General features: G+C 62.5%; 47 protein-coding genes (2 of these 47 only partly in view). 31 read left to right on the plus strand and 16 right to left on the minus strand.

The features are described from left to right. Window positions 1-570 carry the 3' portion of a molybdopterin cofactor-binding domain-containing protein gene (locus tag AACH73_RS11715; protein WP_272742306.1) on the plus strand. Its footprint begins 1,611 nt before the window's first position, so 570 of the gene's 2,181 nt are visible here — the last part of the coding sequence; its start codon lies off the left edge, out of view; it ends in the stop codon at window positions 568-570. Next, window positions 567-1,457, plus strand: a complete 891-nt coding sequence (locus AACH73_RS11720; protein WP_338736028.1) for an XdhC family protein — start codon at window positions 567-569, stop codon at window positions 1,455-1,457. The genes AACH73_RS11715 and AACH73_RS11720 overlap by 4 nt, the downstream gene beginning before the upstream one ends. Here AACH73_RS11720 and AACH73_RS11725 read toward each other — a convergent pair. After that, a complete protein-coding gene (locus tag AACH73_RS11725; protein WP_338736029.1) occupies window positions 1,454-1,831 on the minus strand; it encodes a c-type cytochrome in 378 nt (125 codons plus the stop codon). The genes AACH73_RS11720 and AACH73_RS11725 overlap by 4 nt on opposite strands. Before the next feature lie 494 nt (window positions 1,832-2,325). Beyond that, window positions 2,326-4,608: an EAL domain-containing protein gene (locus AACH73_RS11730; RefSeq protein WP_338736030.1), complete on the minus strand. Its 2,283-nt coding sequence runs from the start codon at window positions 4,606-4,608 to the stop codon at window positions 2,326-2,328. A gap of 394 nt (window positions 4,609-5,002) precedes the next feature. Here AACH73_RS11730 and AACH73_RS11735 point away from each other — a divergent pair, with 394 nt between their 5' ends. The 7 genes from AACH73_RS11735 to AACH73_RS11765 all read left to right on the plus strand — a co-directional run bounded on the left by AACH73_RS11735 (window position 5,003) and on the right by AACH73_RS11765 (window position 14,183). Beyond that, window positions 5,003-7,309 (plus strand): TonB-dependent receptor, encoded by a 2,307-nt coding sequence (locus tag AACH73_RS11735; protein ID WP_338736031.1) that lies wholly within the window; start codon window positions 5,003-5,005, stop codon window positions 7,307-7,309. A 143-nt stretch (window positions 7,310-7,452) separates the two neighbouring features. Beyond that, window positions 7,453-8,202, plus strand: coding sequence for a hypothetical protein (locus tag AACH73_RS11740; RefSeq protein ID WP_272742301.1), 750 nt, complete (start codon window positions 7,453-7,455; stop codon window positions 8,200-8,202). Beyond that, complete coding sequence (locus tag AACH73_RS11745) at window positions 8,199-9,770, plus strand: hypothetical protein (RefSeq protein WP_272742300.1); 1,572 nt, start codon at window positions 8,199-8,201, stop codon at window positions 9,768-9,770. The genes AACH73_RS11740 and AACH73_RS11745 overlap by 4 nt, the downstream gene beginning before the upstream one ends. Next, window positions 9,771-10,727: a MoxR family ATPase gene (locus AACH73_RS11750; RefSeq protein WP_272742299.1), complete on the plus strand. Its 957-nt coding sequence runs from the start codon at window positions 9,771-9,773 to the stop codon at window positions 10,725-10,727. It abuts the gene before it with no gap. Further along, entirely contained in the window at window positions 10,724-12,034 is a 1,311-nt protein-coding gene (locus AACH73_RS11755) for a DUF58 domain-containing protein (protein ID WP_338736032.1), read from the plus strand. The genes AACH73_RS11750 and AACH73_RS11755 overlap by 4 nt, the downstream gene beginning before the upstream one ends. A 207-nt stretch (window positions 12,035-12,241) precedes the next feature. Further along, on the plus strand, window positions 12,242-13,273 hold the full coding sequence (locus AACH73_RS11760; RefSeq protein ID WP_272742297.1) for a stage II sporulation protein M: 1,032 nt from the start codon (window positions 12,242-12,244) through the stop codon (window positions 13,271-13,273). Then, the gene (locus AACH73_RS11765) at window positions 13,260-14,183 is read left to right on the plus strand and encodes an RDD family protein (RefSeq protein ID WP_272742296.1); all 924 of its coding nucleotides are present in this window, start codon (window positions 13,260-13,262) and stop codon (window positions 14,181-14,183) included. Before AACH73_RS11760 ends, AACH73_RS11765 begins: the two co-directional genes overlap by 14 nt. Window positions 14,184-14,211: 28 nt before the next feature. Here the strand turns inward: AACH73_RS11765 and AACH73_RS11770 are convergent, their stop codons facing one another. Then, window positions 14,212-14,955 carry a YciC family protein gene (locus AACH73_RS11770; RefSeq protein ID WP_272742295.1) on the minus strand — a complete coding sequence of 248 codons (744 nt, stop codon included), beginning with the start codon at window positions 14,953-14,955 and terminating at the stop codon, window positions 14,212-14,214. Between the two features lie 226 nt (window positions 14,956-15,181). Further along, entirely contained in the window at window positions 15,182-16,855 is a 1,674-nt protein-coding gene (locus AACH73_RS11775) for an EAL domain-containing protein (RefSeq protein ID WP_272742294.1), read from the minus strand. 155 nt (window positions 16,856-17,010) lie between these two features. Here AACH73_RS11775 and AACH73_RS11780 point away from each other — a divergent pair, with 155 nt between their 5' ends. The 4 genes from AACH73_RS11780 to AACH73_RS11795 all read left to right on the plus strand — a co-directional run bounded on the left by AACH73_RS11780 (window position 17,011) and on the right by AACH73_RS11795 (window position 25,147). Continuing rightward, the gene (locus AACH73_RS11780) at window positions 17,011-17,610 is read left to right on the plus strand and encodes a TetR/AcrR family transcriptional regulator (protein WP_272742293.1); all 600 of its coding nucleotides are present in this window, start codon (window positions 17,011-17,013) and stop codon (window positions 17,608-17,610) included. A 211-nt stretch (window positions 17,611-17,821) separates the two neighbouring features. Further along, the gene (locus tag AACH73_RS11785) at window positions 17,822-20,611 is read left to right on the plus strand and encodes an EAL domain-containing protein (protein ID WP_338736034.1); all 2,790 of its coding nucleotides are present in this window, start codon (window positions 17,822-17,824) and stop codon (window positions 20,609-20,611) included. Window positions 20,612-20,858: 247 nt separating this feature from the next. Then, window positions 20,859-23,975, plus strand: coding sequence for an efflux RND transporter permease subunit (locus tag AACH73_RS11790; protein WP_272742291.1), 3,117 nt, complete (start codon window positions 20,859-20,861; stop codon window positions 23,973-23,975). A 194-nt stretch (window positions 23,976-24,169) separates the two neighbouring features. Continuing rightward, the gene (locus AACH73_RS11795; protein WP_272742290.1) at window positions 24,170-25,147 is read left to right on the plus strand and encodes an alpha/beta hydrolase; all 978 of its coding nucleotides are present in this window, start codon (window positions 24,170-24,172) and stop codon (window positions 25,145-25,147) included. Between the two features lie 91 nt (window positions 25,148-25,238). On the opposite strand, the gene AACH73_RS11800 is transcribed toward AACH73_RS11795, so the two are convergent. Together AACH73_RS11800 and AACH73_RS11805 are read right to left on the minus strand one after the other, a co-directional pair. Next, a complete protein-coding gene (locus AACH73_RS11800) occupies window positions 25,239-25,748 on the minus strand; it encodes a phosphoribosyltransferase family protein (RefSeq protein WP_272742289.1) in 510 nt (169 codons plus the stop codon). A 16-nt stretch (window positions 25,749-25,764) separates the two neighbouring features. Further along, on the minus strand, window positions 25,765-26,715 hold the full coding sequence (locus AACH73_RS11805) for an MJ0042-type zinc finger domain-containing protein (RefSeq protein ID WP_272742288.1): 951 nt from the start codon (window positions 26,713-26,715) through the stop codon (window positions 25,765-25,767). A 99-nt stretch (window positions 26,716-26,814) separates the two neighbouring features. On the opposite strand from AACH73_RS11805, the gene AACH73_RS11810 reads away from it, so the two are divergent. From AACH73_RS11810 to AACH73_RS11825, 4 genes are read left to right on the plus strand one after another with little or no spacing between them, the layout of a single operon-like run. After that, the gene (locus tag AACH73_RS11810; protein ID WP_272742287.1) at window positions 26,815-27,576 is read left to right on the plus strand and encodes an ATP-binding cassette domain-containing protein; all 762 of its coding nucleotides are present in this window, start codon (window positions 26,815-26,817) and stop codon (window positions 27,574-27,576) included. Continuing rightward, window positions 27,573-28,451, plus strand: a complete 879-nt coding sequence (locus AACH73_RS11815) for an ABC transporter permease (protein WP_272742286.1) — start codon at window positions 27,573-27,575, stop codon at window positions 28,449-28,451. Before AACH73_RS11810 ends, AACH73_RS11815 begins: the two co-directional genes overlap by 4 nt. Beyond that, window positions 28,451-29,092 carry a YdcF family protein gene (locus AACH73_RS11820; RefSeq protein ID WP_272742285.1) on the plus strand — a complete coding sequence of 214 codons (642 nt, stop codon included), beginning with the start codon at window positions 28,451-28,453 and terminating at the stop codon, window positions 29,090-29,092. Before AACH73_RS11815 ends, AACH73_RS11820 begins: the two co-directional genes overlap by 1 nt. Further along, window positions 29,089-29,808, plus strand: a complete 720-nt coding sequence (locus AACH73_RS11825; RefSeq protein ID WP_272742284.1) for a lysophospholipid acyltransferase family protein — start codon at window positions 29,089-29,091, stop codon at window positions 29,806-29,808. The genes AACH73_RS11820 and AACH73_RS11825 overlap by 4 nt, the downstream gene beginning before the upstream one ends. A 74-nt stretch (window positions 29,809-29,882) precedes the next feature. Here AACH73_RS11825 and AACH73_RS11830 read toward each other — a convergent pair whose 3' ends face one another. From AACH73_RS11830 to secA, 4 genes are all read right to left on the minus strand, one after another. Continuing rightward, window positions 29,883-30,068 (minus strand): hypothetical protein, encoded by a 186-nt coding sequence (locus tag AACH73_RS11830; protein ID WP_272742283.1) that lies wholly within the window; start codon window positions 30,066-30,068, stop codon window positions 29,883-29,885. Window positions 30,069-30,298: 230 nt separating this feature from the next. Next, complete coding sequence (locus AACH73_RS11835) at window positions 30,299-31,090, minus strand: hypothetical protein (RefSeq protein WP_338736035.1); 792 nt, start codon at window positions 31,088-31,090, stop codon at window positions 30,299-30,301. Between the two features lie 36 nt (window positions 31,091-31,126). Then, on the minus strand, window positions 31,127-31,828 hold the full coding sequence (locus tag AACH73_RS11840; RefSeq protein ID WP_272742281.1) for a hypothetical protein: 702 nt from the start codon (window positions 31,826-31,828) through the stop codon (window positions 31,127-31,129). Window positions 31,829-31,977: 149 nt separating this feature from the next. Beyond that, window positions 31,978-34,818 (minus strand): preprotein translocase subunit SecA, encoded by a 2,841-nt coding sequence (gene secA / locus AACH73_RS11845; protein WP_272742280.1) that lies wholly within the window; start codon window positions 34,816-34,818, stop codon window positions 31,978-31,980. Window positions 34,819-35,026: 208 nt separating this feature from the next. Here secA and AACH73_RS11850 point away from each other — a divergent pair, with 208 nt between their 5' ends. The 3 genes from AACH73_RS11850 (at window position 35,027) to mutT (ending at window position 38,022) form a co-directional block, all read left to right on the plus strand. Further along, entirely contained in the window at window positions 35,027-36,031 is a 1,005-nt protein-coding gene (locus AACH73_RS11850; protein WP_272742279.1) for a peptidylprolyl isomerase, read from the plus strand. A 90-nt stretch (window positions 36,032-36,121) separates the two neighbouring features. Then, complete coding sequence (gene argJ, locus AACH73_RS11855; protein ID WP_272742278.1) at window positions 36,122-37,564, plus strand: bifunctional glutamate N-acetyltransferase/amino-acid acetyltransferase ArgJ; 1,443 nt, start codon at window positions 36,122-36,124, stop codon at window positions 37,562-37,564. A gap of 59 nt (window positions 37,565-37,623) precedes the next feature. Then, complete coding sequence (gene mutT, locus AACH73_RS11860) at window positions 37,624-38,022, plus strand: 8-oxo-dGTP diphosphatase MutT (RefSeq protein WP_272742277.1); 399 nt, start codon at window positions 37,624-37,626, stop codon at window positions 38,020-38,022. A gap of 160 nt (window positions 38,023-38,182) precedes the next feature. Here mutT and AACH73_RS11865 read toward each other — a convergent pair whose 3' ends face one another. Further along, window positions 38,183-39,064 carry a methyltransferase domain-containing protein gene (locus tag AACH73_RS11865; RefSeq protein ID WP_338736036.1) on the minus strand — a complete coding sequence of 294 codons (882 nt, stop codon included), beginning with the start codon at window positions 39,062-39,064 and terminating at the stop codon, window positions 38,183-38,185. Window positions 39,065-39,116: 52 nt separating this feature from the next. Between AACH73_RS11865 and AACH73_RS11870 the strand changes: the two genes are divergently transcribed. From AACH73_RS11870 to AACH73_RS11890, 5 genes are all read left to right on the plus strand, one after another. Next, window positions 39,117-39,986, plus strand: a complete 870-nt coding sequence (locus AACH73_RS11870) for a ComF family protein (RefSeq protein WP_272742275.1) — start codon at window positions 39,117-39,119, stop codon at window positions 39,984-39,986. A 154-nt stretch (window positions 39,987-40,140) separates the two neighbouring features. Then, window positions 40,141-40,395, plus strand: coding sequence for a glutaredoxin 3 (grxC, locus tag AACH73_RS11875; protein WP_272742274.1), 255 nt, complete (start codon window positions 40,141-40,143; stop codon window positions 40,393-40,395). After that, the gene (locus AACH73_RS11880; protein WP_338736037.1) at window positions 40,396-41,238 is read left to right on the plus strand and encodes a carbon-nitrogen hydrolase family protein; all 843 of its coding nucleotides are present in this window, start codon (window positions 40,396-40,398) and stop codon (window positions 41,236-41,238) included. Then, complete coding sequence (locus AACH73_RS11885; protein ID WP_272742272.1) at window positions 41,235-41,669, plus strand: DUF1178 family protein; 435 nt, start codon at window positions 41,235-41,237, stop codon at window positions 41,667-41,669. Before AACH73_RS11880 ends, AACH73_RS11885 begins: the two co-directional genes overlap by 4 nt. A gap of 86 nt (window positions 41,670-41,755) precedes the next feature. After that, the gene (locus tag AACH73_RS11890) at window positions 41,756-42,226 is read left to right on the plus strand and encodes a hypothetical protein (RefSeq protein WP_272742271.1); all 471 of its coding nucleotides are present in this window, start codon (window positions 41,756-41,758) and stop codon (window positions 42,224-42,226) included. Between the two features lie 259 nt (window positions 42,227-42,485). Here the strand turns inward: AACH73_RS11890 and AACH73_RS11895 are convergent, their stop codons facing one another. The 3 genes from AACH73_RS11895 to AACH73_RS11905 form a co-directional block, all read right to left on the minus strand. Further along, on the minus strand, window positions 42,486-44,525 hold the full coding sequence (locus tag AACH73_RS11895) for a protein-disulfide reductase DsbD domain-containing protein (protein ID WP_338736038.1): 2,040 nt from the start codon (window positions 44,523-44,525) through the stop codon (window positions 42,486-42,488). Window positions 44,526-44,622: 97 nt separating this feature from the next. Then, window positions 44,623-46,821 (minus strand): phosphoenolpyruvate--protein phosphotransferase, encoded by a 2,199-nt coding sequence (gene ptsP / locus AACH73_RS11900; protein WP_272742345.1) that lies wholly within the window; start codon window positions 46,819-46,821, stop codon window positions 44,623-44,625. Between the two features lie 272 nt (window positions 46,822-47,093). Further along, a complete protein-coding gene (locus tag AACH73_RS11905; protein ID WP_272742269.1) occupies window positions 47,094-48,350 on the minus strand; it encodes an aspartate kinase in 1,257 nt (418 codons plus the stop codon). 290 nt (window positions 48,351-48,640) lie between these two features. On the opposite strand from AACH73_RS11905, the gene ubiG reads away from it, so the two are divergent. The 4 genes from ubiG to hisS all read left to right on the plus strand — a co-directional run bounded on the left by ubiG (window position 48,641) and on the right by hisS (window position 53,327). Continuing rightward, window positions 48,641-49,450: a bifunctional 2-polyprenyl-6-hydroxyphenol methylase/3-demethylubiquinol 3-O-methyltransferase UbiG gene (ubiG, locus tag AACH73_RS11910; RefSeq protein ID WP_272742268.1), complete on the plus strand. Its 810-nt coding sequence runs from the start codon at window positions 48,641-48,643 to the stop codon at window positions 49,448-49,450. Window positions 49,451-49,518: 68 nt separating this feature from the next. Then, on the plus strand, window positions 49,519-50,388 hold the full coding sequence (gene prmC / locus AACH73_RS11915; protein ID WP_338736039.1) for a peptide chain release factor N(5)-glutamine methyltransferase: 870 nt from the start codon (window positions 49,519-49,521) through the stop codon (window positions 50,386-50,388). 374 nt (window positions 50,389-50,762) lie between these two features. Then, window positions 50,763-51,719, plus strand: coding sequence for a DUF4167 domain-containing protein (locus tag AACH73_RS11920; protein ID WP_338736040.1), 957 nt, complete (start codon window positions 50,763-50,765; stop codon window positions 51,717-51,719). Between the two features lie 108 nt (window positions 51,720-51,827). Continuing rightward, window positions 51,828-53,327: a histidine--tRNA ligase gene (gene hisS, locus AACH73_RS11925; protein ID WP_272742265.1), complete on the plus strand. Its 1,500-nt coding sequence runs from the start codon at window positions 51,828-51,830 to the stop codon at window positions 53,325-53,327. A gap of 314 nt (window positions 53,328-53,641) precedes the next feature. Here the strand turns inward: hisS and AACH73_RS11930 are convergent, their stop codons facing one another. Continuing rightward, window positions 53,642-54,256, minus strand: a complete 615-nt coding sequence (locus AACH73_RS11930; protein WP_272742264.1) for a WHG domain-containing protein — start codon at window positions 54,254-54,256, stop codon at window positions 53,642-53,644. Window positions 54,257-54,542: 286 nt separating this feature from the next. Between AACH73_RS11930 and AACH73_RS11935 the strand changes: the two genes are divergently transcribed. After that, window positions 54,543-54,779 (plus strand): hypothetical protein, encoded by a 237-nt coding sequence (locus AACH73_RS11935; protein ID WP_272742263.1) that lies wholly within the window; start codon window positions 54,543-54,545, stop codon window positions 54,777-54,779. 64 nt (window positions 54,780-54,843) lie between these two features. Here AACH73_RS11935 and AACH73_RS11940 read toward each other — a convergent pair whose 3' ends face one another. Continuing rightward, window positions 54,844-56,973, minus strand: a complete 2,130-nt coding sequence (locus AACH73_RS11940; protein WP_338736042.1) for a M13-type metalloendopeptidase — start codon at window positions 56,971-56,973, stop codon at window positions 54,844-54,846. A 189-nt stretch (window positions 56,974-57,162) separates the two neighbouring features. On the opposite strand from AACH73_RS11940, the gene AACH73_RS11945 reads away from it, so the two are divergent. Next, window positions 57,163-57,671: the beginning of a cation:proton antiporter gene (locus AACH73_RS11945; RefSeq protein ID WP_338736349.1), read on the plus strand. Its footprint extends 1,315 nt past the window's final position; only the first 509 of its 1,824 coding nucleotides appear in the window; the start codon lies at window positions 57,163-57,165; the stop codon falls past the right edge of the window.

Consider the following 57,671-nt stretch of genomic DNA (forward strand, 5'->3'; position numbering starts at 1 on the left):
GAAACGGCCGGTAAGGGTCCTGCGGCTGAGGGTCGTGGCCCGGACTACGATCTGAAACGGCTGAAAGTGATACTGGATACGCTGAGGACGCGGTCGGGGTGGGACAGGCGCAAACCGGCGGCGGGTGAAGGCTTTGGCCTGGCCACCTATTTCAGCCATCGCGGCTATTTTGCCGAGGTGGCCAAGGTGCGGGTGAGCCCGGACGGCACGTGGCGCGTCCTCAAGGTGTGGGTGGTCGGCGATGTCGGGTCGCAGATCATCAACCCGGCAGGCGCGATCAATCAGGTCGAAGGCTCGGTCATCGACGGTATTGGCGAACTGCGTCAGGCCATCACCTTCGACAAGGGGCGCGCGGTGCAGGGCAATTTCCACGAGGTGCCGCTGATGCGCATGTCCGAAGCGCCGCACATCGACACGCACTTTGTCCTCAGCGACAACCCGCCGACCGGGCTGGGCGAGCCGGCCCTGCCGCCGGTCATTCCGGCTGTGTGCAACGCCATCTTTGCAGCGACGGGTGTGCGCGTGCGCAAGCTGCCGCTGACGCCGGAGGCTTTGGCGAAAAAGGCGTGAGCGAGGTTTTCGACATCGCGGTCCCGGCCTATGCCGACTACGTGCTCGACGATCTGTGGCGCTGGCGAAGCGAAGGGCTGAAGACGGCGCTTCTGACGCTGGTGGCCATCGACGGCGCGTCGCCCCGACCTCTGGGCAGCCAGATGGCCGTGGCCGAAGACGGGCGTGCGGTTGGGGCCATTACCGGCGGCTGCGCCGAACAGGCTCTGGTGCGTGACGCGCTGAGCGCCATCGCCCGCGGCCGCAATCATCTGGAACGCTACGGCGAAGGCTCGCGCTTTCGTGACATCGTTTTGCCGTGTGGGTCGGGGATCACGGTTAGCTTCGATGTGACCCTGAGCGATGCGGTCCTCGCGCGGTTGCGAACGGCGCGCCAGCAGCGGCGTGAGGCCGTCTATGTGTGGGACAGGGGCTTTGAGCGGCTCTACCGGCCGCAACCGCGTGTGCTGATTGTGGGGCAGGGGCCGATTGTGCCGGTGCTGGCGCAGATGGCAGGTCTGGGTGAGTTCGCCACGGCGGTGGTGTCACCCGACGACGCCACGCGCCAACGCAGTCGGGCCGAGGTCATCCGGCCCTTAAGCGCTGCGTCCGGCAGCGTCCTCACGGGTCTGATCGACGCCGCCACCGCCGTCATCAGCCTGTTCCACGACCACGACTATGAGCCGGAGATACTGGCGACGGCCTTGCGTTCAGAAGCCTTCTATATCGGAGCGCTGGGCAGCCGTCGTACCCATGCCCGGCGCATCGAAACGCTCAAAGCCCTGGGTTTTGACGCGCCACAGATCAACCGTATCCGAGGGCCGGTCGGGCTCGATATCGGGGCGAAAACGCCGCCGGAAATCGCCGTCTCCATATTGGCGGATGTGATCCGGGCGTGGCGGGGCTAATTGGCTTTGAGATAGGCGATAATGTCGGCGCGCTTCTTGGCGTCCCTGGTCGGGGCCATGGCCATGGTATTGCCGGGAACAGTGCCCTTCGGATCGGCCAGAAAAGCGTCCAGTTGCGCCTCGCTCCACACCGGGGCACCCTTCATGGCCGCGGAATAGCTGAATTTCGGGTCGTTGGTCCCGGCCTTTTTGCCGACAATACCGGCCAGAGACGGATCGATACCCGTCGCCCCCGGTTTCACCGAATGGCAGGACATGCAGGCCCCAAACGCCCGTTTACCCGCGACGGCGTCCTGCGCCTGCGCCGGGGTGAGGGGCAATACCAGCAGCAAAGCGCCGGCCAGCGGGGTCAGGCATTTCAAAATCCGGAGCATGGCGATCCTGTGCGGGCTTGAGGACGGGCCTGTTCGTTTTAGCAGGCCCTGCGCCCGCGTAAATATGGAAATTGCAGTCAGCAGAGCCAACGTCCAGACACAAGAAAGGCCCCGTAAAAGGGGCCTTTCGAAAGTATTTAGACTGGTATTAGAGCCAGTATCCGAACAGCCAATCCCACATGATATGCCTCAATCGATCACGGTAAAACAGCCCTATCGCTGTGAGCGCATGGTTAACACTTTCTAAACGCCTTTACAAGCATTAACCAAGAATTTTTACGCGCGATTAACCCGTTTTTTCTCGCAACGGACGAAATTCCCAAGGAAATCAAGTTAAGTGGAGGTTTGAAAGCGTGCACACAGACTGCAATATCTACCCAGTAAGGTTAATGTCCCGCGTTTCATTGCAAAACCCATGCCAAGACTGTGTGGCGTAAGTAAAAAAGACCCGCTGCGAGGTCACAGCGGGTCTTGAAAATTTACGTTAGGTAAGGTTAGCCGTGGCGGAGCTGTTCGGCTTCGGCGGCCATGCGCGCCAGGAACGCCTTGGCGTCCATCGGTCGGGCGATATAGTAGCCCTGACCCGTATCGCAGCCCATGCGCGACAGAAGCGACAGGACTTCGAGCGTTTCGATGCCCTCGGCCACAGCCTTCATGCCCAGCGCGTGCGCCAGTTGGATGGTGGATTTCATCACCGCGCGATCGGCCTTGTTGTCGCAGATGTCCTGCGTGAAGCGGCGGTCGATCTTCAGTTCGGTGGCCGGAATCTTGCGCAGATATTCCAGCGTGGACAGGCCGGTGCCATAGTCGTCGATCGACAGGCCGATGCCCATATCGCGGAACTCCGCCATCAGCAGGCTGGGGGTTTCGTTCTGGGCGATGGCGTGCGTCTCGGTCACTTCGAGGATCAGGCAAGACGGCGGCACCTGATGCCGGTCAAGCGCGGCCTTCACCATGTCCATGATGTCGCGCGACGTCAGGAGGCTGGGCGAAATATTGACCGAGATGCGAAACTCCGGCTGGGTCAGCAGAACGGTCTTGGCCACCTTCAGCGCATCATTGAGCACGAAATCCGTCAGGCGGTCGATGCGCCCGTGGCGCTCAGCCATTTCGACGAACTCCAGCGGGCTGACGGGGCCGCGCGTTTCATGCGTCCAGCGCACCAGCGCCTCGGCCCCCAGCAGTTCCTTGCTGTAGAGGTCCATCTTGGGCTGATAGGCCACCCAGATCTTGCCGGCATCCAGTGCGTCGTCCAGTTCGCCCAGCAGTGACAGGTTCCATTCCTTTTCGCTGATCTGCGACGGATCGTGCAGACGCCAGCGCGTGCCATCCTGTTCCGCAGAGTGGGCGGCGGCCAGGGCGCTGGTCAGGCGGTGGGAAACGGGCAGGTTGAATTCCCGATCGACGCCAAACGAGATATCGACGTCGAAGGAATTGCGGGCAAAGCGAATGGGGCTACGAAAGATGACGTGTAGGGCGGTGAACTGTTCGATCAGCAGGTCGTGGTCGTAGAGGTTCGACAGCCAGAAGAAATTGCCGTCATCGCCGTGGTAGAGCTGAGCCCCGCCTGCACCCAGTTCCAGGCGCGCCACGATCTCCTTGACCAGCAGGCGTTCGGCTTCCGGCGGCAGGGCGCTGACCATTTCGGCATAGCGGCGGATGCGCGCGGCGACCAGTTGGCGGCCATCAAGGTGGTCTTCGTGGCGGATAGCATTGGGGGTGTACAGGCCCGACACCGGATTGATGGTGCCGCCCTTCTTTTCCTGAGCGCCGAAGCGTCGCCACAGAATATAGATGCCGGTCAGGAACAGCAGGGTCATCCCGCCCATAATATCCGTGAAGATGTTAAAGCGTTCCAGTACGCCCGGCACGATCAGCAGAACGGCCACGGCGCCCAGCATCACCAGCCGCTTGCCGCGCTTCATGCGCGGATTGAGCAGCCAGGCCGCGATCCCGGCCGCAAACAGCCACCCTGGCAGCCAGCCCAGTTGCAGCGGGCGGCCATGTTTGAGCGTTTCGGCGGCCAGCACGACAACGGTCGCTGTGGGAGACTTATGTCCCTGACCGAGAACGCGCAGTTGATCGCCAAGGCTCGGGTCATTGAAGCCGATTATCACATCCTTGCCGCGGAAAAGGTTGGCCTTCGCCTTGCCCGTAATCACGTCCGCAGCGCTGGCATAGGCCACGGTGCTGCTGTCATAGGCATAGTTGATCGAGAAGGTTTCCTTCGTATTGCCATAGACACCCGACAAAACGGATTCCGCGGAATCGAGGGCCTGACCTCCGATTTCGGTTTTGTAAGGGACCTTGGACAAACCGCCCCAGAAGGCCACATAGCGCGCCAGAGATACGGTCTGCGCCTCGTTACGGATAACTTCCGGCGGCAGGATATAGGTCACGCGCTTCGGCCCCAGACGGTAATCGGCCTTGGCGCTGACGAAGACGCGGCCCGGATGGCGAGCAAAGGTGTCAGCCAGCAGACGGTTGCGGCTGTCGCCCTGATCGGTCAACGGGGTCATTATAAAAACGCGGCGGGCCCCATCGGCAAACAGACGCTCGGTCAGGCCGGCCATATGGGCGTGCTTCCACGGCCACGGGCCCAGCGAAGCCAGGGCGGCATCGTCCACACCCACGACGACCATTTCGCCGCTAACCGGCATTTTCTGAAAGGAATTACGGGCGGCCCGCAAAAACAGTTCCAGCGGATGGCCCAGTTCAATAAGGGTCAGCACAGCGGACACAGCCAGCAGCACCAGAAGCGCGACTGATTTACGCAAGCGATCCCTGAAGGAAGTCGGGGTGTTGGGTGACGTCATGATGCAATACCTCGGCCAGCCCATAGTGCGCGGAATGTGTTAGTATTTTGCAAATGTCGCGCGGTGTTGATCTTATCTCTGGCGTTGACCTTTGATTAACCATAATTTTTAAACCGCGCAGGCAAGTGTTAAATCTGTTTATACTGTGAACTTTAGTTGCGGATAGTTTGCGATCCGGCGCGCGCGTTCGGCAAGAGCGGCTGTCCTAATTGTAGTATTTTTGTTACAGTCGCTTGTGTTCACAGACAAAAGGGCGGGTGGGCGACGGCTTTCCCCCATAGGCGCGTATCACAAGGCAGCGCAACCCGCACGGGTTGCCTCCTTTTGTGCAAATAAAGACAAAGAAATTCCACAAATGAAAATGCCCCCGCCTTACGCCGCCTTTCTGCTGGCGAGCAGTGCTTTGAGTCTTGTCCTAAGCACGCCCGCTCTGGCCCAGACACTCCCCCCGACCTCGCCCAGCCCGCCGTCCGCTCAGACGGTCCCGGTCCCCCCTAACCCCCCTAAACCCAATGAAACCCGCCCCGCGACCAAGCCCGGGGAGGTACCCGCTACGGGCTCAGGCGAGGCCATCGAAACCGTCACCGTCACCGCCGCGCGCCCCATAACCAAGATCGACCGCGATGTGTATGACCCGAAAACCGATCCCGATACGCCGGTATCCTCAGCGGCCGACGCGCTGAACAAGGCGCCGGGCGTCAATGTCGATCCCGACGGCAATGTCACCCTGCGTGGCAATTCCGGCGTGCAAATCCTGATCGACGGTAAGCCCTCGACCATGATGCAGGGCGATTTCCGGGCGCTTAGCCTGCAATCCCTGCCCGCCGACGATATCGACTCTATCGAAGTCATGACCAGCCCGTCGGCACAGTTCGGCGGTGAAGGCGGGGCCGGTATAATCAACATCGTGATGAAACGTAACCGCTCGCTCCGTCCGACCCTTGGGCTGCGCGTCAGCGCCGGCAGCGAAGGCCGCTACCAGTTCGGGGCCAACGGCAGCTACGGCAAGGGCAAGGTGATGTTCAACGGCGGCGTGTCCGTCAATCACGATGTGCGCGACACCTCCGGCACCAGTTCGCGCCAACGCATTTCGCCCACGGGCACCTCTGTCTATAATACGGCCAACACGTCGCGTCAGACGACGGACACGGGGGGCATGAGAGGGGCCGTGACGATCAATGCGACGGACAGGGATACGCTCAGCCTGCAATTCAACGCCAGCAAGAACCAGCGGGAGAACGAGACGTTGCAGTCCAACGTCGATATCAGCCCCCTCGGCGTCCAGACCAACAGCTATGATCGCCGTGACGATGCCCGTAATGCGCAGGATCAGGGCGGGCTCCAGTTCAATTTCAACCATCAGGGCGATCAGGACGGGGAAACGTTCAAGGCCGATGTGCGCCTGTCGTCGAGCGAAAACACCAGCCGCACCCTGTCCGACTATAGCTATGTCAATCCGGCGCAGGACCGCCGCACCCTGCGTAATGGCGTCAGTTCGCAGGACACCCTGGCCCTGAGCGCCGACTATAACCGTAATCTTCTGGGTGGCACCTTTGCGACCGGCTTTGAGCTGAGTTCCAGCCATTCCGAAGCCGACAACGCCCAGTATAATATTGATCTGTCGAGCGGCGCGCAGACGATAGATGCGCGGCGCAGCAACACCTTCGGTCAGGATCAGGATCAGGCCGAAGCCTATGTGACCTATCAGCGGGCTATCGGCGACAAGTGGACGGTACTGACGGGTCTGCGCGCCGAAAACACGCAGGTCACGCTCAATCAGAAGACCACCAGCACCTATCTCAACAAAAGCTACACCAACTATCACCCCAGCCTGGCGGTGCAGTACATGCTGACCGCGCGTTCCAAGCTGCGCTTCAACTACAGCCACCGCATCAACCGTCCGAACATCAACGATCTCAACCCCTATATCGTCTATTATGATGAGCGGAATGCGCGGTCGGGCAATGCCGATCTGAAACCGTCGGAAACCCATTCCAATGAACTGCGCTATGAGTTCAATGACCGGGCCCGCAACCTGACCTTCACGGCGACCTACTTCTATCGCAAGAGCGAGGATCTGTTTGTCGAACGCAGCCTCTATATCGACAACAATACCGTCCTGCTGACGCGCCGTGAAAACGGCGGCGAGGGCAAGGAGAACGGCGTTGAGCTGATGTATAATGGCCGGATAGGGACAAAGTGGGACGTCAATCTTCAGGCCACCTATCGTCAGGAAGAACGTCCGCCGGTCAATTCGACCCTCACCACGATCAATAAGGGCGACTCGGTGTCGGGTCGGCTGCGCCTCGGGTATCGCGCCACGGCGAACGACCGTTTCCAGCTCAATCTCAATGCGCAGGGCAGGCAACTGACCGGGCAGGGCTACAATGATCCGTCCTACCGCTGGAATGCCAGTTACAGCCGCAAGATCAGCAACAAGCTGAACCTGACGGCCAGCGTGCAAAATCAGGGTAAGCAGCGCACCCTCATCGATACCGATACGGTCAAGTCGGTGTCCGAGCGCGATCAGGGCGGGACGACCTTCATGATCGGCCTGCAATTCAATCCGTTCGGCATCGGCGGCGGCAACCGCGACGGCGGGGCGCGACCGGGTGGCCGCGGGGGCGGCAACTGGGGCGGCGGACCCGGCGGCGGTTTCTGAGGTTAGAGCGGAACGATGTCTGATGGACGCGTTCCGCCCTGCGTTTTGCCCGGGCTCCCCGGAACGCGGGAGGCGAAGCGGGTTGACCCCGTGCGGATTTACCCTCTATGGTCGGCGGAAACCATGGGGGAAGAGCGGTTCTAATGCGCGCGACGGCCATCACGACCGAAGCCTCTGCGTCAGCAGCGGCCAGCGCGGTGTCACCCGTGGCGCAGACCTCGCCGAACAGCGTGACGGCGGCCGATGTCTCCTCCGCTGAAGCCCTGATCCGTAAGGTCAACGCAAACAGCCTGCTGCAAACGCAGTTTTCCAACACCCCGCCGCCCAAGGAAGCCGATATTGGCTGGCTGAAAGCCTTTCTGGAATGGCTGGGCAAGGTCAGCAAGGTTTTTGGCGATTTGCTGGAGCCCATCGCGCCCATCCTGCCGTGGCTTCTCTACCTGCTGTTGTTCGCGCTGGTTATCCTGCTGCTGTCGCCCTTGGTGCGCGCCTTCATCAGCGGCAAGGTCGAACGCCTGTTTCAGCGCGACAGTCTGAAGGCCGATGCGCCGTGGCGACCGACTGCCGAAGCCGCCGCCGCCCTGATCGAGGAAATCGACGCCCTAGCGCAGAAGGGGGCCTATGACGAAGCCGTGCACCTGTTGCTCAAGCGCTCCGTTGCCGACCTCAACGCCTATCGCCCGGATCTGGTGCGCAAGCACTATTCGGCGCGCGACATCGGCAAACATCCCCTGCTGCCTGAAGACGCCCGCCCGGCCTATGCCGAAATCACCCGCTGGGCTGAAAAGAGCTTCTTTGCCGGTATCCCCGTCGGGCGCGAAGGCTTTGAGGCCTGCCGCAAGGCCTATGTCGATTTCGTCGCCTCCGAGCATCTGCCGAAGAGGCCGCAATGAGGCGTCTGCCCTTTCTGAAAAACGGCCTGCCGCCCGCCACTCAGTTTCTGCCCATCATTGTCGGCGTGCTGATTGCGGGCCTGTTCCTGATGGTCGGGCTGGTGCTGATCACGCCGCATCTGGAACCGCCGGGGCGCGGTCAGGCGGCCAATGTCACCGGCTATTCGGCGCAGGGTTTCAAGGGTTTGCGCGACGTACTTGAGGCGTCGGATTACAAGACGTCTCTTACAAGGCAAGCCTCGGGGCCGCAGAGGATCAGCGATCTGGTCATCGTGACTCTGGATGGTGACGGCGCCCTGTTCAATGACGATCCGGAATATACCGAACCACAGCCCGTACCGGAGGAGAGCGCCTCTTCCAGTGCCCAAGCGACCGCTTCGGCGTCAATGACCAGCGCGGATATGCAGGCAAAGGCCAAACAGGCGCAGGCGGAAGCCTCCGCATCGCGCGCCGCTCAGGAGGCTTCATCGACGTCGTTTCAGGCCGAGGATCAGGCGAAAAAGCGTGACGACATCTGGCCGACCCCGAGCGCTGAAAAGTCTGACCGCCTGCTCTATTATCCTGTCGGCAAGGTGGTGCTGGTCGTCGCGCCCAAATGGGCCGCCGGCCCCATGCCGTCGCATCCGCGCTGGGACATCAACCCCAGCTTTCAGTCGCCCAACAGCGTTTTTGCGCAGTTGGCCCTGCTGTCTCCGGTTCGCAAAAAAGCGGTGCAGGAAGACGGCGAGACGCGCTACAAGATCACTTATCAACGATTGAATTACGCTCTGGGACGTGCCCCGCTCGGCCGTTACAAATCCTATGCCCTCAGCCCGGCAGAGGGTCAAAAGACCCTGACCAAGGCCTATACCAGCGGGCGCATCCGCGGGCTGCAATCGCTTAGCGGGCCGAACCTGACGCCGCTGCTGCTCGGCCCGGACGGCGAAGTCCTGCTGTCGCGCGTCAACGCCATGCCAGGCGAAAAACCGTTCAAGGCCCCGGTCTATCTGCTCAGCGAACCGGACCTGATGGACAATCAGATGCTGGCCGATGCGGAGCGCGTGGCGGGGGCTCTGTCCATCATCAAAGCTATTGCGCCCGGCGCGAAGACCGTCGCCTTCGACGTGACCTATAATGACCTCGCCTATGAGCAGGACCTGCTGCACCATGTGTCGCGCGTGCCCTTTATCGGTGTGCCCCTATGCCTGCTGGTGCTGGCCGTCGCCATGCTGTGGTCGGCCTATTCGCGTTTTGGTCCGGCGCATGATCCGTCCACCGACACGCCGCACGGGCGCGGCGTCACCGTGCTGGCCGACAATGCGGCGCGTCTGATCGCCAAGGCCGGGCGTGAGCCGAAACTGGCCCCGGCCTATGCGCAGCTCGTGCGCGATCAGGCACTCAAGGCTCTGGGCCTCGGCCGTCACAGTGCCGGGCCGGACGAACTGGCCGAGCGCCTGAGCGAAAAACACAATACCCCGGAACGCTACAGCGCCCTCAGGGCCGAGGCGGACCGCCTTTCCAACCCTATGCAACTGCTGAGCTGGGCGCGCCGTCTGCACGCCTGGAAGCACCAGATAACGGAGCGCTAGATGCAGATTTCCGACGTTCACAACCTGTCGGCCCGCCTCAAGGGCGAAATCGGCAAGGTCATCATCGGTCAGGCCGATACGGTCGAACTGATGCTCACCGCCCTGTTCTCCGGCGGCCATGTGCTGCTCGAAGGGCCTCCGGGCACGGCCAAGACCCTGTTGGCGCGGGCCTTCTGCCGCTCGCTGTCCCTGCGTTTCGGACGCATCCAGTTCACGCCGGACATGCTGCCCGCCGATATTCTGGGCTCCAACCTGTTCAACTTCCAGACCTCGACCTTTTCCCTGACCAAGGGGCCGATCTTTTGCGATCTGCTGCTGGCCGATGAAATCAACCGCACGCCGCCCAAGACGCAGGCCGCCCTGCTGGAGGCCATGCAGGAGCGCAAGGTGACGCTCGACGGCACGCGCTATGATCTGGGCGACCGTTTCATGGTCATCGCCACCCAGAACCCGATCGAACAGCAGGGCACCTATCCGTTGCCGGAAGCGCAACTGGACCGCTTCCTGTTCAAGCACGTACTGGGCTATCCGTCGGCCAGCGAAGAACGCCGCATCATCGACGAGGCAGGCAATTCGGCGGTGACACTCGATCCGGAACAGGCGGGGATCGAGGCGGTGCTGGACGCGGCGACCCTGGCCGAGGCCATCCGCGTGGTAACGACGGTGCGCCTCAACGACGCCAATCTCGACTACATCGTCAGCCTGATCCGCGCCACGCGCGAAAGCCCGTCTCTGGCGGTCGGCGCTTCGCCGCGCTCCGGCGCGCTGCTGGCGCGGGCCGCGCGGGCGCGCGCGACGCTGGACGGGCGTGACTACGTGCTGCCCGACGACATCAAGGCCCTGTACCTGCCGTCCATGCGTCACCGCGTGCTGCTGTCGCCCTCGGCCGAAATCGAAGGACAAACGGTGGACGGCGTGCTGCAAGGGCTTCTGGAGCGTATCGAGATCCCCAGATGATCCATCCGACGCCGCGCCTGATCCGCTTATTGATCGCCTGCGTCCTTCTGGGCGCGGGGGTGGTCTTTATGGCGCCTGCCGTCTGGTGGGTCATGCCGGTGATCATGCTGGGGCTGATGGCGCTGGCGGTGTTTGAGGGGGCGTTTGCGCCCCTGCCGTCGCATCTGACGCTGGATATCCCTCTGCCGCGCCGCATCGGGGTCGGGCGCGACTATGGTTTTGCCTACGCCGTGCGCTTTACGGCGCGCACGCCAAAAAAAATCGAAATTCGCTGGGGCGTCTCCCCGCGCCTGCAAACCCCGCAGGCCGGTCTGACCCTGAGCCCCGATGCCGGTGTGTTCAAGGGGCAACTGAGTTTGCGCGCCACGGCGCGCGGCAAGGCGGCGGTGGAAACCGCGCATCTGCGCTGGAGCGGCGCTCTGGGCCTCGGCTATGTGCAGAAGATCGTGCCGTTGAAGGCCGAAATGGTGGTCACGCCGGATATTGAGGGCGTACAGCAGGACGCCGCCGCCCTGTTTTCACGGGACTCCGTTTATGGGGTGCGCGTGCAGAACCAGTTGCACAATGGCTCCGAATACCACGCGCTGCGCGAATACGACTCGTCGCAGGATCATCGCCGCATCGACTGGCGCTCCTCGGCGCGCCACCTCAAACTGCTGTCGCGCGAGTTTCAGACCGAGCGCAACCACCATATCGTGCTGGCCTTCGACACGGGGCGCCTGATGGGTGAGCCGCTGCTGCGGGTCAAAAAGCTCGACCGCGCCCTCTATGCCGGTCTGCTGCTGGGCTATTGCGCGCTGAAAATCGGCGACAATGTGCGCTCTTTCGCCTTTGCCGCGCGGCCATACCACAATGCGCCGCTGCTGGCCGGGACGCAGGCCTATGAGACGCTGAAGGCGCAGTTGTCGGGCCTCGACGACCGGCCGGAAGAAACCAACCACACGCTGGCCCTGGCCGATCTGGGGTCAAAGATCGCGCGGCGCTCGCTGATCGTGCTGTTCACCGACTTTATCGACGAAATCAGCGCCGACCTGATGCTCGAAGCCTTGCAGCGCCTGTCGAAAAAGCACCTGATCGTTTTTGTCGCCTTCCGCGATGAGGTGCTGGAAGGGCTGGCGGCGTCCGAGCCGCAGGCCGCTGATGACGTCACCCGCGCCATCTTCGCCCGCCGCCTGTTGCAGCAGTGCGAAACCGTCCACGCGACGCTGCGCCGCTACGGTATCGAAGTGCTGGAACCGACGACAGAGGCCATGGCGGTGCAACTGGTGCTCAAATATCTGGAAATGAAACGGGAGGACCGGTTGTGAGTTTGCGGTCTTCATACTCCCCCGGCGAGCCGGGGGAGGTGGATTCGAGGCCGCAGGTCTCGAAGACGGAGGGGGGCTTGCGTTTCTCTCTGCATCATCATTCCCGTGCCGTTAAGCCAGAGCCCCCACCACCACATCTCGCCAGCAGGCGGGCTCGTGCGGTCCTCCGCCCCGGCAAGCTGGGGAGGTATAATAGAGATTGTGCCCATGTCTGATCAGCCCCCTCTGCAACTCAAGAGCCAGAAGTTCCGCGAAGCGCGTGAAAAGGACTGGAAGGCGCTGGCCAAACAGATCGACCGCGCCGAAAACGGCGGTTTGCGCAAATTCACCACCGAGGAATTGCTCGAACTCCCGGTGCTGTACCGTTCGACCGTGTCCTCGCTGTCGATGGCACAGTCGATTTCGCTGGATCACAACCTGATTACCTTCCTTCAGGCCCTGTGCGCGCGCGCCTACGTCTATATGTACGGCCCGCACGCCCGGCCCGGCGTGATGGTGCGCGACTTCTTCCTGCGCGACCTGCCGCGCTCGGTGCGCGCCCTGTGGGGGGAACTGGCCCTGTCTTTCCTTTGTCTGGCGCTGGGGATTGTGGGCGGCATACTGATGTGCATGGCCGATCCGAGCTGGTACGACCCGCTGGTCGGCGGCATGTCGCAAGGGCGAGACCTGAACGCCAGCGTTGATGACCTGCGCAAGACCATTGGCGGAACGGACAACGGCGAACCTCTGGCGGCTTTTTCGGTCTTTCTGATGAGCCACAACACACAGGTCACGCTGTCGGCCTTTGCGCTGGGGGTTATCGGCGGCCTGCCGACGGCCTTCCTGATGATTGTCTTCGGCATGTCGGTCGGAGCGATGGTGTGGCTGTTTGCCTCCAAAGGGCTAGGGCCGGATTTTGTCGCCTGGTTGTCGATCCACGGCACGACGGAGCTGACGGCGGTCGTCATCGGCGCGGCGGCGGGCTTTCATCTGGCGCGGCGCATCATGTTCCCCGGCCACCTGACGCGTAAGGCGGCCCTGTCCGACGCCGGGCGACTGGCCGGGACGGCCATGCTGGGGGCCATGCTGATGCTGGTCATTGCCGGCTTTATCGAAGGGGTGGCGCGTCAGACGGTAACCGAGATGTGGGCGCGGTTTGCCTTTGGCGGCGGGATGGCTGCGCTGTGGCTGTTTTATTTCCTGGCCGTTGGGCGTGCGCACAAGGTCCGTCCGCAGAAGGTGACGCATGGCCAGACCTGACCTGATGAAGGGTGGGGCAGTGACCCTGCCGTCGCTGAACGGGCCGGTGACGCCGGTGACGACGCCCGAAGGCGTGGTCCTGTCGTTTCGCACCGCTTCTTTCGCCTCGCGTCTGGCGGCGCTGCTGATCGACTTTCTGATCATCGTTCTGGTGCCGGTCCTGCTGGTGATCCTCTATATCCTTCTGCCGTTCGAACATGTGAAGTTCGACAACGTGAACATGGATCATCCGTTTGTTCAGGCTTTGCTTATCCTGTTTGTGCTGATCGGCTTCTTCCTGCGTTCGGGCTATTTCACGCTGTTCGAATTGGGGCCGCGCGCCGCCACGCCGGGCAAGCGCATCATGAAGATCCGCGTCATTTCGCACGATGGCGGCCACCTGACGCCGTCCGCCGTCATTACCCGCAACGCCCTGCGCGAGGTGGAGCTGTATCTGCCATTGACCCTGGCGCTTCAGGCCAGCGTCAATGGCGGCTGGCTGTCTCTGGTCGCGCTGATCTGGGCCCTGACCCTCGCCCTGTTGCCGCTGTTCAACAGCTCACGGGCGCGGCTGGGCGATTTCCTGGCCGGGACCCGCGTCGTCCATGTGCCGCGCGAACGCCTGAGCTTCGATCTGGCCGAACAGGCCCCGGTGGGCTCGCCGGGGCTGATCTTCAGCCCCGAACAGATCAGTGTTTATGGTGAAAAAGAGCTGGTTGTGCTCGAAGAGGTCCTGCGTGAGAAGCGTCCGCCCACCCTGCGCGCCGTCGCCGACCGCATCAAGACGCGCATCGGCTGGGTCGAGCCGAAGATCGCCAGTGAGGTGCCGTCGGACGAAGCCTTCCTGCGGGCCTATTACGCCGCGCTGCGCGCTCAGCTTGAAGGGCGGATGCTGATGGGCCGCCGCCGCAAGGACAAGTTTGACGACTAGATCCGCTCTGATTCTGGGCAAAGCCGTTTCAGTTGAACACATCGGCGGCGCTGTCGGCAGGCTGGCCTTCCCTGGCCTGACGCAGGCAGACATAGGCGGCGACGCTGAACACCAGCGAAAAGGCGTCGCTCATCGTGCTGATCAGGGTGGACGCTCCGATGAGCAGGGGCTGGGGCAGGCCCTCACCCACAAAAATCAGCGGGGCCTCGGCAATGGCGCCCACGACCCATTGCAGCAGGCCGAGGCACAGATACACCCCCAGCAGCGACCAGCGATGCCCGCGCGTCAGGTCGAAGCTACGCTGTATGGCCTCGAAAATGCCGGTCTTGCCTTCGGCAATATAGGCGGTGCAGGCCACCGACAGCGCCAGCATCAGTATAATGCCCGGAACGATCAGCAGGAGGAATCCGAGCCCGATCATCAGGCCGCACAAAACAAACAGGATCATCAGGGGAACAATATTCACCAGACTGCGCCGCAGGGCTTCACCCAGTCGCCACTGCGTGCGGGCAATGCCGGTCACCGCAATCTCCGTGATGACCGAATAGTTGATGAGGTAAAGCGCGACGCTCAGCACCGCATAGAGGGCCGTCGGCCAGCCCTGAGTGAACAGGGATTCGAACAGGCTGTCCGTCGTCTGGCCCGTCAGATTGTAGAGGTACAGAGCCCCAAGTACCGACGGCAGGCCCATAATGAAAAAGGCCGTGCCGAAGACCAGCACGAAGTGACGGCCCAGAAGCTCGAAACTGCGGTTGAAAATAGCTGAAAACATCGTCACCCCCCGGACAGGCTGGCGAGCCTAGTATCGTGAATTTGAAGTTCGGTTCATTCTGATATCGAGAGCCGGGCGAACTTCAAATTCAAAAACGATACTAGATACAATAATTTGCTAGTGTCCTGTTGAATCTGAAATTCGCCAGAGAGCGATATCAAGCGCATGCGAATTTCAGATTCAGGACACTAGCCCGTGCGTCCGGTCCTGACAAGCCGCGCGCAGATCAGCCCCAGGTCTCCTTCGCCCCCTTGCGGCGCGCCAGGGTGTGGGAGATGGCATTGGCACGCGGCGGGATTTGCGCGGCGGGCTTACCGAACAGCCAGCCCTGACCGTGGGTGATGCCGAGATCGCGCGCCAGACGCACCATGTCTTCGCTCTCGATCATTTCGCCGATGCACTGACACTTCAGTTCATGGCACAGGACGCTCAGCGAATGGATCAGGGCGCGCTGACGCGGCTGGGTGAGGGCGGTCTTCAGGAACGGCCCGTCGATCTTGATATAGTCCACGTCGAAGCGGCGCAGATAGTTATAGGCGGCGGCCCCCGACCCGAAATCGTCCAGACAGATCCTGTAGCCGCGACGGCGCAGATCGGCGAGGAAGCGCGCGGCGTCCTCCACATCTTCGACCATGTGCGATTCGGTCAGCTCGAACATCAGACGGTTTTTCAGCGACGGCTCGGCCTTCAGACGCGCGCTGAGGCGGTCGCGGAACTGGGCGTTCTGAACCGACAGGCCGGACAGGTTCACCGCGATCGACTCGCCGGCATATTGCTTGAGGGCGGTGATCGCCTTGTCGCAGACGGCCAGATCGAATTCGACCGCCAGACCCACCTGCTCGGAAAACCGCACCGTGTCGTAGGAGTCCATGCCGCCGTTGAAGCGCAGCAGGGCCTCGTAATGCTGCACCTCGCGCGTGGCGATGTCCACGACCGGCTGATAATGCAGGGTGAACTGACCGGCGGCCAGTACGGCCTTGACGCGGGCATACTGATCCACGGCGGCGCTGATGGCGGCGTTCAGGCTGTTTTGCAGGTCGCGCGCCTCTACGGTCGCCGTCTTGGTAAACTTGTCCACGACGTAGGAGAGCGCCTTGGCCACGCTGTCTTCGCTGAGGTGGGTGGTGTCGAGCGACAGGGTGACGATGCTGGACGAGACGCGGTCCTTCTTGACCCCGGCATTGTTCAGCACCTGCTGAATGTCGCCCATGAGCTGCGCTTCGCTGACCGAATCGGGCCCCTGACCGGACATCAGGCCGAACTCATCGTCCCCCAGTCGGGCCGCCGCACCGGTCGGCCCGGAGGAGGCGCGCAGCAGGGCACCGATTTCGCCCATGAGCTGTTCCGAGCGCGATTGCGGCATCTCGCCCATGGCATCGCTGAGGCCGTTGAGGCGGATCAGTTGCATCTCCTGCAACATGGCCGCGCCTGAACCGGCATCGCCCGGCTTGATCGAACGCGAGGCCATGTGCTGAAATTCGCACAGGTCGAGCAGGCCCGAAATATCGTCGCGTTCCGGCAGCGCCTTGACCAGTGGCTCCGACAGCACGGTCACCGTCACATAGGTTCGGCCGCGATCGGGCAGATAGCAGGCCCCCAGATTGACGTGGATCGGCTTGCGGCCATCGGGTTTTAGGCGCACCGTCGCCGGGTCTATGCGGCCGATTTCGCGCGCCCGGGCCAGAAGGCGGGTGACCAGAAACCGGTCGGCAGGCGGGAAAAGGGAATCAATCGCCTGACCTTTGACGCTTTGCGCGTCTTCGGCCAGAAGGGCATTGGTGGCCCCGACCGTGCGGGCGATTTTTCCGCTGGAATCGACCTCAACCAGAAGATCGGCCGCCGCCAGAGAAAAGGCGATGTAACGGTCGCGCTGGTTTTTATAGTCGTCGCGGTCGGGCATGCAGCCAAAAGTCCTTGTGCCGGTGCATACCCACCGATGATAGCCTCGTCACCTAAGCAGAAAATACTTAATAAAGCCTCTGCAAAACGCTTGGCGCACGTTGACAGTACAGACTTGTCTGTCAGAATCTACAGCCTTCACAAGGAGCGTTGGATATGGCCGGAACCAAAACAGGCGTCAGGGATCGTATTCTTCAGACGGCCTTGCCTTTGTTTATCACCCAGGGCTTTCGCGCCACGGGTATTGACCGCATCATCGCCGAGTCGGCGGTGGCCAAGGCCAGTTTTTACCGTCACTTCCCGTCCAAGGACGATCTGATCCTCGCCTGTCTCGAACGCGGCCATATCTCGCATTTTGCCGCCCTGAAGATCGCGGTGGAGGCGGTGGAGGTCAAATCGCGCCCCCTGTCCCTGTTCGATGCCTTGCCGGACGTGTCCGAAGCGACGATGCGCGGCGACCTGCTGATCACCGCCACGGTCGAATTCGGAACGGCCAAGCCGGCCATTGCCGATGTCGTGGCCGCCGCCCGGCGTCAGTTGCGCGAATGGTTCGACGCCTTGCTGACCGAAGCCGGCTACGCCGATATGGCCGAAACCCTGTCGCACGAGTGGCTGCTGCTCTATGAGGGGGCCATGATCGGTGCCCTGCGCGAAACACCGGCTCAGGCGGCGCGCTGGGCCCGCGCCAATGCCGAGCGCAGCCTCCAGCAGATCCAGCTCAAGCGCCTTCTGAGCAAAACCCTGCCGGGAACCTGAAACGATACGTCGAAACGAAGGTCCGCGAAGCCAAAAGAGTGAGCGGTTTTCGACCAAACACCACAGCCAGATAAAAACGAGAGCGGGATGGCTAAAACCCTCCCGCTCCGGACCCGCCCTCTGCCGCCCATCGCTGTTAACACAATCGAAAAGCCTTCCGTGGCAAGGCTTTTGAGAAGGTGTGCAAAACGTACGCTGTGGGACACGGACCATGCTGAGAGTGATAGCCTGTTTACGGGATCAGCACGACTGGGCGCTGGTCGTGCTGGCAGCGATTGTCTGCGTTTCGGCCTCTTTTACCGCGCTCCGACTGGCCCGCCGGGCGCAGGACCAGTCCGGGGCGGAACGCTGGCGCTGGGTCGCCACCGCCGGGCTGGCCGCCGGGTTCGGCATCTGGGCGACACACTTTATCGCCATGCTGGCCTATAGCGCCGGTGTGGCCACCGGCTATGATCTTTTCAAGACCTTCCTGTCCCTGCTGATCGCCGTCACCATCACCGGTTCGGGGATTGCGCTGGCCGTTTCCGAAACGAAAGCCATTTGGCGCGGCGTGGGCGGGGCCCTGCTGGGTCTGGGCGTGGCGGGTATGCACTACACCGGCATGTCGGCGCTCATCGCTCCGGCTCATATCGGCTGGCACACGGAGCTGGTCGCGGTCTCCGTTCTGCTCGGCATGGTGTTTGAGGCCGCCGCCCTGTGGCTGGCGACCAGCCGTTACCGCTATGCGCAAAGCGGCGCCACGGGCCTGATGGTGCTGGGCATTGTGGCGCACCACTTCGTCGGCATGGGCGCGGTCGATGTGGTGCCCGATCCGCGCATCGGCACGGGCGGGCTGATGCTTGATCCGGGCAGTATGTCGATCACCGTCGCCGTAGTGGCCATTGCGGTCATGGGCCTGTGTATCATGAGCCTGAGGCAGCGTCAGCGCTTCGAGGCCGTTGTCGCCGCCAATGAGCGCCACATGCGTATCCTGATCGACTCCGTGCGCGACTACGCCATCTACATGCTCGACCCGCAAGGGCGCGTTAGCAACTGGAACGCCGGGGCGCAGCGTTTCAAGGGCTATGAGGCATCGGAAATTGTGGGGCAGTCCTTCGCTTTCTTTTTCCCCGAAGCCGACCGTCAGGCGGGTAAGCCTCAGGCCATCCTTCAGGAAGCGCTGACGCAGGGCCGCTACGAAGAGGAGGGGCAGCGGGTGCGCAAGGATGGCACGACCTTCCTGGCGCATGTGGTCCTGACGCCGATGTTCGAGAGCGACGGCACGCTGATCGGTTTTGCCAAGGTCACCCGCGACATCACCCAGCGCCGGGCCGAGCGCGATAAGCTGAGGCGCACCACGCACAATTTCGACACCGCCCTGTCGCATATGTCGCAGGGCCTCAGCCTGTACGACGCCGATCATCGCCTCGTCTTCGCCAATCCGCGCGTTTACAGCATGTTCGGCAATGACCCGAACATGGCGCGTCCGGGCACGCCTTTCCGCGAGGTGCTGGGCAATATTCTGCGCCGCGCGGGGGCGACCGACGCGCAGATCGAGGCGCGCTATCAGACGCATATGGCGCTGATTGCCCAGCCTGAAGGCGGGACGCTTGTCTCTGAAACCCCTAATGGGACGGTCCTGTCGGTGACCTACCGGCCTCTGCCGGAAGGCGGCTGGGTGACGACCATCGACGACATAACGGCGCGTCGCCGCGACGAAGACCGCATCGCGCACATGGCGCGCCACGACGGCCTGACGGGGCTGCCGAACCGCGAGCACTTCAACCAGCACGCCGACCGGGAGCTGGAACGCGCGGCGCGTATGGGGCAGAAGGTGGCGGCGGTCGCCATCGACCTGGACCGATTCAAGGAAATCAACGATGTGCGCGGCCACGCCGCTGGCGATCAGGTCCTGAAAGTCATTGCTGAGCGCCTGCAACGCCTGTGTGGCGACACCGAGTTTGTGGCGCGCATCGGCGGCGACGAATTTGCCTGCGTCAAGGCGTTCGCGGAAGCGCGCGAACTCAGCGATTTTGTCAGCCGTCTGGACGCGGCCTTGCACGACCCTATCGACCTTGACGGGTTTGAGGTCTCTCCCGGCGGGTCGATGGGCGTGGCCGTCTATCCCGACGATGCCGACGGGCGTGAGCCTTTGATGAACAATGCCGATCTGGCCCTGTACCGGGCCAAGGCGCAGCCGCGCATAAACGGCCATGAGGCCGTCTGTTATTACGAAGCGCGTATGGACGAGGCTGCCCGCGACCGCCGCGCGCTGGCCAAGGACCTGTGGCAGGCCATCGCCCGTGACGAGCTGCGCGTCCACTATCAGGTGCAGCGGTCGGTCACGTCGCAGGCCATTACGGGCTATGAGGCCCTGCTGCGCTGGCAGCATCCGCAGCGGGGCTTCGTCAGCCCTGCCGACTTCATCCCTGTGGCCGAGGAGTGCGGGGCCATTCTCGACATCGGTGAGTGGGTCCTGCGCACCGCCTGTGCCGAGGCCGCCACCTGGGCCGATGGGGCCAAGGTGGCCGTCAACCTGTCCCCTGTGCAGTTGACCCATCCCGATCTGGTCGGGCTGGTGCAGTCCATACTGATCGAAACCGGCCTGTCGCCGCGGCGTCTGGAACTGGAAATCACCGAATCGACCATCATCGGCGATAAGGCGCGCGCCCTGCATATCCTGCGTCAGATCAAGGGCTTCGGCGTCACCATCGCCATTGACGACTTCGGTACGGGCTATTCGTCGCTCGATACGCTCAACGCCTTCCCCTTCGACAAGATCAAGATTGACCGCTCCTTCCTGATGGAGGCCGAACAGAGCCCGCAGGCGCGCGCCATCATCCGCGCCATTCTGGCGCTGGGGCGCAGTCTTGAGGTGCCGGTGCTGGCCGAAGGCGTGGAAACCCTCACACAGCTTGAACTGTTGCGCAGCGAGGGTTGTGACGAGGCGCAGGGCTATTATTTCGGGCGTCCGGCCGCCCAGGTTCTGGCGGAAACCGCCCCGGAGCGCCTGACGGCGTGATCTGTAGCCACGATCGAAGAGGCTGAGCGGACCCGGCCGGATTATAAATTTTGAAACCGGATGTTGGAACGGGCGACGGATTTGTAAGCGCCTACCGTAACAGCTAGTGGTGCACATCCTGTTCTGGCCGCAAGCGCGCCGCCTCTGGCCCTTGCGGCTTTTTTTCTGCGAGCCGATCAAGGCTTGTCACGGGCACGGATGTGGGCCAAGACACCTGACCAGAGACGTCGCCTGACCAAGGGTTTTCATGCTGTCCCGCTTCTTTATCGACCGTCCCATCTTTGCCTGGGTGGTGGCCATTGTCATCATGCTGGCTGGCCTGCTTTCGATCCGTACCCTGCCGGTAGAGCAGTACCCGGACATCGCCCTGCCGCAGGTGCGGGTCAATGCCTCCTATCCGGGGGCGTCGGCCAAGACGGTCGAAGATTCGGTGACTCAGATCATCGAACAGGGCATGACCGGGCTTGATCGGCTGAAATATATCACGGCCTCGTCCTCAGACAGCGGTTCGGCCAATGTCACCCTCGTGTTCGAAGCGGGGACCAATATCGACACCGCTCAGGTGCAGGTGCAAAATCAGGTACAGGCCGTCATCAACCGCCTGCCGCAGGACGTGCAGGCGCAGGGCGTGCGCGTCAACAAGGCGTCCAACAACATCCTGCTGGTCATTTCGCTCTACTCGACCGATGGGTCTCTGACCAATGCCGACCTGGGTGACTATCTGGTATCCAATGTGCAGGACACGCTGGCCCGCGTGGACGGGGTGGGCGAAAGCAATGTCTTTGGCTCCGGCTATGCCATGCGGATCTGGCTCAACCCTGAAAAGCTGGTCGGGTACAATCTGACGCCCGCCGATGTGGTGACGGCCATCCGCGCCCAGAATGCACAGGTGTCGGCCGGACAACTGGCGGCGCAGCCGACGACCGACGATATCGCGCTGAACGCCACCATCACCTCGCAGTCGCGCCTGACGACGGCGGATGAGTTCAAAAACATCATCGTCAAGAGCGATACGTCCGGCGCCACCGTCTATCTGCGCGATGTGGCGCGCGTCGAACTGGGGCAGCAGAGCTACGACTCGATCAGCCGCATCAACGGTCAGCCTGCGACCGGCATCGCCATCAGCCTCGCCACCGGGGCCAATGCGCTGAAGACCGCCGAGCTGGTCAAGGCCGAGATGGAAAAGCTGTCCAAGACCTTCCCCAAGAATATCGCCTACGCCATCCCCAACGACTCGACCGACTTTATCAAGCTGTCGATCAAGGAGGTGGTGAAGACCCTGATTGAGGCCATCGTGCTGGTCTTTATCGTCATGTACCTGTTCCTGCAAAACTGGCGCGCCACGCTGATCCCGACCATCGCGGTGCCGGTCGTGCTTCTGGGGACGCTGGGGATTCTGGCGGCCTTTGGCTATTCGATCAACCTTCTGACCATGTTCGGTCTGGTGCTGGCCATCGGTTTGCTGGTCGATGACGCCATCGTTGTCGTCGAAAACGTCGAGCGCGTGATGCACGAAGAGGGACTCGATCCGAAGGCCGCGACGCGCAAATCCATGGACGAGATCACCGGGGCGCTCATCGGCATCGGTCTGGTCTTGTCGGCCATGTTTGTGCCCATGGCCTTCTTCGGCGGCACGCAAGGCATCATCTATCGCCAGTTCTCGATCACCATCGTGTCGGCCATGGCCCTGTCGGTGTTTGTGGCCCTAGTGCTGACGCCGCCGCTTTGCGCCACCATCCTCAAGCCGGTCGATCATCAGAAGCACGCCCAGAAGAAGGGCTTTTTCGGCTGGTTCAACACGAGTTTTACCCGCGCCAGCCACGGCTATATGGGCTCGGTGGGCGGCATTATCCGCAAGCCGCTGCGCTATCTGTTCGTCTATGCGGCGGTGGTGGTGGCCTGCGGCATGATGTTCCGCGTCCTGCCGACCTCCTTCCTGCCGGATGAAGATCAGGGCTTCATGCAGACCATCATCCAGTTGCCCGTCGGCACGACGCGCAAGACGACGGACAGCGTGGTAGCGAAGGTCGAAGCCTATCTGCAAAAAGACCCGACGGCGCGCTACGTCTTTGCGCGCGTTGGCTCCAACGGGCAGAATCAGGGGCAGGTCAATATCCGCATGAAGCCGTTTGAGGAGCGCAAGGGCAGCGACCTGCGCGTGCCGGCGGTGATCGAACGCGCGCGCAAGGAATTTGCCAAGCCTGAATACCGCAATGCCCGCATCATTCCCACCCAGCCGCCGGTGGTGCGTTCTCTGGGGGATGCGTCGGGCTTCTCTTTTGTGATTAAGGATGTCGGCGGCGTCGGGCCGGAGGCGCTGTTGTCGGCGCGCAACGACTTTATCCGCCGGGCCGAAAAGGACCCGCGTCTGGGCTCGGTGCGTTCGGGCGGACAGGACTACACGCCGCAGCTCAAGATCGACATCAATAAAACCGCCGCCGGGGCGATGGGCGTCAGCGTGTCGGACATCAACGCCATGCTGGCCGCCGCCTGGGGCGGATCCTATGTTAACGACTTCATTGATCGCGGGCGCGTCAAGCGGGTCTATGTGCAGGCCGATACCCCCTACCGGATGCGTCCGGAAGACCTGAACCGCTGGTATGTGCGTAACAGGGACGGGGCCATGGTGCCGTTCTCGGCCTTTGGCGCGACCCGCTGGCAGGCCGGGGCTCCGACGCTGGAACGCTATAATGGCTCGCCCTCGACGGGCGTGCAGGGCGCGGCGGCGGACGGTGTGTCGTCGGGCGATGCCATGGCCGCGGTCGAGGATCTGGCCACCGGCCTGCCCCAGGGCACGGCGATCGAGTGGACCGGCCTGTCCTTGCAGGAACGCGAGTCCGGGGCGCAGGCCCCGGCGCTCTATGCGCTTTCGGTGCTGGTCGTCTTCCTGCTGCTGGCCGCTCTCTACGAAAGCTGGACCATTCCGTTCTCGGTCATTCTGGTCCTGCCTCTGGCGGTTCTGGGGGCGCTGGTGGCGACGTGGGCGCGCGGCCTCGACAACGACATCTTCTTTCAGGTCGGGTTGCTCACCACCATTGGCCTGTCGTGCAAGAACGCCATCCTGATCGTCGAGTACGCCCGCACGCTTCAGGAACGCGGCATGGGTCTGATCGACGCCACGCTTGAAGCCTCGCGTATCCGTCTGAGGCCTATCCTGATGACCTCGTTCGCCTTCACCTTCGGCGTCCTGCCGCTGGCTCTGGCCAATGGGGCCGGGTCGGGGGCGCAGCACGCCATTGGTACGGGCCTGATCGGCGGGGTTCTGTCGGCGACCCTGCTGGCCATCTTCTACATCCCGCTGTTCTTCGTGCTGGTGCAAAAGCTGTTCAACCGCAAATACCGTAACGAAGTCAAAAAGGCCTGAGCCGGCCTGCGAACCGGTGCGCCCCCTGCCGAACCCGGCGGGGGGCGTTGTTGTGTCCGGAGCGTAAAAAACAGTGGCGACGGTGCGCAGGTCATGTTAGCGTTATCACAACGATAAGCGGCAAAAGCCACACCCGTTCGAAACCCCGCCGCAGAGCGGGATTCGCCAAACGCACAGTGAGAGGAAACAAAACCATGAACTTGACCGGCTCTTTCCGGCAGGCAAAACGTGACCTGTCGAAGACCCTTGGCCTGGCGCTTCTGGCCGTGGCCACAACCGCCCTTCCGGCGCTGGCCCAGAATGACAAGATGGTGCCGATCGCCATTCCGGCGCAGCCTGACGCCATTGTACTGAATACCGGGCCGCTGCCCGGCGCGACGGCGACGGAGTCGTGGCACAGCCAGTACGGCAGCGTGTTCGCCCGTAACGTCACCGTGGCAACCCTGACCCCCTTCCTGCCGTCGCCGGAAAAGGCCACAGGGGCCGCTGTGATCGTCGCCCCGGGCGGCGGTTTCCGCACCCTGTCCATGCAGAACGAGGGCTGGGACGTGGCCAAAGCACTGGCCGACCGGGGTGTGGCAGCCTTCGTGCTGAAATACCGCCTCAACCAGACGCCGCAGGACATGGCCGGCTTCGAAGCCTCGATGCGCGAGATGTTCGCGGGCGCCGCCCGTCCGGCACCGCCCCCACCGGCACCAGGCGCAGGGGGTGCCGAAAATCCGATGATGCGCATCGCCCCGCAGATCGCCGATGCCCGGGCCGCTTTTGCGCTGGTGCGTTCGCGCTCCAAGGAATGGCATATCGACGCCGACCGTATCGGCATGGTGGGCTTTTCCGCCGGGGCCATGCTGACCATGGCGACCACTCTGGCCGGTGAAGATGCCAAGCCGGCCTTTATCGGTGACATTTACGGCCCGCTGGCGGCGGTAAACGTTCCGGCTGACGCCCCCCCGCTGTTTATCGCTCTGGCCGCGGATGATCCGCTGTTCGCCCACGGCGACTTCGGTCTGGTGCAAAGCTGGCAAAAGGCCAAGCGTCCGGTCGAGTTCCACTATTATGAGCAGGGCGGCCACGGCTTCGGCATGTATCAGAAGGACACCACCAGCACCGGCTGGTTCGATGCCTTCGTGCGCTGGATGACCATGCACGGCTATCTCAGCAAGCGTAAATAACCGCCCGCGTCCAAACAGGGCGCCCTTAAAAGCCAAAGGCTACCCGGTCGTGCGCCGGGTAGCCTTTTTTGACTGTATGTCCGCCTGTAAATCAATCCAGTGCGCCGATAAAGGGCAGGCCGCGCAGACGCCCGCCATCGTCCAGACCATAGCCGACCAGATAGCGCTTGGGCGCTTCCCAGCCGACATAATCGGCTTCGATCTGGCGCTCGACGGGCTTTGAGGCCATGACGGCGGTCAGCACCTCGGTAGCTCCGGCGCGCAGCAGATGGTCGCGGGCAAATTTCAGCGATGCGCCCGTATCCAGCACATCGTCCATGATCAGCACCTGCTTGCCTGTGACCGGGCGTTGCAGATCGGCGCGCAGGATCATCTCGCCGCTCTGGCGACCGTCGCCATAGGAGGACAACCACATCGAATCGAAACCGATACCCAGACCGTGGCGGGCCAGAGCGCGCGTCAGGTCGGCGGCGAACCAGATGCCACCGGTCAGAAGGCAGACGCCGACCGTGTCTTCGGTCAGGCGAGGGGCCATCTCCCTGGCCATAGAATCAATGCGCGCGGCGATATCCGCCTCGCTCAGGAGAATGTCGTAGGTCATGTAAACTCGGTAAAAGCTAGTGATGAGCGTCGGCAGAGGGCGCGCCGTGCGCGGGCCGCAGCTCGGCTGGCTTTTCCGTAGCATGGTCAGTCGCGGTTGTCGCGTCTCCATGCGCGTTTTCCGCCGCGGGCGCGGCGTCGTCATGTCCGGCCTCGGCCGCGGCCGCGTCGTGGCCGCCTTCCGGAGCCGGTGCGGCGGCGTCGTGACCTTCGGCCCCCTGCGCCGCTTCGCCGTGCCCGCCGCCGGTCCCGTTCATCAGGGAGGGACGCACGCGCGCCAGATCCTTGGCCGCCTGCATGTCGAAGGCCAGCTTGATATTCTTGACGCGGTTGGCCGGATCGGGAATGTCAAAGGTCAGGATGCGCGTTTCATTGGCCTCCAGGGTCAGGCCGAGAGGCGGGATGAGGGTCGTATCGAGCGGATGCGAGTCCTTGTCCATCAGATCGACGCGCACCGGCGGCACCGGATTGGCCTCATCGCGGATGTTTTTGACCTTCAGCGTCACCGTGGCCACGAAACGCCCGCCGCGCAGCGTGTTTTCGAGCTTCGAGTCCAGCACGTCCAGACCGGCGGCATTGACCGGTATCCCCACCGCCGCATAGGCACCGCCCAGACGCGGAAAGGCGCGCACCAGATCGACGCGCAGCAGGAAGGCCGTGCCCAGCATGACGATGAAGGTGGCCGCCAGCGCCCCCCAGATGACGCCCTGCGCCATCAGGGCCTTATGCCGCTTCTGGCTTTCGATCATGTCGCGGTACAGCGACGGAATCTTCTTCGCCTTGACTTCCTTCAGCCCGGTGGCAGGCTTCTCCACGGCCTTTTCGATCGGCAGCTCGATTGGCTCTTCAGGCTTTTCCGCGTGCCAGGTCGTCTTGCACGACGCGCAGCGCACGGTGCGGCCCTGAGGCCCCAGTTGAGCCTCATCAATCGCGTAACTGAGCGCGCATTTGGGACAGGTCAGAAGCATGCCGGACGAATCACTACATAAGGCCCGTTAACCAAACGGGTGCTTAACCTTTTTGGCCGAAAAGCATTAACAAGACCTCAAAACGCGATTGCGAAACCCGTGGTAACAGCCTCCGCACACGACGATCTTTTCGAGCCGGATCACAGCCAGGTGGTTGTGTTCCGCGACGTCGGTGTGGGCTATGAAGGGGCCGGGCATACCGGGCACGATCCTGAGCATTACATACTGAAAGACTTGAATTTTACGCTGTCGTCGGGGTCGTTTCACTTTCTGACCGGGCCGTCGGGGGCGGGTAAGACGTCGCTTTTGCGTCTGATCTATCAGGCTCAGAAACCTTCTGTGGGCGAGATCAGCCTGTTCGGCGAAAGGCTTAACCCCAGCGACCGCAAACAGACCGCCGAGATGCGTCGCCGCATCGGCATTGTGTTTCAGGATTTTCGTCTGCTGGAGCACCTCGATGTGTTCGATAATGCCGCCCTGCCCCTGTTCGTGCGCGGCGAAGACCCGCGGCGATTCGAAGCCGATGTCATCGAGCTACTGACCTGGGTGGGGCTGAAAACCCGCCTGCACGCCATGCCGGATGTGCTGTCGGGCGGCGAAAAACAGCGGCTGGCCATTGCGCGCGCCGTCATCAACCGCCCGACCCTGATTCTGGCCGATGAGCCCACGGGCAATATCGACCACGCCATGGGCCTGCGCATCATGCGGCTCTTTATCGAGCTGAACCGGTTGGGGGCGACGGTGCTGATCGCTACACACGACGAAGCGCTGATCCGCGCCTCCGGTATGCCGGTACTGGAGCTGCGCGACGGGCGGCTGTTCCGGCGCGACCTGACCCAGACGGTGAGGGGGGCGACATGACCGCCGGGAAACGTCTGCGCCGTCGCGATCTGCTGCCCGATCAGGATACGCGCGAAGTGTCGCTGCACTATGTGATCGCCGTGCTGTTCTTTCTGGCCGCCCTGTCGGCCCTGATCGCCCTGGCTTCGAATCGCGCGGCGTCGGGCTGGTCGCGGGAAATCCGCGCCGAGGTAACGGTGCAGGTGCGCCCGACAGGCCTCGAAAGCGGCTCGGTGGCGGCGGCCCGCGCCGCCGAGGTGCTGGCCGGGGTGCCGGGCGTCAAGGAGGCCGCCGCCATCGAACCGGCGCGCGCCAAGGCCCTGATCAAGCCGTGGCTGGGCGATGCGGTGCTTGAGGACCTGCCACTGCCTAATCTGGTGGAGGTGCGACTGGATGAGGCGAAACCGGCGAAGGCCGCCGCCCTGTCGGAGGCGCTGTCTGAAAAGGAAATCGACGCCACTATCGACGACCATTCGACCTGGCTTCAGGATATTGAAACCTCTGCCCTGATTATTCGCCTGATTTCGCTGGGGATATTTCTGCTGATCGCCAGCGCGGCGGCGGCGGTGGTGGGCTTTGCCACACGGGCCGGTTTGATGGCGCGCGCCAACATGGTCGAGGTCTTAAGCCTGTGCGGCGCGACGGACAGCTTTATCGCCGGACGGTTTCAGTTCCGCTTCGCGCGCATGGCTGCGATTTCGGGTCTCTTGGGCGGCGTGGCGGCGGGGCTGGTCATGGTGGTGATCAAGTTCACCGGATCGTCGCAGAGCCTGTTGCTGGCTTTGCCCTTTTCGTGGCTCGACCTCGTCGTTTTGTTACCCTGTCCGTTGCTGGCCGCCTTGATTGCCGCGGGAACCGCGCGTATCGTAACCCTGAAGATGCTGGGGAAAAGCTGATGCGCCGCCTTATGGCCGTGGTTTTGGTGGTTGGACTGTGGCTGGCGGGGCTGTACGCCTTCGCGGATCGCGTCATCCATTCGACACCCGCCGCTGAACCCGAAGAGGCGGCCGACGCCATTGTCGTCCTGACCGGGGCGTCGGACATGCGTATTAAGGAAGGGATGCGTTTGCTGGAACGGCGCAAGGGCGCGCGGATGCTCATTTCCGGCGTCAACCGCGAGGTGAAGCGCGAGGAATTGCTGCCGGTCACCGAAGGTTCCAAAAAGCTCTACGAATGCTGTGTCGATCTCGGTTACGAGGCGCAGACCACGCTCGGCAACGCCTATGAGGTGGCCGAATGGGCCAAGGCCAAGGGGTTTGACGATCTGATCGTGGTCACCTCCGATTACCACATGCCGCGCAGCCTGCTGGAGATCAAGGCGGCGTTGCCGGGGGTCAAGCTGCACGCCTATCCGGTAGCGACCCCGACGCTGGATGCGCGCGCCTGGTGGAAGTCCTGGCGCAGTTCGCGGGTGCTGATCATCGAATACAGCAAATATCTGGCCATACTGGCGCGTGACATCGTTTCGAACTTCACCGGTTCGGGCAAAAACAATGAGACCGGAGCCGAGGCTTCGGCGGAAGGTTCGGCCTCTTGAATTTCCTGCGTTCTATCGTTTTCGTCGTCTGGCTTTACGGCCTGGTCGTGATCGTCGGCCTGTTGGGCACGCCCTTCGTGCTTGTGTCGCGGCGGCTGAGTATGCAGATCGTCAAGCTGTGGGCGCATCTGGTGCTGTTTGGCCTGCGCTATATCTGCGGCGTGAAGGTCGAATTTCGCGGGCTGGAACACCGTCCGAAAGGGGCGGCCCTCATCGCGGGCAAGCACCTCAGCATGCTCGATACGATTGCGCCCTTTGTCGTGCTGGACGATCCCTGTTTTGTCCTGAAGAAGGAACTGACCTGGCTGCCCTTCTTCGGCCTCTACATCTGGCGCACGCGCATGATCCCTATTCGTCGCAAGGACGCCGCCAAGGCCCTGCGCGCCATGGTCACCGACGCCCGCGACCGGCTGGAAAACGCGCGTCAGATCCTGATTTTTGCCGAAGGGACGCGCTCCGAAGTCGGGCAGGACCCGGAATATAAGCCGGGCGTGGCCGCGCTGTACCGCGATCTGGCCTTTCCCTGCCACCTGCTGGCCACCAATTCCGGTCAGTGCTGGCCCGCGCACGGCATTGTCCGCACGCCGGGGACGGTGGTGTTTGAATTCCTGCCGCCTGTCCCCGCCGGGATGAAGCGCGGCGAATTTATGAGCGAGATCAAGGCGCGCATCGAGGGGGCGTCCAACGCCCTGATTGCGGAAAACCGCCCGTCTTGAACATGATGCCTTAAACACAAAAACGCCGGACAGGCAGATCCTTGTCCGGCGCGTGTGTGTCTATGTGCGCGTGCCTATTTGCACTTCTTCTTGCAGTCAATCCAGGCGGCCCGGCATTTCTCCTCTGCCGTGCCGGCCTTCTGACAGGCCTGATAGGTATCGTTGCACTTTTTGCGGCAATCGGTCTGAGCATAGACCGAGCCGGTCAGTAAAGACGATGCCGCGATCGCAGCGACTGCGATCTTCCCGATGATTTTCATTGGACGCCTCCCTTGGCGATTTTTTCCCAATTTCACGTGCCTTAACCCGATTTCGAGCGGCACTTTTTCGCTCTGACCGATGTGGGGCAATCGGCCATTGGTTAACACTTTATCCCAAATTCGGGATTCGCCAAGAGGGAGAATAACATCGGTATGACTCTACCGATCAGTGTGCGGCGACCATAGTCAGCAGGCCGAGCGTCAGGCCGAGGTTTTCAGCACGGACGGTCTCACGGCTTTTCAAATTCCTGAACGATCTTCAGCGCCGAAATCTGCATGACCAGTTCGGCATTCTTATCCAGTTCGCCGGTGTCGTCGATGCGCATCTGGGTCAGCTTGCGCTGGGCGTCGCTGTCGCTGACGCGAGCCAGATACAACAGCTCTTCCTTGCTGAGATTTTGCGCGTGGCCGCGCGCCGTCAGCAGAAGAATCTTGTCCCCCAGCTCGGTGGACACGGTCGCCACTATGGTCGCCAGACGGTAGCGGTCGCTTTCGTTGAGGCTGTTGACGTCGATATATTTGCCGACCTCGCCGATGATCAGGCGCATATGCACTTCACCGACAAAGTGGCGGATAATGGCTTCGGTGCCGTCGATTTCCAGCAACTGATGCGCCAGCTCGACGCGCTCGGCAAAATCGCCGGCGGGCTTGGCCGGGCCAACCGGGCCGACATCCTGCGCCGTGGCCATGACCACGGGCGGCGGGCTTTCGATCATATCGACCGACGGGGCGATTTCACCGGTCGGCTGGGCCACCGGGGCGGGGTTGATCCTGGCCTGAACCGATGGCGCGGCTACCGGCGGTGCCGCCTTCACGGGCTGTGCCGGTGCCGGATTGTCGGCCGCCGGGCTCTGTTGCGGTTCAGGCGCCGGGATCGGCGGGTTCACCCGCTTTTGCACGGGTTTGGGCGCAACCACGATGCGCGCCCCGGGTTCGCGTTCCGGCTCCCGCGCCTGCGCGCTCACCGCCGCCGTCAGCCCCAGAAGGCACACACCGGCCACCATGCGTTTCAAATACACCACAAAAACCCCCATCTACCCTTGCCCTGACTCTTTCGGTTAACCCGAAATGGCTTCCTTGAACGTCTTGATGATCTTGATCACCGCTTCGACCATGTAGCTTTGGATTTGCTGGGCATTGGCGTCAGGATTGGCGAACTTGCTGGCGTTGTATTTGGCCGCGACCGGGCCCGAATTGGCGCTGATCAGGGTCAGGATTTCTTCTTCGGTAAAATTGGCGGACTGGGCGGCGGCAATCTGGTCGATAATGCTGACCTCGGCCTCTTTCAGCACCCGATCGGCGATCTGATTGAACTTTAGCTCATCGGCGGGGCTCAGCGACTTCGCCCCCTTGCGCTCCAGAATGACCAGTCGCACAGCGGCCTTGGTATTGGCCATGATCATATGCACGTTCTTGCTGGTGCCGTTGGTGTCCATCAACTGCTTATAAAGCGCGATGCGACGGCTCTTGCGCGCGGCCGCGGCCTTGTCTTCCGGCGAAACCGTGGCGGCCGCCGTACCTTCGAGGCGCGGAGCCATGCCGATCAAGGTCGGATCCAGCTCGATCTTCGGGGCCAGGGGCGCTTCGGGGGTGACGAAAGACCCTTGCAGCGAGGGGGGCACGACCGGCTGCGCCGAAGGTTTCTGCCCCGGGGTGGTCATCGCCGTCGTCTGGGCCACAGCCGCCGGGCTCAGCCCCTGAGCGCACAAAACCGTCCCCGCGATCAGCAGCCCGGACGTCAGAACACGCATGTACGACATTTTATACCCCCAAGCGCCCGAAACCACTCAGGCCTTGGCAGGGACGTTAACCAATTCCCGGGCGGGTGGCAACGGGGGAATCGCCTTGCGCGAAACAGCCGTCTCCCGGATGTGATGTCCGGGAGACGAAAGGGCTGTATTCACGGCACTCAGATCAGCGCGCCGTGGCAGTGCTTGAACTTCTTGCCTGAACCGCAGGGGCACAGCCCGTTGCGCGAGGTGCTTTCCCAACCGGCAGGCAGGGCCGAGACGGGCAGGGCGGCGCGCTGTTCCGGCGTCAGGTCGTCGCTCAGTTGCGGGGCGCGTTCGTTTTCACCGGTCAGCGGGTTGAGGTGGATTTCCTCAAACCGCACGGGTTCTGGCTCCGGCTGACCCTGGAAGCGGATTTCCACGGTCATCAGCCAGCGCGTCACATTGTGGCGCAGGTTGACCAGCAGGGTCTCGAACAGGGCGAAGGCCTCGGTCTTGTATTCGTTCAGCGGGTCGCGCTGACCGTAGCCGCGCAGACCGATGACGGCGCGCAGGTGATCGAGGTGCATCAGGTGCTCGCGCCACTGCATGTCGATCATTTGCAGCAGGAAGTTCTTTTCCAGCGCCTTCATCTGATCGGGGCCCAAAAGCTGGAGGCGTTCCTCCATCTTTTGCGCGGCGATGGTCTGGATACGCTCTTCGATTTCCTCGTTGGCGATACCTTCTTCGGCGGCCCAGTCTTCCAGCGGCAGGTCGAGACCCAGCAGGCGCTCGCACTGTTCCTTCAGCCCGGCAATATCCCACTGCTCGGCATAGGCCTTGGGCGGCAGGTGACGGTCCACAAGGTCGCGGATCGTCTCTTCGCGCATTTCAGAGACGATTTCCGACAGGTCTTCGGTGTCCATGAATTCCTGACGCTGCTCGAAGACGGCCTTGCGCTGGTCATTGACCACGTCGTCGTATTTCAGCAGGTTCTTGCGGATTTCATAGTTGCGTTGCTCGACGCGCTTCTGGGCGGTGGCGATGGCCGAGTTGAGCAGCTTGTGCGTGATGGCTTCGCCCTCTTCGACGCCCAGAGTCTTCATCATGGCGTTGAGACGGTCACCGGCGAAGATGCGCATCAGATCATCTTCGCAGGACAAATAGAATTTCGAGGTGCCGGGATCGCCCTGACGACCGGTACGGCCGCGCAACTGGTTGTCGATACGGCGGCTTTCGTGGCGCTCGGTGCCGAGCACGAACAGACCACCGGCGGCCAGCGATTTCAGCTTGAGGTCGGCGATCTGCGCCTCGACCTCAGCCTTCTTGGCCAGAAGTTGCTCGTTGGACACGTCCACACCGGCTTCGGCCTGCTCTTCCACCCATTTCTGCACCCGCAGATCGACATTGCCGCCCAATTGAATGTCGGTACCGCGACCGGCCATGTTGGTGGCGATGGTCACCGCGCCGGGCACGCCGGCGTCCGCGATGATATAGGCTTCGTTTTCGTGGTGACGGGCGTTCAGCACATTGTGCGGAATACCCTTGCCCGATCCGCGCACCACGTCGTAGGCGGCATCCCCCAGCTTGGCCAGCTCCTTTTTGTCGAGCTTGGCATATTCCGGCTTCACGGCCCTGGTTTCGATGTCGTAGGCATAGGTCTTGAGGAAGTCCGACAGGGCGTCCGACTTTTCGATCGAGGCGGTACCGACAAGGATCGGCTGACCGCGCACATAGCAGTCGGCGACCTGATCGGCGATGGCCTTGAACTTTTCGCGCTCGGTGCGATAGACCTCATCGTCATAGTCGATACGCTTGATGGGACGGTGCGTCGGGACTTCGAGCACGTCCATCTTGTAGATATCGCCGAATTCCGCCGCTTCGGTCGCCGCCGTACCGGTCATGCCCGACAGCTTCTGATACATGCGGAAATAGTTCTGGATGGTCACTGAGGCCAGGGTCTGGTTTTCCGGCTGGATGGCGACGGCTTCCTTGGCTTCGATGGCCTGATGCAGGCCTTCGGACAGGCGGCGGCCCTGCATCATGCGGCCGGTAAATTCGTCGATCAGGACGATTTCGCCATCCTTGACGATATAGTCCTTATTGACCGTGTAGAGGGTGTTGGCGCGCAAAGCCTGATTGGCGTGGTGCACCAGAGAGACGTTGGCCGCGTCGTAAAGCCCGGCCGTGTCTTCGGCCAGATGCCCGCCCGCCGTCAGCATTTCTTCGAGGCGCTCGGAGCCCGCTTCCGACAGCAGGACCTGACGCTGCTTTTCGTCCAGCTCGAAGGTGTCCGGGTCCTGGATCAGTTCCTTGATCAGGGCGTCCAGCACCTTATACAGTTCCGAACGGTCTTCGGTCGGGCCGGAGATGATCAGCGGGGTCCGCGCTTCGTCGATGAGGATGGAGTCCACTTCATCGACAATCGCATAGTGGTGGCCGCGCTGCACCATTTCCTCGCGGTTATAGACGAGGTTGTCGCGCAGGTAGTCGAAGCCGAATTCGTTATTGGTGCCGTAGGTGACGTCGGAGGCATAGGCCGCCTTGCGCGCGCCCGGCGACATGCCCGACACGATGACGCCGGTGGACAGGCCGAGGAAGCGATAGACGCGGCCCATGAAGTCGGCGTCGCGCTTGGCCAGATAGTCGTTGACGGTGATCAGGTGCACGCCCTTGCCCGTCAGCGCATTGAGATAGACGGGCGCGGTCCCGACCAGCGTCTTGCCTTCGCCGGTCCGCATTTCGGCGATGCCGCCCTGATGCAGGATCAGGCCGCCGGTCAGCTGAACGTCGTAGTGACGCTGACCGATGGAGCGCCAGGCCGCTTCGCGCACCGTGGCGAAGGCCTCTTCCAGCAGCGAATCGAGCGAGGCGCCATTGGCAATGCGTTCGCGGAAGAGGACGGTCTGATGCGCCAGCTCCTCATTGCTCATCGCCTTCATCCGGGGTTCCAGCGCATTGATGCGGGCGATACGCCCGTTCATCGACTTGACCTTGCGCTCGTTAGCGGAGCCGAACAGAGATTTGGCGAAAGCCAGCATGAGATACCCGACGATTAGATTTCAATATTTTGTCCTGTCCGCCTTGGTCGGACACACCTGTTTGGAGAATATCAAGGTGTCACGGTTATGGCGTAATAGGGCAAATAGGCGTGAGCCGGCGCTTTTCAAGCGCGGGGACTGACTTAGGCTTGCGCTTGCGATCTGTCAATGTAAGTTGGTCGCACAGAATAGCGGGGATGCTTTCGGTATGCAGCGTTGGATGAAGCTCAGGCAGTTGGCGGCGGTGGCCCTTGTGACTCTGACGATTGCAGGGTGCGACAAACCGACCCTCGATGAGCGCCCGCCGGAGCCGGGCGATGTCGCCGTGGCCCGTATCGACGGCCATACCATCTGGGCGTCCGACGTGCGCTATGAGGCGGTTCAGCAGGGTCTGATCGGCGATGGCGAACCCTTCGATCTGGCGTCGCCCCTGTTTCGCCGCACGCTGGAAGAGGTGATCGACCAGAAGCTGCTGGCGCAGGCGGCGCTTAAAAAAGGCATTGACCGGACCGAACTGGCGCAGCGGCGCATCGCGGCGGCGCGTGAGGACATTCTGGGTCACATGCTGCTGGAACAGAGCGTCGATGCGGCCATCGACGACAAGAAGGTCAAGGACCTCTACGAAGAACAGGTCAAGCTGGCGCAGAAGTCCGAGGAAATCCGCGCCCGCCTGATCCTCGTCAAGACGCGCCCGGAAGCCGACAATATCCTGCGCCAGCTTCAGAGCGGCAGCCTGTTCGAGGCCATGGCCATGGAACGCTCCATTGATCAGGCGACGCGCTTCAATGGCGGCGATATGGGCTATTTCACCACCGACGTTATCCCGGAAAGCTATCGCGCCACGCTGATGACGGCCAAGCCGGGTCAGGTGGCCGGGCCGGTGCAGATCGACGGCGGCTGGGCCGTGTTCAAGGTCGAGGAGCGCCGTCCGGAACAGCCGATGACGATTGAAGAAGCGCGTCCGGGTATCGTGTCGGCGCTCAAGCTGGAGCAGGTGCGCGGCCTGCTGGGCGGCTTGCGCGATGGGGCGCGCGTTGAATTTCTGGTCAAGGGTCTGAGCAGCAGCGAAGACCGTGAACCGGCCTCGGCCCCGGCGGGGGCAGCTCAGGCCAGCGCCAGTGCCAGTGAGGCGGGCGACGATGTCGGCGAAGGTCCGGAAAAGGCCTCGACCTCGGCCTCATCGGCCGCTTCGCGCGCAGCGGCGAAAAAGTAAGCCCCGAACCTCTGCACAAAAGCCTTCACAGCGTCATGATTTGGGGCTAAGCCGCGCACTTTGATGTCCCCTTCACTGGAGCTGCGCGCCATGACCAAGCCGCCGTCGCCGACCGGCAAAACGCCCGATACCTCTGCCGCGGCCTCCGGTCAGGAACGCGGTCAGGTGAACCCGCTGGGGGCGGCGCTTGATCCGCTGGCCAATGCGCTGAAAAAGGCCGTGCAGACCGGGGCCGAACTGGTTGGCGTGCATACGGCCGCAACCGCTGAGCCCGCCAAACCGGCGACCGGTAAGCCGGGGCTGGCCGTGTCGCCGCTGGCCGTCGATCTGCCGCCCATTCCGCCGGTGGGTGGCGTCGATATCGCCATTGCCCGCGCCGGTTTTTACAAGCACGTCCGTCCTGATCTGCTGGTGATGAAGTTCGCCGAAGGCACCACGGCAGCGGGCGTCTTCACGCGGCATAGTATCGGTTCGGCCCCGGTCGATTGGTGCAAGAAGCAACTGGCTGCCAATGAAGGCAATGAAATCCGCGCGCTGGTCTGCAATGCGGGCTGTGCCAATGCTTTTACGGGTAAGCTGGGGGCGGATGCCGCGCGCCGCACGGCGGCGGCCCTGGCCCGGCGGCTCGATTGCCGTCAACGCGACATTATGCTGGCCTCGACCGGCGTGATCGGCGTGGTGCTGGACGATGCCAAGATCGCCGCGCAACTGCCGCTGATCGAAGAGTCGTTCAAGGCCGATGCTTGGCACGCGGCGGCTCAGGCCATCATGACCACCGACACCTTCCCCAAGGGCGCTTACGAAACCGCCCTGATCGACGGCGTAGAGGTTAAGATCGCCGGTATCGCCAAGGGGTCGGGCATGATCGCGCCGGACATGGCGACCATGCTGGCCTTTATCGTCACGGACGCGACCCTCTCTGCAGGTGTGCTGCAATCCCTGCTGGGGCTTTATACGCGCACCACCTTCAACAGCGTGACGGTCGATGGCGATACCTCGACCAACGACACGGCGCTTTTGTTTGCTACGGGCGCGGCGGGGGCCCCGAAGATCAGCCGCGCGGGTGATAAGCGTCTGGCCGACTTCCGCGACAAGCTGGAAAAGGTCATGCACAGCCTCGCCACCCAGCTTATCCGCGACGGTGAAGGCGCGACCAAGTTCGTCAAGGTCACGGTGACGGGGGCCTCCTCACCGGCGTCGGCGCGCAAGATCGCCAAGTCGATCGCCGAAAGCCCGCTGTGCAAGACCGCCTGGGCCGGCGAAGATGCCAACTGGGGCCGCATCGTCATGGCGGTGGGCAAGACCGAGGAAGAGGTGGACCGCGACCACCTCGCCATCCGTTTCGGGGAGCTTGTGGCCGCCGAACACGGCGCCGTGTCGCTGACCTATGACGAGGCGGCGATGAGCGCCTATATGAAGAAACAGGAGCTGGAAATCAGCGTCGATGTCGGCGTCGGCCGCGCCTCGGCCCACGTCTATACCTGCGACCTGACGCATCGGTATATCAGCATTAATGGTGACTATCGCAGCTAATCTCCTCCCCTGCGAAGCGGGGGAGGTGCCGAGCCTGTCGAGGCGGAGGGGGCACGTCTATGAAAACCGTACTTGTCGTTGCGGCGGCCCTGATCGACAGTGACGGGCGGGTGCTGATCGCCCAGCGTCCGGAAGGCAAGTCGCTGGCCGGGCAGTGGGAGTTTCCCGGCGGCAAGGTCGAGCCCGGCGAAACTCCCGAAGCGGCGTTGATCCGTGAGCTTGAAGAAGAACTGGGTATTACGACCAGGGCCGCCTGTCTGGCCCCCTTCGTCTTTGCCTCGCATACCTATGAGACGTTTCACCTCTTGATGCCGCTGTATCTGATCCGCCGCTGGGAGGGCACGCCGCAGCCGAAGGAACACACAGCGCTGAAATGGGTGCGGCCCAAAGACATGCGCGACTATCCCATGCCCCCGGCAGACCTGCCGCTGGTGGCGTACCTGAATGATTTTATTTGACGGTTTCTCCGCAGATCAGAGTCCCTCCCCTGATTTCAGGGGAGGTGGCTGCGAATGAAATGAGCAGACGGTGGGGTTAATACTGCCGCTTTTAACCCCACCGCCTTTTGTCGCTAATGCTCCAAAATCCACCTCCCCTAAAATTAGGGGAGGAACTGTTTCAGAGTTTCCCCTCTTTCACCCCCAGCGCATCGGCCAGACGTACCTTGGCGGAGCCCGGACGCAGTGGCTTTTGCTGGCTTTCGTGCGGGGTCCAGCCGGACAGGGTGATGATCTCGAACGTGGCGCGCACGCCGCCTTCCGGGTGCGGATAGCGTTCGGCGTAAAGTTCAAATGCCCGGCTGAGGATGGCGCGGCTCAGCCCCTTGTGCGGGCGGTCGAACAGGATGTTGGTTTCCCCCATGGCCCGCAGATCGCGCAGCAGGCTGAGCGGGTGGGCGTAGCTGACCACCACCTTGTCTGTATCGACGACGGGCATGTTGAACCCGGCGCGGCGCAGCAAATCCACGCAGTCCGGCCCTTCGGCAAAGGGGGCGACGCGCGCCCCCGTCCCGCCGCGGATTTCCAGTTCGGCCTCCATCAGCACACGGCGCAGCTCGTGCAGGGTCTCGCCGCCGAATTGCGAGGCGATCAGCAGGCCGTCGGGCCGCAGGGCGCGGCGCAACTGCACCAGCACGCCGGGCAGGTCGTTGGTGGTGTGAAAAGCCAGAGACGACACCACCAGATCGAGCGTGTCATCGCCAAAGGGCAGGGCCTCTTCGTCTAGCACGACGGCGGGGCGATGGCGGGCCGACAGGTCGCTTTCGATCAGATAGCCGATCTTGGCGGCCACCTCCGGCGTCCCGGCCAAAAGTTCGGCAAAGCGGCCATCGCGGCGGCCGATCTCCAGCGCCACGTCGAAGCGGCGGTTAATGGCCGCAAGCGTGTCGATCATGTCCTCGGCGCTGCGCCGTTTCAGGAAGTTGGCTGTGGTGAAATCGCCCGCCGTGCGGTCGAGGCGGTGACGCAACAGTTGACGATCGAAGAGGCGCGGTGTTGTCATGCTGTGCAGATATCGCGCATCCCGGAAAGTGTGAAGCGGTTTTCGGGCCAAGATGCGCGACAGCTTAAACGGGGTGGGGATGCGGCTGTCCATAGACGGGCTGAAAACGTGGGTGGCGGAACAGGCGCTCATGCCGCGTCTGCGCGAAGGCGGGACCCGCCTGTTGGATGCGCTTTATCCGCGTCAGGCGCTCAATCACGACCCCGATCTGCGGAATTCAGCGGGGGTAAAAGACGCGGTGCAGGCCGGCGGCCTAACGGCGGACGACTGGAGCGCCATTCGCTTCCTGACGGGGCAGGGCTGCGACATGTGCGCCCGCCCGTTTGAAGGCGGGGTGTTTCTGGGGGCCGGGGCGCTTTGTGAGGGCTGCACGCAAAAGCCGTTCCCGTTTCGCCGTGGCCGCGCCGCCTGTCTTTATACCGAGGCTTCGAAGGGCCTGATTCTGGCGTTCAAACACGCGGACCGGCTCGATCTGCGGCCCATCCTGTCGGGCTGGCTGTCGCGGGCCGGGGCCGAGCTGATGGAGAAGGTCGATGTGATCGTGCCCGTGCCCCTGCACTGGCGCAGGCTGTTTCAGCGCCGCTATAATCAGGCGGCGGAGCTGGCCCGGCCTCTGGCGCGGCAGTATCAGAAGGACTTTGTGCCCGACGCCCTGATCCGACAGCGCGCCACTTCGGTGCAGTTCAGCCGCGCCCGCACGGCCAGAGGCCGCCGCGAAGATCGTTTTGAGAATGTGAAGGGGGCCTTTGTGGTAACGGCCTCCGGCGCGCGGCGTTTGCGCGGACGGCGGGTGCTGCTGGTCGATGATGTTTTCACCTCCGGTGCTACGCTCACGGCCTGCGCCAAGGCTCTGCGCGAGGCCGGGGTGCGTGAGGTCGATGTGCTGGTGCTGGCGCGCGCCGTGCCGGCGGCGGAGGTCTAATCCTTATACCTCCCCAGCAAGCTGGGGAGGTATGAAGAGGCATAACGACCTGTTATTCCCTGTCACGCGTCAGCCACAGGTCCGTCTTTAAAACTTGCAAACCCTTGCCTATATGATGGTTTGTGACAAGGTTGCGTTTTGACTGTGGACCCCCATGCCGAATATTGAAATCTATACCAAGCCCTATTGCCCCTATTGCGAGCGCGCCAAGGCGCTGCTGGACGCCAAGGGGGCTCCGTATAAGGAAATCGTTGCTTCGAACGATCCGGAACTGCGCAAGGAAATGAATGAGCGGTCGGGGCGCGCCACCTATCCGCAAATCTTCATTGACGGTCTGCACGTCGGTGGCTGCGATGATCTGGTGTCGCTCGATTCGCGCGGCGGTCTGGACCCTCTGCTGGCGGTATAGATGGCCCACGCCGCCCCCCTCAAAGTCGCCCTGCTGCAACTGAACACGCCCGCCGACCCGGTCCGGGCGTTCGATCACCTGAAGCCGCTCTATGAAACGGCCGTGGCCGCAGGGGGGCAGCTTATCCTGACGCCCGAATGTTCCAATCTGATGGAGCAGCGCAAGGACAGGAAGGCGCAGGTCGTTACCACGCTGGAGGCGGACGCCTGTGTGGCGGGCGTCAAGGCGCTGGCGGCGCGGTATCGCGTCCCGACGCTCTTGGGTTCGGCCATTTTCCGTTCGCCGGTCGCAGGCGAAGACCGGGCGGTCAACCGGACCGTCTTTTTCAACGAGGCTGGCGAAGAGGTCGCCTTTTACGACAAGATCCACCTGTTCGACGCCACCACGCCCAATGGCGAGGTCTATCGCGAGTCGGCGGGTGTCTGCGGCGGCGAACGGGCGGTGATTGCGCCGACGCCGTGGGGCGGGCTGGGCCTGACCATCTGCTACGATGTGCGCTTCGGCTATCTGCATCGCGCTCTGGCGCAGGGCGGGGCATCGATGATCGCGGTGCCGGCGGCCTTTACCGTGCCGACCGGGCAGGCGCACTGGGAGGTGCTGCTGCGCGCCCGTGCCATCGAAACCGGCTGTTTCGTCCTCGCTCCGGCGCAGGGCGGTCTGCACGAGGATGGCCGCAAGACCTGGGGCCATTCGATGATCATTAATCCGTGGGGTGAGGTCATGGCGCGGCTCGACCACGACCACCCGGCGGTGCTGATGGCCGAGATCGACCTGTCGGAGGTCGAACGCGCCCGCACGGCCATCCCTCAGTTGCAACACGACAGGACCTTTGTACGCGTATGATCCGGTATGCCCTCAAATGTGCGCATGAGCATGAGTTCGAGGCGTGGTTTTCCAATTCAGCCGCCTTTGACGAGCAGAAGACGCGGGCGCTGATCGAGTGTCCGCATTGCGGCAGCGCACAGGTAGAAAAGGCGATCATGGCCCCGATGGTGCGCACCTCCGAAGCCGTCGAGAGCCGTCAGTCGGATATGCGCAAGGCCGTGGCCGAGGCCATGCACCGCGTGCGCACGCATGTAGAGCAGAATTTCGACTATGTGGGCGACAGCTTTGCCCGCGAAGCCCGCGACATGCACGAAGGCCTGGCGCCGGAACGTCCTATCTATGGCGAGGCCAGCCGTGACGAGGTGCGTGAACTCATCGACGACGGTATCCCGGTCGCTCCCCTGCCGATTCCGGCGGGTGAAACGCCCAAGCCCAAGACGCTGAACTAATCTTCGCCTCGTGACGGCAGAACAGTCCGGCGGGATTAACGCTTTTTTGGCCGGGCTCTTGCATAAGGGGAGACGAAGGAGCCGTCATGAAACACCTTGCGCTGATCGCCATTCTGCTGACGACGCCCGCTGTGGCCGCGACACCGACGGTCAATCCGCTGTCGAAAGAGCCCTTCTATGCGGCTATCGTCCGGGATGCCGGTACGCTGAAGGCGCGCACGGTGCGTATGGCCCAAAGCCCGTCCCTGACGCTTCTGACCTCAGCCGGTTTCAAGACCTATGCGCGGGAGATCAGCACCCTGTCCGAGCGCAATCTGAAAGGCCATCTCGACCTCAAGGCGCGCGGCACGGACAATGACCTGAAATGCGTGCTGAAAGGGGTGTCGCTCGACCTGCCGCGCAAGCTGGCGGCCATCGAGGCAGCAAAGACACCGGATGCGCTCAAGGGCGCGCTGAACGACATGGCCTATCTGCTGGAAGACAATATCGAGGTGATCGTCACCCCGGCGACGGCGGATTCGGGGCTCGATTGCGTAATCGAGTTCGGCAATTCGTAGGGCTTTTTTGCCACGAAAAACACGAAAAGCTGGAAAAGGCTACGCTCATGTTGTGCCCGAAGGGCGGTTGTTTATCTTAGAGCGGATTTCGTTCAGGCTGAATCGAAATCCCGCTCTAACGCTTTGTTTTGTCGCGCATTTGATTCCGAAAACCGTTGCACACTTTTCAGAATACGCTCTAAGCACGCTCGGATGTTTCGCGCTTCGTCGTAGGTTCAGTCTGTAATTTTTTCCAGCTTTTCGTGTTTTTCGTGGCCCATTACTTCTTCAATACCGCAACCACATCTTTGGTGTTCAACAACTGCCCCAGCACCACCGGATCGGCAGAGTTGCGCCCATAATAGACATAGAGAGGCACGCCGGAACGCCCGTTCTGGCTGAGGTACTGCGAAATGGCCGCGTCCTGATTGGTCCAGTCGCCGACCATATAGACTGTACCACTCGATTTGACGGCATCGCGGAAGGCCTGCGTCTCAAACACCAGCCGTTCATTCACCTTGCACGTCACGCACCACGCAGCGGTCAGATTGATCAGAACCGGGGTGTTCTGCGCGCGCAGTTCGGCGATGCGGGCGGTCGAAAAAGCTTCGTGATCGACGGCTACCCGCACGGGCGTATCGGGCTTCTGCACGGCGGCGGTGGCCGCGACGGCCAGCGCCATGACGATGAAAACAGGCCGCAAAATACGCGGGCCCTTAGGCCACCACAGGCCGACCGTCAGGAGCGCACAGGCAAGTCCCAGCGCGAACAGGCCAAGGCCTGACACCTGCTGCGCAAAGACCCAGCCCATCCACAGGGCGGCGGCGTACATGGGGAGGGCGAGAATATGCCGCAAGCGGTCCATCCACGGGCCGGGCCGCGGCATACGGCTGGCCACCGCCGGGACGTAGGTGATCAGGAAGGTGAGGGCGACGACCGGCAGGGCAAAGCCCAGCCCAAGTGCGAGGAAGATGGCAAAGCTGACCACGCCCCCCTGCGCCAGGGCCACGCCGATGGCGGTGGCCATAAAGGGAGCCGTGCAGGGAGCGGCGACCACAACGGCCAGCACGCCGGTCAGCAGCGCCGTCACATCGGGATTGGCGACCGACAGACGCCCGCCCGCCAGTGATTGCAGGCCGGAGCCCACCTCGAACAGGCCCGACATGTTGAGCGCCACGGCCAGCAGCAGCAGCGAGAGACCCGCCGTCACCCACGGCGATTGCAACTGGAAGCCCCAGCCGAGCGCCGAACCGAGCCAGCTCAGCAACCCGCCCAAGGCCGCAAAGGTGAGAAGAATGCCGACGCCGTAGAACAGCGACTCACGGCGGCCGGCGGCACCCTCGTGCCCGGCTCTGGCCAGAGCCAGCAGCTTCATCGACAACACCGGAAACACGCAGGGCATCAGGTTGAGAATCATACCACCGACAAAGGCCAGACTCATCGCCGCGACCACCCCCATCAGGTTAATCGCCGGGCGCGCCTGTGGCGGTGCCCCGAGGCCCCTGGCAGCGGCGGGCGGCGTGCCTTCTGTGGCGCTGATCTGATAGGACCGGCCGGACGCGAAGCGGATCACCGCCTCAAACGGCGCTTCGGGCGATGCCTTGGTTTTCAGCGAGACCGTAAAGCCCTGCGGCCCCAGTTCGATCGCCTGTTTGGCCGACGGGTCGATCACGCCACCGCTCAGCGGAAACAGATAGGCCCCGCCGGGATGGGCAAAATCGTTGGCCGCGCTGGCGTCGCTCGGTGACAGCAGGCCGAGCGTCAGGGTATCGCCGGACACCGCGTAGCTCGCCTGTGCCTGTACCTTTTGCGGCAAGGCGGCGCGGGCGGCGCTGAAATCGGTGACCGGCTCAGGTTTTGGCGTCACTTTGAGATCGAACGTCAGATTGACCGTCTCTGGCACGCAGACCTTTTCGCAGACGAGAAAATCGACCTGTGCCCTGATCGGCAGCACGCCGTCCTTGAGCACCGAACCGTTGGTGAGCTTGGCCAGCAGTGCCGTTTCGCCGCTATAGCCGAAATTGGTCAGCCCCATATAGGGCTGCACTTCGGGGGTCGGGAAGACCAGTTCCGACACGGTGACGCCAGTGGGCAGGGTCCATGTGACCTTCGGGGCCAAGCCCGTATCGCCGGGGTTTTGCCAGTAGGTATGCCAGCCCTTGAGCGGCGTATGCCGGATGGCCAGCCACGTCTGACCGCCCGGTGTAACCGTCGTTTCGGCGATCAGTTCGGTCGTCAGGTGCGCCGTCTTGACCGGCGCGGCCTGAACGGCGGAGCCCAGCGCGATAAAGGCAAAAACGAAGGCAAGAAATCGGAACACGCGGCCACCCGAACAGTTGAAGCACGCCTTTATACGATCGAAAACGACGTCCTGTTTGAAAATTTCATCCCTTTTCGGCGCTTATGCAGAGGTGAAATTACAGATTCACATTCAGCTTGCGCGCCAGCGCCAGAACTTCGGAACGCAGCGAGCCATAGGAGGAGCCCATCAGCTTGCGGATAGCCTTGGACGCCTGTTCGCGGTCGAGCGACAGGATCATGCGCTTGACCTGACCGATGCCGGCGGGCGGCATGGACAGGCGGTTGAAGCCCAGCGCGATCAGCACGAAGGCCTCCAGCGGCTTGCCGGCGATTTCGCCGCAGACGGAAACCGGCGTACCCGAATCCTCGGCGGCCTTCTGGATGGTCGAAAGGGCACGGAGCATGGGCGGCGACAGCACGTCATAGCGATCCGACATGCGCGGATTGGTGCGGTCGGCGGCAAACAGGTACTGCGTCAGGTCATTGGTGCCGACGCTGGCGAAATCGACCATCGGCAGCAGGGCGTCGAGGTGGAACAAAAGCGACGGGCATTCGATCATTACGCCAACGCGCAACACCTGCGGCAGCGGTCGGCCGCGGCGGCGTGCCCACTGACATTCAATATCGACCAGTTCACGCGCCTGACGGAACTCATCGACCGAGGCCACCATGGGGAACATGATGCGCAGTTCGCGGCCTCGCGCGGCCGTGAGCAGGGCGCGCACCTGCATCCGCAGCAGGGCCGGGCGGTCCAGCCCCATGCGGATGGCGCGCCAGCCCAGCGCTGGGTTTTCCTCGCGCTCGGTCTCCATATAGGGCAGGATCTTGTCACCGCCGAGGTCGAGCGTGCGGAAGATGACCGGCTTGTCGCCTGCCGCGTCCATCACCCGCTCATAAAGCTCGGTCTGACGCTTCAGGCGCGGCAGGTCTTCGGAGACCATGAACTGAAACTCGGTACGGAACAGGCCGATGCCTTCCGCGCCCGTCTCGTGCATGATTTCGAGATCGAACTCCAGACCGGCATTCATCAGAAGCGCCACACGGTGGCCGTCGCGCGTCACCGCATCGACGTCTTTCAGCTTTTCGAACTCGGCCCGGCGGGCGGCCCGCATGTCCATGCGCGCGACGGCGGCCCCCAGAATATCGGGGCGGGGGCGTAAGTAGGCTTCGCCGGTTTCACCATCGACGACGACCTGATCGCCCTGATTGACCTTATCGCGCAGGCGGTCGAGCCGCCCAACGCACGGGATTTGTAACGCACGGGCGACAATGGCCGCGTGGTTGGCCGCCGAACCTTCTTCGAGCAAAATGCCTTTCAGCTTCTTGCGGTCGTATTCCAGCAGGTCCGCCGGGCCCAGATCGCGCGCCACCAGAATGGCATTGTCGGGGATTTCGCGGGCGACCGTATTGCGGCCCGCCAGCACGCGCAGCAGACGATTGCCGAGGTCTTCGAGGTCGTGCAGACGCTCGCGCATATAGGCGTCGCGGGCGTTGTTGAGCTTGGCGCGCTGCTCGTTGCGCACGCGCTCCACCGCCGCCTCGGCGGTCAGGCCGGAGCGCACCGCCTCGACCAGATTGCGCGTCCAGCCCCGGTCGTGGGCAAACATGCGATAGGTTTCGAGCACATCGAAGGTCGGCCCGGCCAGACCGTGCTGGCCTTCGAACATCTGATCAATCTGGTCGCGCAAGTCGCCGATGGCGGTCAGAAGCCGCGCCTCTTCGGCGATGGCGTCGTCCGACAGCAGGTGATCGGGCGTCACCGGCACCTCGTGCAGGATTACCGTGCCGATGGCCAGACCGTCGGCAAAGCTCGACCCCTTCAGGCGCTCCGGCCGCTGCGGCGCGATTTCGATGTCTTTCAGTTCATCGTCACTGACCAGGTCGCCGGCCACCATTTCGGCCAGCACCATGGCGATGATCTGAAGGTCCTCGACCTCATCCTCGCCATAGGTGCGCATGGCCATGTTCTGCACGACCAGCACGCCGATGGTGCGCCCGCCGCGCAGCAGCGGCACGCCGAGGAAGGAGTTATAGGGGTCTTCGCCCGTTTCCGGACGGTAGGAGAAGCTGGGGTGCGACGGCGCGTCGTTGAGGTTCAGCGGCTGCCCCGACCGGGCGACCTCGCCCACCAGACCTTCCGACAGACGCAGGCGCGTGTTGTGCACGGCTTCGCGGTTGAGGCCTTCGGTGGCGAACAGTTCCAGTTCTTCGGAGGTGCGGCGCAGATAGATGGAGCAGACTTCGGCAATCATCGAGCGGGCGATGATTTCCACCACGCGGTCCAGACGCGCCTGAGCCGAAGAGCCATCGGCCATGACTTCGCGGATCTGCCGCAGCAGACCGCGCTGACCGCGCGCACCCTGAACCAGACTTGGACTCAACGCTTCGGCTCCCCATACAACCGTGTGCCGTTTTCCCCATAATGGGAAACGTTTTCGCGGCTGTCTACAGAGGCTTGTCCCCTGAGACAAGTCACGAAGACTTTACGCGGTCACAACGCGGAAACAAATCGGCACAAACCCATAGAGCCCAAAGAAAAAAGCCGCGTACTCAAAGCACGCGGCCTTCTACCTTACCCGAACAGCGCTTACTGTCCGATCTTGTCCAGATCGTAGGCCGCGTGAAGGGCGCGCACGGCCAGTTCGGTATAGGCTTCGTCGATCAGGACCGAGATCTTGATTTCCGAGGTCGAGATGACCTGAATATTGATGCCCTTTTCCGACAGGGCGCGGAACATGGTTTCGGCGACCCCCGTGTGCGAGCGCATCCCGACGCCGACGATCGACACCTTGGCGACGTTTTCATCGACCTTGATGGCGTCAAAGCCGATTTCGGCTCGGGCGGCTTCCATGATTTCGGCGGCAGCCTTGGCGTCGCGGCGGCCGACGGTGAAGAGCTGGTTGGCGTATTCGCCGGAGCGCTTTTCCGACTGCACGATCATATCGACATTGATATTGGCCGCGGCCAGTTTCGAGAAGACCGCTGCGGAGACGCCGACCTTGTTCGGCAGGCCCAGAAGGGTGATCTTGGCTTCATCACGGCTGAAGGCCACGCCGGAAACAATATGCTTTTCCACGATTTCGTCCTCGTCGCACACGATGGTGCCCTGATCAGTATTTTCGCCCGGCTCCACGAAGGAAGACAGGACGCGCACCGGCACGCGCTGCCCCATGGCCAGTTCGACCGAGCGGGTTTGCAGCACCTTGGCCCCCAGCGACGCCATTTCCAGCATTTCCTCAAAGGAAATCTTCTTCAGGCGGCGGGCCTTGGATTCGACGCGCGGGTCGGTGGTATAGACGCCATCGACGTCGGTATAGATGTCGCAGCGGATGGCCTTGACCGCCGCCGCCACGGCGACCGCTGAGGTGTCCGAACCGCCGCGGCCCAGCGTGGTGATGCGGCCCGACTCGGTGACACCCTGAAAGCCCGGCACAACGACGATCTGACCGGCATCAAGCGCGGTTTCCAGCCTGGCCGGCGGGATGTCGAGGATGCGCGCCTTGCCATGCACGTCCGAGGTCAGGATCGGCACCTGCCAGCCCATCATCGAAAGGGCGTCATAGCCCATATTGCGCAGCGTCATGGCCAGAAGGCCGGCCGTCACCTGTTCGCCGGAAGCCACGACCACATCATATTCGTCGTCGCCTTCGGCACCCTTGCCTGTGGCCTTGCCCGCGCCATCGGTCCAGGCGACCAACTCGTTGGTCTTGCCCGACATGGCCGACACAACGACCGCGACGCGGTGACCGGCATCGTATTCAGCGGCCACCAGCCGGGCCGCCCTGCGGATGCGTTCGAGGTCGGCCATCGACGTGCCGCCGAACTTCATCACGAGACGAGTCATTAATCCGTCTTTCTCTTTAATACCAACGCCCGAAGATGCTGACGCATCCGGGCGTTAAAAAAACTCGCGAATGTCTTATATGTATCAAAGGCATAAGACATTCGCGAAACGAATACCAAGAGTCATTTTCAATGACCCTTGGTATAAGCAGTACAAGGATGTACGCAAAAATGCGCGCCCGCTTTACTGCCCGTGTGCGCGCCTGTGAAGCTTTTTTGCGAAAAAAGCGCATACGGACGCTGCTTTTTGCGCTATTCCCCTGCCCGGAGTGGCTGTTTTCGGAGCGTGACATGGCCAAAGCGGCAAAAAACCAAGCAAAATCAGTTGCAAATGAGACGGAATTGACCGCCGACGCCCCCGCCGGGCCGAGCATTGACGCCGAGGATGTGGCACGCTTTTCGGCTCTGGCGGCCAGGTGGTGGGACCCCAAGGGTGAGTTCGCCCCCCTGCACAAGTTCAATCCCAACCGTGTCCGCTTTATCCGCGACACCTGCGTCGATCACTTCCTGCGCGATCCGCGCGCGGTGGCGCCTTTTGGCGATTTGCGCCTGATCGACATTGGTTGTGGGGGCGGCCTGTTGTCCGAGCCGATGAAGCGCATGGGCTTTGACGTTACCGGTATCGACGCCTCGGAAAAGAATATCGGCACGGCGAAGGCCCATGCGGCTGAGGTCGGGCTCGATATCCGCTATCTGGCCCAGACGGTCGAGCAGGTAGTGGCGTCCAAAGAGTCCGGTTTTGATGTGGTGCTGACCATGGAGGTCATCGAACACGTCAATGACCCGGAAAGTTTCCTCAAGACGTGCGCCTCTCTGGTCAAGCCGGGCGGGTTGCTGTTCATCGCCACGCTGAACCGCACGCTGAAGGCCCACGCACTGGGCATTGTGGCCGCGGAATACGTGCTGCAATGGGTGCCGAAGGGCACGCACGACTGGAACAAGTTTCTCAAGCCCGAAGAGATCGAAGGCTTCCTTGAAGGCACCGGCCTGACGCCCGATCCGGCGGTGGGGGTGAGCTACAATCCCTTCACGGCGACCTGGGCCCTTTCAAACGATACCGCCGTCAACTATATGATCGTCGCCCGGCGGGATTTGTTGTAGTTCCGCACGCCGTCCCTTCCCCTCATCCCGGCCCTCTCCCCGTACACGGGGCGAGGGGGAATAAACATATGACCGACACTGACCTGACTCTTGTTTCCGCCTGGAAGGGTGCCCAGACCCGCCTGAAGGCCGCCCATATCGACTCGCCGGCCATCGACGCCCGGCTGCTGCTAGAGGCGGCGACCGGCTATACGCGCACCGATATCCTGACCGATCCGTACAAGCTGCTGACGGCGGAGCAGAAGGCGACGCTCGACGACTATCTGACTCGCCGCGAAAGGCGCGTGCCGGTGGCGCGTATTCTGGGCCGAAAGGGCTTCTGGAAGCTGCTGCTCGACCTGACGCCCGCCGTGCTGGTGCCGCGTCCGGAGACGGAGTGCATCGTCGATATGATCCTCAAGACGACGGAGGAGGGGCAGGCCTTCACGCTGGCCGACCTCGGCGTCGGCTCCGGGGCCATCCTGCTGTCGGTCCTGTCTGAGCGTCCGGCGGCCAAGGGGCTGGGCACCGACGTCTCCGAAGAGGCTTTGGCCGTGGCGCGCGACAATGCGGCCAATCTCGGCCTCGACGGGCGCGCGGCCTTCCTGCGCACCTCGTGGGGCGCGGGGCTCGCGGATGCCAGCTTCGATTTTGTCGCCTCCAATCCGCCCTATATCCGCAGCGAGGTCATCCCGACGCTTGACCCCGAAGTGCGCGACCACGACCCGCATCTGGCGCTCGATGGCGGCGAATCGGGCCTTGATGCCTATGTCGAGATGATCCCGGAAGCCTTCCGCATTCTCAAGGCCGGGGGCACGGCGTGGATGGAAATTGGCTATGATCAATCGGCCGCGGTCGAAGACCTGATGAAAAAGGCGGGCTTTTTCAACGTAGTGACCTTTAAGGACCTGTCCGACCTGCCGCGCATCGTCGTCGGTCAGAAGCTCGTCATGCAATAGATATACCGTTGAAATCCGCCTGTTTCCGAAAATTTCTCTTGGAAACGGGCGGGTTTGGCGCTAACAGTGAAAAGTCTCCTGCCATCGTGGACGGATTAACGGACGGTTTTAACCGCTTCCGGGATCATGCACAGACGAAAACGCTGTGCCCATAGGCGGAAACCTGAGCGCCTGCGTAGGGGGGCAAAGCCCGGTGCAGGCCACAGCGTGAACCCCTGAAAACGGCACAACCACACACGCACATCCGGCACTTCATTTAAGGCCCTGCGGCATTACAGCAAACAGGGCCTGCGGCACATAAACAGATTCGCCCCGCACCAGGTTCAGCGGGGCCTTGCCCTAAACGGTTACATCGCATGAAAGATTTTCGGGGTATGAAACGGCAACGCAGCCGTAATCGCAAGCCCTCTGGTAATCAGAACAACCCCAATCGCGCCTACGAATCGAACGGGCCGGACGGGGCGAAGGTGCGCGGCAACGCGCAGACCATCTACGAAAAGTATCAGCAACTGGCCCGCGACGCCAATTCGTCGGGCGACCGCGTGCTGGCCGAAAACTACCTCCAACACGCTGAGCACTATTTCCGCCTGATCCGTCAGATGCAGCCGCAGCGTCCGGTTTCGGAATTCCTTCAACGCGACCCGTTCTCGACGGGCTTCGATTTCGATGAGGACCTCGATACCGAGGTCGAGACGACCGAAACCGAGGGCGAAACCGCTGAGTCCGAGGGCAGCGAGGGCGATCAGCCGCGTTATGACAACCGCCGGGATCGCGACAGAGACCGTGACCGCAATCGCGACCGCGATCGTGACAGAGACCGGGACCGTGACAGAGATAGGGGCGAGCGCAATGACCGCGGTGACCGCGACCGTAATGGTGGCGACCGGGATCGCATCTATGCCGAGCGTGGCGAAAATGGTGACGACCGTCCGCGTCGCGAAAGCCGCCGTGAACGCTATGAGCGCCGTCGTCAGCAACGCCTGAGCGAGCAGGAGGTTTCCGTGACCTCCGGTCCGATCGCCTCCACCGAACCGCTCAACGGCGGGTCTGCGCCGGCCGAAGTGGCGGGCTTTGACGTGGTCACCCCGCAAGCGGCCCCGATCACGCCCGCGCCCGAAGCGCCTGTGGCCGAGGCTCAGCCGGAAGCCCGTGGCCGTGGCCGTCGTCGTGCGGTCGAAAGCGACGCCGCTGCCGACACCAACCACCTGCCGGCCTTCCTGCGCGCCCCGGTGCCGGTGGCCGCCGCCGAAGTCCCGGAAACGGTAGCGGAAGAGGGCGAAGCGCCCAAGCGTCGCACCCGCCGCAAGAAGTCGGAAGAGGCCGAGGCGTAACCCACCGCGTCACGTTTCACGATCACAAGCGCTCCGGACCTTCCGGGGCGCTTTTTCGTAACGCACTCCTCCCTTGTCTCTGTCCCTAGTTTGCTTTAATCGCGCAGCATGACTGAAAACGCCCCCAACTCCGCTGAATTTACCGAATTTCGTCCTGAAGCGCGCGCGCCGCGCGGCTTTGCCGACAAACGCGCCTCACAGATCGCGGTCGAACGCCGTCTGATCGCCAGGGTTTCGGAAGTCTATGAGTCCTTTGGCTTCGAAGCGCTGCAAACCTCGGCCTTTGAATATGCCGACGCGCTGGGCAAATTCCTGCCCGACGCCGATCGTCCCAATGTCGGCGTCTTCTCGTTGCAGGACGACGATGATCAGTGGATGGCGCTGCGTTACGATCACACCGCCCCGCTGGCCCGCTTTGCGGCGCAGAACTGGGACACCCTGCCCAAGCCCTTCCGTCGTTACGCCTTCGGGCCGGTGTGGCGCAATGAAAAGCCGGGGCCGGGCCGTCTGCGCGAATTCATGCAGTGCGATGCCGATACTGTGGGCACCGACCGCCCGGAAGCCGATGCGGAAATCATCGCCCTGGCCGTGGCCGGGTTCCGCGCCAATGCGCTGCCGACCGTGCTCAAGATCAATAACCGCAAGCTGCTTAATGGCCTCTTGAGCGCGCTGGGGGCCGACTCTCCGGCGCAGCAGATGGGCGTGCTGCGCGCCATTGACAAGCTGGACCGGCTGGGCCTGGAAGGCGTCGAGCTGCTGCTGGGCGGCGGGCGCAAGGACGAGTCGGGCGACTTCACCAAGGGCGCGGGTCTGAGCGACAAGGCCATTGCGGCGGTGCTGGGCTTTGTGGCCGCGGGCCGCGACAGTGCGGGCGGTCAGGCTGAACGCGGGGCGGTGCTCGAAAAGCTGGCCGCGGTGTTGAGCGAGTCCGCGGAAGGGCAGGCGGGTCTTGAGGACCTGTCGCGCATTTCGACGGCGCTGACCGGGCTGGGCGTGTCAGAGGCCGAAGCCATTTTCGATCCGTCCATCGTGCGCGGGCTGGAATACTATACCGGCCCGGTGTTCGAGGCCGAACTGCTGATGGAAACCCGCGACGAGAAGGGCAACCTCGTGCGCTTCGGCTCGGTCGGGGGCGGCGGGCGCTATGACGATCTTGTCGCGCGCTTCACGGGTGAGCGCGTCCCGGCGACCGGCTTCTCGTTCGGCGTGTCGCGTCTGGCGGCGGCTCTGGCCTTGGCCGAAGAGGGCGCGATTCAGGCCGTGCGCGGGCCCATCGTGATCATCGCCTTCTCCGAATCGGACATGGGCGAATATTTCCGTCTGGCGGCGGACATCCGTGCGGCAGGTCTGGCGGTTGAGGTTTACCTCGGTCGTTCGGGCATGAAGGCGCAAATGAAGTACGCCGACCGGCGCTTATCCCCAGCCGTTGTCATGCTGGGCGGTGACGAACTGGCAAATAATACCGTTACGATCAAGGATCTCGATCAGGGACGGCTCTTGGCGAGTCAAATTACGGATAATAAGGAATGGCGCGAAGCGCGGCCGGGGCAGGTCACTTTGCCGCGCGCAGAGGCTATCAACCATCTGAAATCCATTGTGAATTCGTGAAAAAGTTTCCCAAACGTCAAGCGTGACATCGCTGTCAGAAAAATTAACGCTCTTTACGGTTTTTTGACAAAACCGTGTTCGACAAAATTATTTTTGACGCAGGGCGATAAAAGCGTTGACACAGCCCCAAAAAAACTGTTTTCTCCGTCTCAAGAGAACGGAACTTCGCCAGAGAGATGAAGTCAGTTCCCGGCGTTTCGGGGAGGAAACGCCTGCTTAACAAGGAAAGAGGCCCGGCATTGTTTATCCCCCATGCCGGGCCTCTTTTCGTTTGCCGTTTCCAGGACGGGCGTGCGCCCGTTTTGACGCCGGCGTCAGTTTTCCTTAAGGTCCTTACACGCGGCACGCACCAGCCAGCAGATTTGCTGGGCGAGAGCCTGTGGCGGCACGGCGATCAGCCGCTCTTCCAGACCGACGGCCACAATGCCGTGCACGGCGGAAAACAGGGTGCGCGCCACCAGTACGCGCTCGGCCTCTGACGAAGCGGGCATCAGCGCCGCCATAGGTGCATTCATGTGGCGAAACAGCCCAAGCTGGGCTTGGATATTCCATTCGGGCAGGGCCGGGTTTTTCAGCCGCATTTCGAACAGGGCGCGCCAGAGCTGAAGATTTTGCCGTGCAAAATCGTAATAGGCCAGCGCGATCGCCTCCAGCACCTCCGCCGGCTGTTCTGCTGCGGCTGAGACGGCGCCGGCCTCCAGTGCCGCATCCAGCCGCCCCATGGTGCGTTGCGCCAGCCGCAGCATCAGATCGTCCATATCGGCGACGATATTATAAAGCCCCCCCAGCGCGACGCCGATATCTGCCGCCAGGTCACGCGCTTTCAAAGCCCCCACGCCCTCTTCGCAGATCCGTTTTTCGGCGGATTGCATAAGCGCTTCGAACTGGGCTTCGCGGCGGCGGGTCATGGCGGAGGGGGCAACAGACATTCTACTCGGAACCTGACGGATTAAAAATTTGAACGTCGTTCATTTTTAATATTGAACAATGTTCAAATCTATGCAACAACACAATTGTGAACGGCGTTCATAGCACATCATGTCCCCACGCGAAAGCGCTGTTCATGGATCGGATCGGAATACTCCGGGGGCGGAGTTCCGCTCCGGAGGGGAAAGGGCGGGGCCGGTGTCCCCCGGTTCCGCCCATACCTCATCAGATTTCTACCCCACGCGCGGGTTGTTCAGGGCGCGGATATTCAGGCGAAGGGTGTTCGTCATGGTTCGTTTTAAATCGTCTTCACGCACAATGATGGTGCTGGGTGGTGCGCTGGCCTTTGCGCCGCTGGTGATGATCTACATTGTGCTGGGTCAGTTACAGCACGGCGTCTCCTACGCCGATGAAATGGCCGGTCACTTTACGCGTTACGCGCATCAGGCCGAGATCGGCGGCTTCCTGCTGGCCATCGGCGCGGTGGTGCGCATTGCGGGCATCTGTTTCCCCAAGGAGGACTGATCACCGGGCAGAAAAAAGCCCTCCGGTGTGAACCGAAGGGCTTTGAAGCGGGCACAGCTTACGCTTACCAGATGCGGACGCGATCTTCCGGCTTCAGGTAGTACTTGCCGCTGGTGACGCCGAAGGCCTTGTACCAGTCGTCGATATTGCGCATCGGCCCGATGACGCGGAATTCCGCCGGCGAGTGCGGGTCAGACACCACCTGCTGACGGATGGCGTCCTCGCGGTACTTCGAGGCCCAGACGCCGGCAAAGCCCAGGAAGACGCGCTGATCGCCGGTGAAGCCGTCCAGCACCGGGCCACCGTCCGGGTGCGACAGACGATAGGCAGTCAGGCCCATCTGCACGCCCCCCAGATCGGCGATGTTTTCGCCCATGGTCAGACCGCCCTGCACCTTGGCACCCGGAACCGGCTCATAGGTGTCGTACTGTTCGCCATAGATCTTGGCCTTGGCGTCGAACTTGGCGGCGTCTTCTGCCGTCCACCAGTCGCGCAGGATGCCGTCGCCGTCCGACTTGCGGCCCTGATCGTCGAAGCCGTGGGTGATTTCGTGGCCGATCACGCCGCCGATGGCACCATAATTGACCGCCGCATCGGCCTTCGGGTCGAAGAAGGGCGGTTGCAGGATGGCGGCCGGGAAGACGATTTCGTTGCGGGTCGGCGAGTAGTAGGCGTTGACCGTCTGCGGCGTCATACCCCATTCCAGCGGATCGACCGGCTTGTCCAGCTTGTTCAGGCTGTCGGCCCATTCGAACTGCGCCGAGCGCGTGACGTTACCGAACAGATCGCCCGCCTTGATCTCCAGCGCCGAATAGTCCTTCCACTTGTCCGGATAGCCGATCTTAACGCCGAACTTGCCGAGCTTTTCGTGCGCCTTGGCCTTGGTTTCGGCGCTCATCCAGTCGAGGCCGTCGATGCGCTTGCCCATGGCGGTCTTCAGGTCGGCGACCAGCTTTTCCATCATCGACTTGGATTCGGCGGGGAAGTAGCGTTCGACATAGGCCTTGCCCAGCGCTTCACCCAGAGAGCCTTCGGTCACCGAGATCGAGCGTTTCCACAGCGGACGCTGGGCCTTGGCGCCGGACAGGTCGCGCGAATTGAATTCCCAGGCGCGGGTCGAGAAGCGCTCAGACAGGTACGGCGCGGCTTCGTTGACCGTTTTGAAGGTCTGCCAGGCCTTGATCGTTTCCAGCGGCGTGTCGGCATAGACCTTGGCGATCTTCGGGAAGGCCGTGTTCTGCGCGACGACGATCTTCTTGGCCTTGTCGAGTTTCGAGGCCTTGAAGAAGGTCGGGAAGTCGAAGCCCGGCGCGAAAGCGGCGATTTCTTTGGCCGTCATCGGGTTATAGGTCTTGTCGTCGTCGCGGCTTTCGATGCGCGTCCACGATACCTTGGCGATCTCGGTTTCAAAGGCCACGATGTCCTTGGCCGTCTTGGCCGCGTCGGGATAGCCGACCATGCGCAGGACGTCGGTGACATAGGCTTCGTAGAGCGCCTTCTTTTCCTTGAAATTGTCCTCCAGATAGTAGTTGCGGTCCGGCAGGGTCAGGCCCGACTGATACATGTAGAGGATGTTGATATTGGGGTTCTTCTGGTCGTCATAGATGGCCGGGGCGAAGATCGCCGAACCGAACTGCCCCATGACGCTGCCCATATAGGCGGCCATTTCCGACTTGGTCTTGATGGCGCGGATTTTGGTCAGGGTGGGGGCCAGCGGCGCGATGTCGAGCGCATTGCGCGTTTTGACGTCCATCATCGAATTATAGAGGTCGGCGATCTTCTTTTCGTCGCCGCTCAGGTTCGGTTTGGTGGCCAGTTCGTCGATGATCGCCTTCAGGCGGTTGTCGGACAGGTTGCGCAGCGCCACGAACGCCCCGTAGGAGGTGCGGTCTGCCGGGATGACGATGGCGTCAATGGCCTTGCCATTGGCGTAGCGGAAGAAGTTGTCACCCGGATTGACCGAGGTATCCATGCCCTTCACGTCAAAGCCCCAGGTGCCGAAGGTCTGCGCCACGGTCGAGTCGGAGCCGGTGTCGCCGCCCGTCAGGGTGTCACCGTTCAGGCCCAGCGCGTCCAGCGCCGAAAGGCTCTGCTGGAAGCAGTGCGCGTCGAGGCAGGCGCGCTCATCGGCCTGCGCGGCGGCAGCAAAGAGGCTGAGGGAAAGGGCAGTGGTCAGCAGTATGGATTTACGCATGGTCTTTTCCGGGGATTGGGGAAGCGGTTGCGGTTTTTTGATTGGCAGATGGGTTCATTTGCAACAAAGCGGTACCATGGCGCATTTTTTGGGCGGCGTCTCATAAATTTTCTTTCATAATTGCGTGGCATGGGTCACCTTGCCGGACAGGGGAAAATCGTTTGTGTGTATGGAGGGGAACTCGCCTTGGTGACGAATCTGCTGCCTGAGGGCAGCGCGCAACACGTGGCGCACGCCGGCACATCGTCGTCGGGGATCGCCTTTCTCATTGCGGCAGCGGTGTTCGTGCCCTTCTTCCTGCGCTTTCGCGTATCGCCGGTTCTGGGTTTCCTGCTGGTGGGCGCGCTGCTGGGGCCGTTCGGTCTGGGGCGGCTGGAAGATACGATCCCCTTCATCTCGGTTTTCACGATCTCCCAGACGCAGGACGTCCACCAACTGGCGGAGCTGGGTGTCGTCTTTCTGCTGTTCTCCATCGGGCTGGAACTGACCTGGGAACGTCTGAAGGCGCTGCGGCGGATGGTCTTCGGGCTGGGGGTATCGCAGATCGTCTTCAGCGCGGCGGTGCTGACCGGCCTGTTTCTGCTGATCGGCCATAGCCTTGGCGGCGCGGTCGCCGTGGCGATGGGTCTGGCCCTGTCGTCCACGGCCATGGTCATGCCCGTTCTGGCCGAGCGTAAACGTCTCAATTCCCCGACCGG

Origin of the sequence: Asticcacaulis sp. DW145 (assembly GCF_037101385.1) — a bacterium.
Taxonomy (GTDB): domain Bacteria; phylum Pseudomonadota; class Alphaproteobacteria; order Caulobacterales; family Caulobacteraceae; genus Asticcacaulis; species Asticcacaulis currens.

Coding starts and splice junctions, on each gene's coding strand:
- AACH73_RS11870 (WP_272742275.1), top strand. CDS start 39,117: ATGCGCGACAGCTTAAACGGGGTGGGGATGCGGCTGTCCATAGACGGG.
- AACH73_RS11805 (WP_272742288.1), bottom strand. CDS start 26,715: ATGCTTCTGACCTGTCCCAAATGCGCGCTCAGTTACGCGATTGATGAG.
- AACH73_RS11765 (WP_272742296.1), top strand. CDS start 13,260: ATGGCCAGACCTGACCTGATGAAGGGTGGGGCAGTGACCCTGCCGTCG.
- AACH73_RS11800 (WP_272742289.1), bottom strand. CDS start 25,748: ATGACCTACGACATTCTCCTGAGCGAGGCGGATATCGCCGCGCGCATT.
- AACH73_RS11885 (WP_272742272.1), top strand. CDS start 41,235: ATGATCCGGTATGCCCTCAAATGTGCGCATGAGCATGAGTTCGAGGCG.
- grxC (WP_272742274.1), top strand. CDS start 40,141: ATGCCGAATATTGAAATCTATACCAAGCCCTATTGCCCCTATTGCGAG.
- ptsP (WP_272742345.1), bottom strand. CDS start 46,821: ATGGCCGATGGCTCTTCGGCTCAGGCGCGTCTGGACCGCGTGGTGGAA.
- secA (WP_272742280.1), bottom strand. CDS start 34,818: ATGCTGGCTTTCGCCAAATCTCTGTTCGGCTCCGCTAACGAGCGCAAG.
- AACH73_RS11865 (WP_338736036.1), bottom strand. CDS start 39,064: ATGACAACACCGCGCCTCTTCGATCGTCAACTGTTGCGTCACCGCCTC.
- AACH73_RS11935 (WP_272742263.1), top strand. CDS start 54,543: ATGGTTCGTTTTAAATCGTCTTCACGCACAATGATGGTGCTGGGTGGT.
- AACH73_RS11840 (WP_272742281.1), bottom strand. CDS start 31,828: ATGTCGTACATGCGTGTTCTGACGTCCGGGCTGCTGATCGCGGGGACG.
- AACH73_RS11735 (WP_338736031.1), top strand. CDS start 5,003: ATGAAAATGCCCCCGCCTTACGCCGCCTTTCTGCTGGCGAGCAGTGCT.
- hisS (WP_272742265.1), top strand. CDS start 51,828: ATGACTGAAAACGCCCCCAACTCCGCTGAATTTACCGAATTTCGTCCT.
- AACH73_RS11795 (WP_272742290.1), top strand. CDS start 24,170: ATGAACTTGACCGGCTCTTTCCGGCAGGCAAAACGTGACCTGTCGAAG.
- AACH73_RS11905 (WP_272742269.1), bottom strand. CDS start 48,350: ATGACTCGTCTCGTGATGAAGTTCGGCGGCACGTCGATGGCCGACCTC.
- AACH73_RS11725 (WP_338736029.1), bottom strand. CDS start 1,831: ATGCTCCGGATTTTGAAATGCCTGACCCCGCTGGCCGGCGCTTTGCTG.
- AACH73_RS11740 (WP_272742301.1), top strand. CDS start 7,453: ATGCGCGCGACGGCCATCACGACCGAAGCCTCTGCGTCAGCAGCGGCC.
- AACH73_RS11820 (WP_272742285.1), top strand. CDS start 28,451: ATGCGCCGCCTTATGGCCGTGGTTTTGGTGGTTGGACTGTGGCTGGCG.
- AACH73_RS11850 (WP_272742279.1), top strand. CDS start 35,027: ATGCAGCGTTGGATGAAGCTCAGGCAGTTGGCGGCGGTGGCCCTTGTG.
- AACH73_RS11780 (WP_272742293.1), top strand. CDS start 17,011: ATGGCCGGAACCAAAACAGGCGTCAGGGATCGTATTCTTCAGACGGCC.
- AACH73_RS11815 (WP_272742286.1), top strand. CDS start 27,573: ATGACCGCCGGGAAACGTCTGCGCCGTCGCGATCTGCTGCCCGATCAG.
- AACH73_RS11785 (WP_338736034.1), top strand. CDS start 17,822: ATGCTGAGAGTGATAGCCTGTTTACGGGATCAGCACGACTGGGCGCTG.
- AACH73_RS11775 (WP_272742294.1), bottom strand. CDS start 16,855: ATGCCCGACCGCGACGACTATAAAAACCAGCGCGACCGTTACATCGCC.
- ubiG (WP_272742268.1), top strand. CDS start 48,641: ATGGCCAAAGCGGCAAAAAACCAAGCAAAATCAGTTGCAAATGAGACG.
- AACH73_RS11770 (WP_272742295.1), bottom strand. CDS start 14,955: ATGTTTTCAGCTATTTTCAACCGCAGTTTCGAGCTTCTGGGCCGTCAC.
- AACH73_RS11755 (WP_338736032.1), top strand. CDS start 10,724: ATGATCCATCCGACGCCGCGCCTGATCCGCTTATTGATCGCCTGCGTC.
- AACH73_RS11745 (WP_272742300.1), top strand. CDS start 8,199: ATGAGGCGTCTGCCCTTTCTGAAAAACGGCCTGCCGCCCGCCACTCAG.
- argJ (WP_272742278.1), top strand. CDS start 36,122: ATGACCAAGCCGCCGTCGCCGACCGGCAAAACGCCCGATACCTCTGCC.
- AACH73_RS11890 (WP_272742271.1), top strand. CDS start 41,756: ATGAAACACCTTGCGCTGATCGCCATTCTGCTGACGACGCCCGCTGTG.
- AACH73_RS11760 (WP_272742297.1), top strand. CDS start 12,242: ATGTCTGATCAGCCCCCTCTGCAACTCAAGAGCCAGAAGTTCCGCGAA.
- AACH73_RS11930 (WP_272742264.1), bottom strand. CDS start 54,256: ATGTCTGTTGCCCCCTCCGCCATGACCCGCCGCCGCGAAGCCCAGTTC.
- AACH73_RS11940 (WP_338736042.1), bottom strand. CDS start 56,973: ATGCGTAAATCCATACTGCTGACCACTGCCCTTTCCCTCAGCCTCTTT.
- AACH73_RS11880 (WP_338736037.1), top strand. CDS start 40,396: ATGGCCCACGCCGCCCCCCTCAAAGTCGCCCTGCTGCAACTGAACACG.
- AACH73_RS11920 (WP_338736040.1), top strand. CDS start 50,763: ATGAAACGGCAACGCAGCCGTAATCGCAAGCCCTCTGGTAATCAGAAC.
- prmC (WP_338736039.1), top strand. CDS start 49,519: ATGACCGACACTGACCTGACTCTTGTTTCCGCCTGGAAGGGTGCCCAG.
- mutT (WP_272742277.1), top strand. CDS start 37,624: ATGAAAACCGTACTTGTCGTTGCGGCGGCCCTGATCGACAGTGACGGG.
- AACH73_RS11750 (WP_272742299.1), top strand. CDS start 9,771: ATGCAGATTTCCGACGTTCACAACCTGTCGGCCCGCCTCAAGGGCGAA.
- AACH73_RS11830 (WP_272742283.1), bottom strand. CDS start 30,068: ATGAAAATCATCGGGAAGATCGCAGTCGCTGCGATCGCGGCATCGTCT.
- AACH73_RS11790 (WP_272742291.1), top strand. CDS start 20,859: ATGCTGTCCCGCTTCTTTATCGACCGTCCCATCTTTGCCTGGGTGGTG.